The organism is Acinetobacter sp. CAU_H_S170_2 (assembly GCF_058890445.1).
In genome coordinates, this window is the sequence record NZ_JBZYAE010000001.1 from 1324262 (window position 1) to 1381932 (window position 57671).

Genomic DNA, 57671 nt, shown 5'->3' on the forward strand with positions numbered 1-57671 from the left:
AGCGCTATGTAGACTATGTGGGCTCATGGGGACCAATGATTTTAGGTCATGCTCATCCTGAAATTATTAAAGCAGTTCAAAATGCTGCTGTGGATGGTTTAAGCTTCGGTGCGCCTACCGTACATGAAACAACTTTAGCCGACATTATTTGCGAAATTATGCCGTCAATTGAGCTGGTTCGTATGACCAACTCAGGTACTGAAGCAACCATGACAGCCATTCGTCTTGCACGTGGTTATACAGGTCGTGACAAGATTGTAAAATTTGAAGGCTGTTACCACGGTCACTCAGATTCACTGTTGGTCAAAGCAGGTTCAGGTTTGTTAACCAGCGGTGAAGGCGAAGCGACTTCAGCCGGTGTTCCTGCCGATTTTGCCAAACACACACTGACTCTTCCATATAACGATATAGCCACTTTAAAAGAGTGCTTTGCAAAGTTTGGTTCGGAGATTGCAGGGGTGATTGTGGAGCCTGTGGCAGGGAACATGAACCTAGTCAAACCAATCGAAGGCTTCTTACAAGCGATTCGTAATGTATGTGATGAACATGGTTCTGTTTTTATCATTGATGAAGTGATGACTGGTTTCCGTGTTGGATTGGGTGGTGCGCAAGCTCACTATGGCGTGACTCCTGATTTAACCACCTTGGGTAAAATTATTGGTGCAGGCTTACCCGTGGGTGCTTTTGGTGGGAAACGAGAAGTGATGGAGTGTATTGCGCCACTGGGCAAAGTTTACCAAGCTGGAACACTGTCGGGGAATCCACTTGCAATGCGCGCAGGGATTGAGATGTTTAAACACCTGCGCCAAGATGGTTTTTATGAAAAATTGACAGCGCAGCTAGAAAAACTGCTTGTGGGTTTACAAGCCGCAGCTGATGAAGCGGGAATTGCTTTTAAAACGCAACAAGTCGGCGGTATGTTTGGTTTGTACTTTACCGATCAAGAAGACATTACCAGCTTCGACTCAATGCTGAAGTGTGATATCGATGCATTCCGTAAGTTCTTCCACGGTATGTTAGACCGTGGTGTGAACCTTGCGCCATCTGCGTTTGAAGCTGGCTTTATTTCAGCTGCCCATTCTGATGAAGATATAGAATTTACGCTGCAAGCAGCGAAAGAAGTTTTTGCAAGCATGAAGTAAGTATTTGTCCTTGCTAAAAAGCCCATCTCATTTGATGGGCTTTTTTTATGATGGGTATTTTGAATAAAAAATACTATATCTCAAATACTTTGTGTTAATTTTAGGAGTACATGAAAAAAATGAATAATTAAATAAGATGACTTATGATTTTAGATTTTCTTAGAAAGCCTATTCAGCTAAAACATTTTTTGATTTTTATACTATTGTCACCAATCATTATCGTCATTTTGAGCGTTATTGTTAGTGTATTGGAACCAAGTGATATACCGAGCTTAAAAGAACAACCATATGAGTGCGGAAGTTTTGGCGATCAGAAAATGCGTATAGATCGACGATATTTATTTTTTACGAGAGTTGAATATCAAGATGTTAGTTATTGGGAGAAAGGTGCTAGTCAACTACATTATACCAAAGATTGTAATGATCAAATCGGTAACGCCACATTTCTTGTGAAATGGCCAGAAATGCATCCTTCAGAAGGTTTTCGGCTTTCCTCAAATCAACTTAGTGACATTGCTTTCACTGTATCACAACGTGGTGATTGGAAGGATGAGTGGGGAGACGACAAAACGTTTTTTGATTATACGCCTTCATTGAAATTTTATTTAAGTGAACGGATGGGTGCTCGAAAAGATATGAGCATAAGTGAGATTAATTCGGAGAAGAAATTTAATTCACGTTTATCACTTTATGAAATAGATTTGGGAGAGCAAGATAATATTTCTAAAAGAATTTACTGGAAAGAAGAAAACGGGAAAGGCATTAGTGTAGTCATTGCGTGTGATTCATATCCAGATGGCGCTACGGCATGTGAATTAAATAGTCATGTACCAAATTATGGCTTTAACACGAGTAGTTTAGATATAGATTTCCATGCGGAGCTTCTGCCACATTGGGAAAAAATTCAGCGTGATTCTTTAAAATTATTTAATTCTTTTCAGATGGAAGAAAATAAAGTAAATGCTTGCAAGTAAGAATATTGAAATAGCATAAGAACTATTATGTAGTAAGAAAACGCGATATAACGCGATCAAGCCTAAAATTTAAAGACTTCGAATAATGGTAAAAGGAGGAAGAATGGATAAATACTTACTGGTGGCCTTGGTAGTTGGTGCATGCATATTGCTGGTGATTTACACTCAACTTGCACCAGCAGGTGGACAGAAAAATTTTAAACAAATCGTACAGCAGGCATTTGGTCGTTATAAAGTGATCGAAAAAAACTACACCATTATGATTTGTGAGATCAATCACCGCAATGAGCCAGAAGAGTTGGTCTTTATTCGTATCGATCCTGCTCAAAAGAAAAATTTACGCATTTCGGGAAGAATGCTGATAGCAACTTATCCAAAAGCACCGTCGGTACGTGAAATGCGTAAAGACTTTAAAGACTATGTCACTTAACGTTTAGCGTCGACGAGAGCTACTACGGCTGCGTCCGCGCGCCATACCGCCAAGAGCATTGAGTACAGCAAGCTTGGTCATACTGCCTGAAGCATGTGCATGACAAATAGCAGCAGCGAGAGCATCGGCTGCATCTTGCTGTGGTTTGATGCTCAGGTTTAGGAGTCTCATCACCATTATTTGTACTTGTTCTTTGTCCGCAGCGCCATAACCGACCACCGACTGTTTAATCTGACGTGCGGTGTATTCAGCAACTTGTAGGTCAAGGTTGACCAGTGCAGCAATAGCAGCACCACGTGCTTGCCCCAGTTTCAGTGCGGAGTCAGGGTTTTGTGCCATAAATACTTGCTCAACTGCGGCTTCAGTTGGGCCATGAAATTTTACAATACGATCAATCCCTGCAAAAATACGTTTTAGCCGTTCAGGCATATCAGCAGCTTCGGTACGAATGGTGCCAGCATCGACAAAAATTAGTTTTTGACCTTCTTTTTGAATAATACCGTAGCCTGTGAGGCGAGAACCGGGGTCAATACCAATAATTAATGACATGCTTGCCCTTTAAAAAAAAAAATATGCCCATATTGTTACATAAGCGTATCAAAAAAGCTTGATGTAGATTGAGCACTTGATTCTTGCACCTTATTCATTTTGTTGAGATTAGATTAATTTTCATGAAATTATTTCTTTTTATATTAGCTGGTGTCATTCTCGAAGTCTTCGTATGGATTGGCGTGGGCGACCTCGTTGGTAGCATGTGGTACGTGTTCTTCTGGTTTATTGCCGCTTTCTTTATTGGTACGAGCCTGATTCGTAAGTATTCAGCAGGTTTAATGCCACAAATGCAGCAAATGCAAGCGGGCCAGATGGGTGCAGATCCTGCATTAACAAACAATCTGCCAAAAATCATTGCGGGTTTTCTTTTGTTGATTCCTGGCTTGGTGACAGATGTGGTTGCCGTGTTATTGCTTATTCCAGCAGTACAAAAAGCTATGACGGGCGCGCTGATGAACGTGATGATGAAACGTCAGCAAGCGATGATGGAAAAAATGATGGGTGGCATGATGGGGGATATGAATGGCATGGGTGGTGGAGCTCAAGGTCAAAACCCATTTGCAGATATCATGCGCCAGATGCAAGAAATGCAGCAACAGCAGGGCGGTTCAGCTTATCGTGACTCGAGTATTATTGATGGTGAAGCACGAGAAGTCACGCCAGAGGCGAAAAAAATTGAAATGAAAGATGTGAATAAATAATTTCATACCTAATTTTAAAGCCGAGTTCTAACTCGGCTTTTTTTATCTTTATGAAAATGTTTTAAGTGCTTATGATTTAAAATAAATATAACAAACGATATAATTATTTTTTAAAAATTATGCCGCTTTTTTATGTCATTGCTTTTCACGATTTGCGCATTGCATTTTGTTGCGCAGCTAAGTCCCGGTCCTGATGTTTTGCTGATTGCCAAAAGTTCAGCTTCGACTACACAAAAAAACACTTTAAAAACTATTTTAGGTATTTCCGTTGGCATCGTCGTTTGGGTGGTTTTAACCTTGTTAGGTTTTACCGTACTCATCGAAAAAATGCCATGGATTCAACAGGTATTGATGGTGATTGGTGGGGTGTTCCTTGCACGTATGGGGTAGCTGATGTTGAAAGCTGGCCTCAATACAATGCAGCAAGAAGCCTTGCTAGATGATGGTCAAAAACTAACTACACCCAAGGCCAACCATTATTTCATGTCAGGTTTACTGACGAACTTGTCTAACCCGAAAACGCTGATTTATTTCAGTAGTGTGTTTTCATTGGCACTGAGTTCTAGCGCAAGTCCCTATTTAAAAATGCAACTTGCGGTGATTATTCCCATTCAAACTTTTATGACTTTTGCATTGCTAATGCTGCTTTTGTCATTACCTAAAATTAAGGCGGCATACCAACGTTCAGGGAGTTATATCGACATTTTTTCTGGCGGGTTGTTCCTGATTTTTGCTTTATGGCTTTGGTACGATGCTCTTGCAATCTACATCTAAGTCATTTTTAAGCTCTTGAGATGATGGGGCCTGTTCCAAGCTAGACACTTCGTCTTTTTTACTTTGCGCATAGCAGTTGGGCTGCAATGTCGCTTCGGTATTTTCTGAGCCCTTATAGCTACGACTGCGGTTGGCACGTTCGCGTAAACCGCCTTTTTTAATCAACTGAACCATTCTTTCTTCCTCATCGTTGCATGTTATTTTAATAAACAATCGCGAGAAAACTAAAGGGTTTCGAGCAAATACTTTGGAATACGTCAAAAACTATTATGTTACAAAATGAAATTGTCATGATTCGGTGTTATAAAGAGGAATATGCGTTAAATCAATTGATTAATCTTTCAGTGTAAGCCGTTGCTGACATCACTTCAGGTGAATGGCGCTTGAGTCTCAACAAATACTCACATAAGATAAATGAATCTAACATTCTGTGAGGCAGGGTGATGGACAATAAAAACAAGAAAGGACAAAAACAAGGGGGTAAAGCCATGCTCTATCAATACCACTGCGCATGTTGTGAAACAGTTGTCGCATCAACAGATAAAGACTGTCCAAACTGTGGATCACATAATATTCGAAGTCCTTTTGGATTTTGGATTTTCTGTATTGTTGCATGTCTCGCAGCAGCGATTATCGTTAAATCTGTACAAGTCTATTTGGCCGACCGAAACAGTGAACCCGCTGCCGTGACTTCGCTCTTTGATGTGCTCAATCATGACAACAAACCCAAGTAGTGGATTTCAATGACTTCACGACTGAACTGATGCAATATTTTTCCATCAGTGAAAATAAAAAAAACCCGCATTAAGCGGGTTTCTTTTAGGATCAAACTTATAGGCCAGCTGAAGCTTTAAGCGCTTCCACTTTGTCTGTTTTTTCCCAAGTAAATGCAGTATCTGAACCTTCACGACCGAAGTGACCATAAGCAGCAGTTTGCTTATACATCGGTTGAATGAGGTCAAGCATACGAGTGATACCGTATGGACGTAAGTCGAAGTGTTCACGGACTAACGCAATGATCAGCTCTTCAGATACTTTTGCTGTATTGAAGGTATTGATCGAAATAGATGTTGGCTCAGCCACACCAATGGCATAAGACACTTGAATTTCACATTTGTCTGCAAGACCCGCTGCTACGATATTTTTCGCAACATAACGACCTGCATATGCAGCAGAACGGTCAACCTTAGATGGATCTTTACCAGAGAAAGCACCACCACCGTGACGTGCCATGCCACCGTAAGTGTCTACAATGATTTTACGACCTGTTAAACCACAGTCACCTACTGGACCACCAATCACAAACATTCCTGTTGGGTTGATGTGGAATTTGGTGTCTGCATGGAACATTTCAGCAGGGATCACTTTTTTCACGATTTCTTCAATCACAGCTTCTTTTAAGTTGCTTTGAGAAATTTCAGGATCGTGCTGAGTAGATAATACGACTGCATCTAAACGAACAGGCATGCCATTTTCATAAGCAAAAGTCACTTGGCTTTTTGCATCTGGGCGTAACCATGGTAAAGCGCCACTACGACGTAGTTCAGCTTGCTTTTCCATTAAACGGTGTGCATATGAGATTGGAGCAGGCATAAGCACGTCAGTTTCACGGCTTGCATAACCAAACATTAAACCTTGGTCACCTGCACCTTGATCTTCAGGCTTTTGACGGTCTACACCTTGAGCAATCTCTGGTGACTGTTTACCAATCATGTTGATCACAGCACATGTTGAACCATCAAAACCAAGGTCAGAATGGTGGTAACCAATGCCATTTACGGTTTGACGAACAATCGCTTCAAAGTCCACATTTGCAGTTGTTGTGATTTCACCTGCAAGTACTACCGCACCCGTTTTTACAAGCGTTTCACAAGCAACCCGCGCATATGGGTCTTCTTTTAAGATCGCATCCAAGATAGCATCACTGATTTGGTCAGCCATTTTATCTGGATGGCCTTCGCTTACAGATTCCGAGGTAAATACAGCGTACTCGCGCATAAGTCCTATCACAGTTAATTTAAAAGACGCAATATGGTACATCGACTTAGACATTTGAGCCAGTTCTACACGACCAAAATGACTGAATTTATTTCAATTCAACGACTTTTTATCTGATATAAGCATCTAAAAAATTGATATAGCGTTTATTTTTAGTTCGAAATGACAAAGTAAAGGCTTTTGGTTCAAAGTCTATAGGTCCGTATCATGAGATTTTGTACTTTGATTATATCTAATTTTAAAACAATAGCTTGTTTGAATTTTTGTTGGTTTGGGTGTTAAGTTGGTAAAGAAAAAATGCTCAAAATATGCATCAGAAAATAATCGATAATCTGTAGTAATTCATGAATAATTTAAAAAAGTGAATAAAATTCACCATGAATGTTTAATTGTATGTAAAAAATACAAATGTATCTTGTGATGTGTTTGATCCTCAAGGATAACGGTTTGTTCTGATGAGTGAATAGGGTGGCCGAGCTTTGTTTTTAAAAATTGATGATTCTATCGTGTAGAATTTGACTCAGAGAAAAGCGATAGAGACATTTCTGAGTGAAATTGTTGTGATTTTAGGCAATGCCCGCATTTATTAGACATTGATGATGAATAAATAGCGAAATATTGTCCATTAGGCTTTACCCATTCCTCTTTTTTTAAGACAATACACCTATCTTTGAATTCTATTCATCTTACTCTTTAAATCATTTGTTTGGACTCTGACCTATGACAACCCCGCTTAACGAACGTCGTATTGCAAACGCAATTCGTGTATTGGCAATGGATGCTGTGCAAAAAGCAAACTCTGGACATCCAGGTGCGCCAATGGGGATGGCTGATATCGCTGATGTGGTATGGCGTGAGTTTTTCAACCATAACCCGACTAACCCTCAATGGGCGAACCGTGACCGTTTTGTACTATCAAATGGTCATGGCTCTATGCTGCAATATGCGTTATTGCACCTTACGGGCTATGATTTATCAATTGAAGATTTAAAAGCATTCCGTCAACTGCACTCTAAAACGCCGGGTCACCCAGAATTAGGTTATGCACCAGGTATTGAGACTACAACTGGCCCGCTTGGCCAGGGTATTGCCAATGCCGTAGGTTTTGCACTGGCTGAAAAAACGCTTGCTGCGCAATTCAACAAAGACGATATTCAAGTTGTTGATCACTTTACTTACTGCTTCTTGGGCGATGGCTGCTTGATGGAAGGTGTTTCTCACGAAGCATGTTCATTAGCGGGTACTTTGGGTCTAGGCAAGCTGATCGCTTACTATGACGACAATGGCATCTCGATCGATGGCGAAGTTGAAGGCTGGTTCTCTGACGATACAGAGCAACGTTTCAAATCTTATGGCTGGCAGGTCATCAAAGTTGATGGTCATGATGCGGATGCAATCCGTCAAGCGACTGTAGAAGCGAAAGCTGAAGCGAACAAACCAACCATCATCATGTGTAAAACAGTGATTGGTTTAGGTTCACCAAACAAACAGGGTAAAGAAGACTGTCATGGTGCGCCTTTAGGTAATGATGAAATCGTATTGACTCGTGAAGCGCTTGGCTGGTCAGACGAAGCATTTGTTATTCCTGCTGAAGTTTATGCAGCATGGGATGCCAAAGAAAAAGGTTCACAAGCTGAAGCAGCCTGGAATGAAACTTTTGCCGCTTATGAAGCAAAATACCCAACTGAAGCAGCTGAATTGAAACGTCGCCTTTCAGGTGAATTGCCAGCTGAATTCCTTGCTCAAGCAGATGCATTTATCGCAGAAACTAATGCAAAAGCTGAAACCATTGCTACACGTAAGGCAAGCCAAAACACATTGCAAGCTTTCGGTCCATTATTGCCTGAACTATTAGGCGGTTCTGCGGACTTGGCTGGTTCTAACTTAACACTTTGGAAAGGTTGCCAAGGCGTTCAGGACAATCCTGCAGGTAACTACGTACACTATGGCGTACGTGAGTTTGGTATGACTGCCATTGCAAACGGTGTTGCGCTTCACGGTGGTTTCATTCCTTACGTTGCAACATTCCTTATGTTTATGGAATATGCGCGTAATGCAGTACGTATGTCTGCGTTGATGAAACAACGTGTAATCCATGTATATACACATGACTCAATTGGTTTGGGTGAAGATGGTCCAACGCACCAACCTGTAGAGCAAATTGCGTCTTTACGTGGTACACCAAACTTAAATACTTGGCGTCCATGTGACACGGTTGAAGCAGCTGTGTCTTGGAAGTCTGCACTTGTACGCTCAGAAGGCCCAACTGCGTTGATCTTCTCTCGTCAAAACCTACCATTCCAAACACGTACAGATGCACAAATCGCAAATGTAGCGAAAGGTGGTTATGTATTGGCTGAAGAAAAAGGCGAATTAAAAGCGATTATTATTGCGACGGGTTCTGAAGTTTCTTTAGCAATGGAAGCGCATGCACAACTTGACGGTGTGCGTGTCGTGTCTATGCCATGTGCTGAAGAATTTGTGAAGCAAGATACAGCGTACCGTGAAGCGGTTCTTCCATCAAACATTCGTGCGCGTGTTGCTGTTGAAGCAGCACATGTAGACTACTGGTGGAAGTTTGTAGGTTTAGATGGTCGTGTAATTGGTATGACGACTTATGGTGAATCTGCACCTGCGAAAGACTTATACCAATACTTCGGTATTACCACTGAAGCAGTTGTTGCTGCGGTAAAAGAATTGACAGCTTAATTTTTAAAAATTGACTGTTTGAAGGACGCTCCAGTTTAGGGGCGTCTTTTATTTTGAATGGTGTATATAATATGCAAGCTGCTGCTGAAGTAGCTGCATAAATTTTAGGTGATGATATGAGCTTGTACGATCAAATTCATGATGAAGTTGTATTGATGGATGCGGGCGAACAGAAGTGGATTGGACCAGATCTACCTTTGGAGGCGATGGTTGCTGTTGAACTGTTATTGCAAGATTTAGCAGAAGATAAGCAAATTAAGATCCGTCGTAAAAACCATGAAAAGCAGACAGGTATGAAGTTGATTGATCGGATTCTGATTGAAAAACTATGATGGTTGTCACGTCTAAAAGAAGCCTTATTGAAGCGATTCAATAAGGCTTTTTCTTTGTGGTGATTTCAGTTTAAATATAAGCCTTACAAAAATAAACATCACTTTGAGAGCAAAATGGAAGTAGCAAATATTCATATTGTGTCACTGACAGAAATCGATCAGTCGATCTGGGCTACATTATGGCAAGCTTATCAGGCATTTTATCAGGTTGATTTATTGGAGCAGATATCTAAAAACACGTGGCATAAATTGACTGATTCTAAGCGTGAGCATATGTATGGTTTTGCTGCGCTTATAGCAGGTCGGGTTGTAGGCATTGTGCATGTGATAGAGCATGATAGCTGTTGGACGTTAAAGCCTTATGCCTACTTGCAAGATCTATTTACGCATGAGGACTATCGTGGGCTAGGGGTTGCAAGAGCTTTAATCGAACACGTCAAAATGCATACCGAAAAGCGAGCATGTGATCGGGTTTATTGGCTGACCCATCAGGACAATTTGGTCGCACAACAACTTTATAATAAAGTCGCGAAGAAGACTGGTTTCATTCAATATCGGGCATAGCTAAGTTGCTACATTTAAAAACAATTATATCGTTCTAAAGTTGCAACATATCGTTTTATCTTTATAGATGTATTCGTTGTAGAACTCTATAGACTAAGCAGTATTCCAATGTGAGATAAAAACATGAACTTTAAAGCTTTAACAATCGGTTTGGCTGTTGCAACTGCGACTACATTTGCTATGGCAAAACCTGTGGCATATCAAATTGACCCTACACATACAGCAACAGTTTTCACATGGAGCCACTTTGGTTTTTCAACTCCATCTGCAAATTTCAGCGACATTCAGGGTGTGATTAATGTTGATAATGCAAAACCTGCAAATTCGTCGGTGAATGTAACGATTCCTTTATCTAGCTTAAACACTAACGTAAAAGCTTTAGATGAACACTTACAAGCGGCTGATTTCTTTGATGCAGCAAAATACCCAAAGATCACCTTTAAAAGTACAAAAGTACAAGCTGTTGGCGCGAATAAGTACAAAATCACAGGTGATTTAACCATTAAAAATGTGACGAAGCCTGTCGTTTTAGATGCGGTGTTGAATAAACAAGGTGAGCACCCAATGACCAAAGCGCAGTCAATTGGTTTCAACGCAACCACTTCATTTGACCGTTCTGCTTTTGGTGTAGGTGCATACGTGCCAAATGTGGGTGATAAAATTACTGTAAATATCACCACTGAAGCATCAGTTCCACAGCCTAAAGCTGCTGCAAAATAAGCGACATCTACCAAAAAGCACCTTATCAGAGGTGCTTTTTTATGTCCGCTGTAAACTTAAAAGTTAGAGCAATAGGCGCATTGAGCGGATTATGGCTGAATTATTAAGCCAGTGCTTTTAAATACGCTGCTAAAACTTGTCCAGAGGCATGTTCTAGTTGAGCTGCAAAGCGTTGGTTGTCTGCACGCAATGCGGGAATATTGATGCTCGCTTGACGCAGTTCAGCAGTATGCCCGATTAGCCATTTTTCTAAACCGTCCGCTGCGACCTCAGGATGGAACTGTAAGCCAAGAATATTTTTGCCTACACGAAAGGCTTGGTTGGGATAAACTTCTGAGCTGGCCAACAGTTCAGCTTGAGCAGGGAGTTCAAAGGTGTCGCCATGCCAATGTAGCACTTCAGTTTCTACCAGTGCTTGCAGTGGGTTCTGTTCAACGGCATTGAGCTGTAACTGACTCCAGCCAATTTCTTTGCTATGACCTGCATATACTTTTGCACCGAGTGCATGTGCAATCAACTGTGCACCTAAGCAAATGCCTAAAGTCGGTAAATTCTTTTCTAAGCGAACTTTTAGTAAGTCTATTTCTTGTTGTAAGAAAGGGTAGTCTTTAGTTTCATATACCCCAATTGGTCCACCTAAGATCACAGTTAGACCTGTGTAATCCAACGCTTTAGCTAAGTCATCTTTGCCGGCTTCAAAATATCGTACCCGATAACCCAATTGATATAACACATCTTCCCATGCACCCAAATCTTCAAAAGCAAGATGCTGAATCGCGTAAATGGTATCGGGTAGTGTCGTCATAGTTGGCTCGTTCACAGGGGTTAAAGGAGTGTAAAAATGTACAGGGAAATGCGTAGAAGTTGAAGGCAATAAATCAGAAAATATGTAGAAAAAAACTATAAATTCAATCCAAGGTTTTACTTGAGCTGAAGCATGTTTTTAATCATCCATTTGCTTGAGCTTAAAATTTCTCTTTGTAGATGTTCATCCGCCATGCTGCGCGCCATGACGATTGCACCGACCAGTTGACACAGTACCGCCCAAGCTTGTGTTTCACTGCCTAGATGTTGTGTAAAGAGTGCGTGACCACGAAGCATTTCCTGTTGAAAACACAGTTTTGTTGTTTCACTACTACGTGCTACTTCGGCTGCAAGAGAGGGAATAACACAGCCTTGATCTGGACGTTGCACATGAGACAGCGCTAAATAACGTTCAAGTTCGAAGTCAATCCACTCTTCGAGGTTGTCATGCGGATTGGCTTGCCATGCTTGAAAGCTGTGTTGTAACTCGGACTGGATCAGTGCTTCAAATAATTCATGTTTTGATGAAAAATGCGAATAAAAAGCACCGCTGGTCATTTGAGCCGCTTTCATAAAACCATCGACGCCAGTATTGGCAAAGCCTTGCTTCTTGGCCAGTTGAGCACTAATTTTAAGCAGCTCTTGACGTTTTTCTTCTTTATAGCCTGTTTTATAGCGCATAGGAGTTTCATCAAAATAAAATTGACTGATGCTGAAAACTATAACATAGTGATCGTTATGATAACGATCGTTATTTTATAAAGGGAGTATATTTATGGATGGATTACAGCCAGAACAGCAGTTGCAAAAGACTGATGCTAAAAAGAAAGTCGCGTTAGTGATTGGCGCAGGAGATGCTACAGGGGGCGAAATCGCAAAACGGTTTGCACGTGGTGGATACATCGCCTGCATGACGCGAAGAAATGCCGAAAAACTCCAGCCCTTAATTGCAGAAATAGAAGCCGAAGGTGGCCTTGCATATGGTTTTGCGTCTGATGCACGTAAAGAAGAGCAAGTCATCGCTTTGGTAGAGGAAATTGAAGCCAATATTGGTGAAATCGATGTTTTAGTGTTTAACATTGGGGCGAATGTGCCATGTAGTATTTTAGAAGAAACTGCACGTAAGTATTTTAAAATTTGGGAAATGGCTTGCTTCGGTGCGTTTTTGACTGGACGTGAAGTGGCGAAGCGTATGGTCGTGCGTGAACACGGCAGCATTATTTTCACGGGTGCAACTGCAGGAATAAGAGGTGCAGCAAACTTTGCCGCTTTTGCTGGGGCGAAACATGCACTGCGTGCCTTAGCCCAAAGTATGGCACGTGAGCTTGGCCCGAAAAATATTCATGTGGCACACGTGGTGGTGGATGGGGCAATTGATACCGATTTTATTAAAGACACTTTTCCTGACATGTACGCGCGCAAAGAACAGGATGGCATATTAAATCCCGTGCATATTGCAGAAAATTATTGGCATTTGTCGCAGCAACCGCGCGATGCATGGACGCATGAGTTAGATTTAAGACCTTGGATGGAAACGTGGTAAAAGGACAAAGCATGAAAAGCGTAGAATTTTATTTTGATTTAGGCAGCCCATATAGCTATTTGGCCTACTATCGTTTACTGCAAATAGCAGAGCAGCAAGAGATTCAGATTGTATATAAGCCTATTTTATTGGGCGGGGTGTTTAAAGCAACAGGCAATCGTAGTCCGATAGAGATTCCCGTCAAAGGGGTTTATTCAATCTTAGATATGCAGCGCTGGGCGGAGTATTACCAGATCCCAATGCAAATGAATCCGCATTTCCCGATGAACACTTTAACCCTAATGCGGATTTTGACAGGCGTTCAATTGTTGCATCTAGAAAAGTTTGAGCAAGTTTTGAAACTGTTATTCGATGCGATGTTTGGTACACCACAAAATCTGAATGAACCTACTGTCTTGGCAGAAGTGCTAAAACCAAGTGGCTTTTCTGTAGAAGATATTATGAGTATGGTTCAGTCGGATGTTGTGAAACAAAAACTGATCACTGAAACAGAACAGGCCATTCAACGTGGCATTTTTGGCGCACCGACATTCTTTGTGGGTGATGAAATGTATTGGGGCCAAGATCGCCTACATTTTGTAGAACAAGCGCTAAACAAAGCTAGCTAAAAACCTAAGTTAATAGAACGCATTATTTAGGATCAGCCGTAAAATAACGGCTGATTTGCTTCAAATTAAAATAAACGCTTAGGCGTATGTTCCGTGTCTAGACTGACCATTTCATGTTCATCTTTTAAGTCTACACCTGAGTAGCCGAGTTTCTTGGAGCCACGCATCAGAGACATTAGTCGTTGTACTGCAACAAGAATGCTTAAGCCCGCAGGTCGAACATTTGAAATACAGTTCCGTTTAGCATCCAAAGTGCCCGAGGCAGCTTTCCAAGTATAGTAAATGCCCATACTATCAGGTGAGCTTAGGCCAGGCCTTTCTCCAATTAGCATCACGAGCATAGTCGCGTGTAGGCACTCTGCAACTGGATCACCCAAAGCGACTCGGCTTCCAGTAGCAATAACCATCGGTGCAATGCTCCAGTGTTCTGCTTGCAGCTGCGGGATAAGGTGCTGAATAAAAGGAACTGCATTTTCTTCAATCGCCCGTGCAGATAGTCCATCACCAATCACAATACAGACATCATAGTTTTGCGGGTTACTGGCTTTAAAAACCTCTAAGCCATGTTGTGAAGCTGCACTTAACAGGCGACCTAAGTCAGGACGTTTTAAGTATTCTTGCTTATTTTCAGCTTGACTGTGTACCGTTAGACTATCCAAACCTAGTGTATTAAGACTCGCAACTAAGTGTTCGACATCTAAAGGTTGATGTACGGCATCTTGCGCTTCCGCATGCGCCAGTTGAAATTTCAGCAGTTCATGGGTCGGGATACTACAACCAGCACGACCAATGGCGATACGAGCATCGGTAAATTTCTTTAAGTTTTCCCAAGCATCCTGATGCTGTTCAGTTTGATAATTTTCTAGAGGAACAAGTGACATAAGCTGCTCCTTATATATGCAAAAGTTTTTCAAATTGTGGCGGGATATGCTCAGGCCAAAGAATGTGCTGCTGCTGTTGTTTAAAGATGCCTTGTTCAGCCAACCACAGATCAAATTCAGGTGCTGCTTTTAAGCCCAAAAGTTGCCTTAGATACAACGCATCATGAAACGACGTGGTTTGATAATTCAGCATGACGTCATCCGAACCCGGAATGCCCATAATAAAGTTCAGACCTGCTGTACCGAATAGGGTGAGTAGTACATCCATGTCGTTTTGGTCGGCATCGGCATGGTTGGTATAGCAAATGTCGCAGCCCATAGGTAAGCCTAGGAGCTTGCCACAAAAATGGTCTTCCAAGCCTGCACGGATAATTTGTTTGCCATTGTATAAATACTCTGGGCCAATAAACCCAACTACAGTGTTCACTAGCAGCGGCTTGAATTTACGAGCCACAGCATAGGCACGGACTTCCAAGGTTTGCTGATCTACGCCGTGATGCGCATTACTAGATAAAGCACTGCCTTGACCTGTTTCAAAATACATCACATTTTGTCCCACAGTCCCACGCTTGAGAGCCAGTGTTGCTTCATAGCCTTCACGTAATAATTCAAGGTTAATGCCGAAACCTTCATTGGCGCGCTGTGTGCCTGCAATCGATTGAAACATTAAATCAATCGGCACATTTTTCTCAGCCAGTTGAATCCCCGAACTGATATGCGTCAGTACACAAGACTGGGTTGGAATGTGATGCTCTTGGATCACATGATCGAGTAGTTTGAGCAGCTCCGATAAATTTTGTAGGTTATCGGTTGCAGGATTAATCCCAATGACGGCATCACCATTGCCATACATCAAGCCATCCAAAATACTGGCCGATATTCCCAAGAGATCATCGGTCGGATGATTCGGTTGTAAACGGGTCGAGAGATGACCTTTCAATCCGATGGTGTTGCGAAATTGGGTGATGACTTCACATTTACTTGCAACCAAGATGAGGTCTTGGTTGCGCATAATCTTACTCACCGCAGCCACCATTTCAGGGGTTAAACCGAGCGCAAGTTGTTGTAATTTCTGCGTAGTCGCATCTTCACTGAGTAGCCAGTTACGAAAGTCTCCTACGGTAAAATGTGAAATTGGTGCAAATAAATCACTACGGTGCTCATCGATAATCAGGCGGGTTATTTCATCCTGTTCATAGCTGATCAGCGCTTCAGTTAAAAACTGCTTCAATGGAACATCGGCCAATGCCATTTGTGCGGCAACACGTTCAGTGGCATTTTCCGCCGCAACACCTGCAAGTTGATCACCTGAGCGCAGCGGGGTTGCTTTTGCCATTAAAGTTTTTAAATCATTAAACACATAGTGCTGATGTCCAATCAATGTTTTATAAGCCATGTTATAGGTCCTTCTATAAGTCTTGTTCGGCCTTACGAATACTTTCAAATTCTTCTTCAGGTGTACCTTGAACGAGTCGATGGCGACTATGGAAAATAAAGTAGGCAATAAATAGCGCATAGATGCCTGCGGCCATAAACCAAACTTTAGGATCCACCACAAAACCAGCTATCACCGCAATACTGGCTAATACCAAAGCAATCGATGAGGTGACAATTCCACCTGGGGTTTTATAGGGACGATGTAATTCTGGACGGCTGATGCGCAGTTTAATGTGAGAAAGCATCATCAAGACATAAGAAATGGTCGCACCAAATACCGCCATCAGGATGAGCAGATCACCTTCACCTGTTAGAGACAATAAAAAACCAATGATGCCGGGAATAATAATCGCTAAATAAGGCGCTTTGTTTTTATTGGTCAGTGATAACGAGGTTGGTAAATACCCCGCACGAGATAAGGCGAAAATTTGACGTGAATAGGCATAAATGATGGAGAAGAAACTTGCAATTAAACCTGCCAGACCTACAAAATTGACAAAACTGCCTAACCAACTGTTTTGACCATAGACGGCTACCAGTGCATCAACTAAGGGTGCGCCTGATTCTTTAAGTTGTTCTGCGCCAGCAGCACCAGCACCTAAGAACAGAATAAGTAGGGCAAAAGCGGCCAAAATTAGCATCGAACCGATCAAACCACGTGGTAAGGATTTGGATGGATCTTTGGCTTCTTCTGCTGCTAGTGGTACACCTTCTACCGCTAAAAAGAACCAAATGGCATAGGGTACGGCCGCCCAAATGCCGATATAACCCATCGGTAGGAAGCTACTTGCACCGATATTTTCAGTTGGTGCAATGTTAAATAAGTTGGCGCTGTTAAAATGTGGCGCCATTGCGATGATAAAGACAAAAAGAGCGACGGCTGCAATGGCGGTAATGACAAACATAATCTTGAGGGCTTCACCTGCACCTTTAAGATGAATACCCATAAAAACCAGATAGCAGATGAGATAAATGATCCATCCACCGACACCAAATAAGGCCTCGCAGTAGGCACCAATAAAGCATGCGATAGCCGCAGGGGCGATGGCATATTCAATTAAAATCGCCGTGCCAGTGAGATAGCCACCAAATGGGCCAAATGCGGTACGCGCAAAGCTATAGCCACCTCCCGCAGTGGGCAGCATGGTGGCCATTTCAGACATAGACAGGCACATGCATAAGTACATGATGGCTACGACAACCGTTGCGATAAACATACCGCCCCAGCCACCTTGAGCAAGACCGAAGTTCCAGCCAGCAAAGTCGCCAGAAATGACATAAGCCACGCCTAAACCGACTAATAATAGCCAGCCTACAGCACCTTGTTTCAGTTGCCTTTTTTCAAAATAGTCGTCAGATGTGCTTACAGTTGAAGTAGAGAGTGGAGTCGTTGAGCTGTTAATGGGAGAATCGGTCATATGAAGCTCCATATCTTAAGTTTTTATAGATGGCTTGATGGATGCAATATTTATGCAATTTCAGTACCAAGCGACTAGACGTCCTGTCTAATGTTTATATGACACAGTTTTGAATTATTGTTTTGATGGTTGATGGTTGATGGTTGATAGAGAAAATGTTTAGGGTAACGAATCACCCTAAACACATAGAGAACTATATATGAATAGACTAAGTGCTTAGAAGAAGCCCATAGGCTTAGTTGCATAGCTCACAAGTAAGTTTTTAGTTTGTTGGTAATGATCGAGCATCATTTTGTGGTTTTCACGACCAATCCCTGACTTTTTATAACCACCGAAAGCGGCATGTGCAGGGTAGATGTGGTAACAGTTGGTCCAAACTCGACCCGCTTGAATTGCACGACCTGCACGGTAAGAGGTATGTGCTGAACGTGACCATACACCAGCGCCTAAACCATAAATAGTGTCGTTGGCAATTTTAATCGCATCGTCAAAATCTTTGAATGTTGCCACAGAAAGTACAGGTCCAAAAATTTCTTCTTGGAAAATTTTCATGTCATTGGTGCCTTTGAAAATGGTTGGTTCAATATAGAAACCAGAACCCACTTCATTACGCTCACTACCACCTGTCAGTACTTGTGCACCTTCACCGCGACCTGTTGCGATACAACCCAAAATTTTCTCTTGTTGTTCAAGTGAAGCTTGCGCACCAATCATCGTTTCTGTATCGAGCGGGTGACCCGTTTTAATGCGTTTCACACGTTCAACTGCCATTTCAAGGAATTTATCTGCAATACTTTCTTGAACTAAAGCGCGTGATGGACATGTACAAATTTCACCTTGGTTAAGTGCAAACATGGCAAAACCTTCAAGGGCTTTGTCTAAGAACTCATCGTCTTGATCCATAATGTCTTCAAAGAAGATGTTTGGAGACTTACCACCTAATTCCAACGTTACAGGAATTACGTTTTCAGTGGCATATTGCATGATCATTTGACCCACAGCAGTAGAGCCAGTGAATGCAATTTTAGCAATACGTGGATTGGTTGCGAGTGGACGACCCACTTCAACACCATAACCGTTGACGATGTTTAAAATACCGGGTGGTAGTAAGTCTTGAATGAGTTCAATTAAAACCAAAATGCTCGCAGGGGTCTGTTCAGCAGGTTTTAAAACAATACAGTTACCCGCAGCAAGTGCAGGAGCAATTTTCCATGTCGCCATCAAAATTGGGAAGTTCCATGGAATGATTTGTCCTACCACGCCTAATGGTTCGTGGAAGTGATAGGCAATAGTATCTTCATCAATTTCAGAAATGCCGCCTTCTTGCGCACGGATACAGCCTGCGAAATAGCGGAAATGGTCAATGGCTAAAGGAATGTCCGCTGCGAGCGTTTCACGAATCGGTTTACCATTGTCCCATGTTTCAGCCACAGCCAATTTTTCTAGATTTTGTTCTAGACGATCTGCAATTTTAAGGAGTAAATTTGAACGTGTAGTAGGAGAAGATTTGTTCCATTGTTCTTTGGCTTTATGCGCAGCATCCAGTGCAAGCTCGATGTCTTCTACAGATGAGCGAGGGACTTTTGTAAAAACTTTACCGTCGACAGGAGAGATATTTTCAAAGTATTCACCTTTTACTGGAGCAACCCACTCGCCACCAATAAAGTTGTCATACTGTGCTTTAAATTCTACTTTAGAACCAGATTGGTTAGGGTCTACATAGCGCATATTGAAGTTCCTTTGCTTATTGATTTTTTAAAAGCATCTACAGCTTTGGTATAAGGTACATCTGTACAATATTTAAGTAGCATAACTAATATAAGGTTGGAAAAAGGTTGGAAGGAAGGAGGTTTACAAGCCTTTGACAAATGTTTACAACCAAGTAATACAGTGGACGTATATCAGGAATTGTTTTGAGAATAAGGAATGATGGCAATGCAACATTTAATACAGAAAAGACAAGAAATAGAAAAGCTTAGAACCAGTAGCAGTATTTCGACGGTACAAGCTGAACAACTGGGAAAAAGTATTGCAAGTTCATGGCAGCGCTCTAACTCCGCAGAAATTCCAAAAGATCGCTTTGCTGCGCCCATTTCTGAAGGTTCTATGTCACAAGGTTCAGCGCTACAACATGCTTTGAGTTACTGCGCAGATGAACTAAGACATATTGCACAACAGTCTTCGATGGTGGTCGCTGTAGGCGATATTGGGAGTACGATTATTTGGAGTGCGTCCAGCAGACAAATGCGTAATGCGGCAGAAAGTGTACATTTTGTTGAAGGCGGGCAGTGGCGAGAGGAATTGGTGGGGACCAATGCATTGGCCTTGTCCTTAAAAACGCAACAGTCCAGTTGTGTCTTTTCAAATGAACACTACATGAGCTCCATCCATGATTGGGTCTGTTATGCGGCGCCGATCATCGACCCTTACTCAAAACACGTCCTTGGGGTGATTGATTTATCCACCACATGGAAAAATCATAATAGCCTTGGTCTACTCGCAGCAGAGCGCTGTGCATCTATCATCCAAACGGCACTGTTAGAATATCAGCGTCAACAGTTATATATCCGTGCTTTTGGTGTGCCGCAAGTACATTTCAATGGCAAAGTGATGGTGCTCACACCGCGACAAATTGAAATTCTGACCATCTTAGCGCTGTGCCCACAGGGCATGACTTTAGACACTTTGCATCAGGCCTTATATGGTGAGCGCAAGGTAAGTGTGGGAACACTTAAGGCCGAAATGTCACAACTGCGTGACTTGCTCGGTGGTATGTTGGGATCTCGTCCCTATCGAATTTTGGCGCATATCGAGGCCGATTTTTTACAAGCCGAGCAAGCCTTAGATGCTGCATATATCGAAACCGCGTTAAAACTTTGTTCAGGTGTTTTACTGCCTAAAACGGAAAGTCCATTTCTATGTGCATGGCGCGACTGTTTGGAGTCACGTTTAAGCAGTGCGATTTTTAAAGCCAATGAAACCGATATGTTGTTTAAACATGTCGCACGTTACCCAGAGGCGATTGATGCTGTTGAGCGACTCATTGAGCTGACACCGAATGGACATCCTGCGCATCAGCTACTTGAGAAATATAAAATTTAAGAATTCTTAATTGTGTTGGAAAGGTATATTTACACTATTTTTTGCTCGAGCCATTGGAACAGCTTAGTATAAACTTCGGTACGAACTTCAGGTGCGGAGAGTACTAAGTCGTGTAAACCGTTTTGAATGGTCACGACACTGACGTCACCTTGTAAATTTTTAGCCTGCTTTTCAATGTCTTTAACATCTAAAATCACATCACTGGTTTGCGCGGCTAGGCCCCATTTCTTCGGGTTAAGCGTTTGATGTGAATGCATAATGAGTGCAGGAACAGAGAGCTTTAAACCACCGCGATGAATTTCTTTCTGTGCTTCATGAATTGCACGTACAAAGCTGATGCGAACCATAGAGTAGCTTGGTTGTTTCCACTCCAAATCAAAGTTCCATTCACCATGCTCGTTTTGATGCAGGCTCGGTACATACCATTTATTCAGTTCACTTGGAAACTTGATGTCAGGAAAATGCTTTGCGAGTCGGCTGAGCTGCGGCACGCCAAGTTTGCGCTTAATGGGATGCATATTAAAATCATAAAAAGGGCTATTGGCCCAAAGTGCTTTGATCAGCGGATGCTTAGGATTGTGTGCAGCGTATAAAGTCGTGATTAAGCCACCCGTAGAGTGTCCTGCAAGCAGCACCGTAGTATGGCCTTCATTGCCAATGATCTCTAAGGCTTGGGTAATTTCAGCATCGTATTCGCTGAGATCACGGACATTGTAGTATTTTTGATGACTTAAATAAGAGCGCCCGTATTTACGTAAATCCAGCGCATAAAAATCATAACCATGTTGGTTAAATTGTTCAGCCATTTCGGTTTGAAAAAAGTAGTCAATAAAGCCGTGGATATACAGCACAGCTTTTTGAGTATTTTTCGGGGCTTTTTTGCGCACGAGGGTTGCGCAGACTGCACCTTCATAATCGTCTGGGAAACTGAGTTTTAATTGTTCATAGCCTTCGCCGAGGACATCAGGTGTATACGCAGGATGAGTTTGATTTTCTGACATAATTTGCTCTGGTTGTTATTGTCATGAGTTTTCTTATCCTTGATGAAGTGCAAAACTTTGTCAACCACAAATAAAAAAAGACAATTTAAGTGCACGGGTAAGCAAGGATTAGGCTTACCTGAATGAAACAGTATGGACGTCTGTTTCATTCCACTTAAATTGTCAAAGCAAACTAAAAGTTAAGGAGAGAACTTATACCGCTGCTTTAAAATCGACCACTGAAGCACCAGATTTGAGTGCAGCTTTGAAGATGTCGACCACTTGAGCATGGTTTGCTTTACGTGGGTTCGTCAGCATGCAGGCATCTTTTTGCGCATTTTCAGACATAACACCCAAATCTTGCTCTTTCACACCCAGTTCAGATAAGCTCGATGGAATACCAATCGATGCAGATAGTTCACGAATCGCGTCAATGGCAGCATATCCAGCTTCTGTCACAGTTAAACCTGTGATGTTAACTCCCATCAGTTCAGCAATACGTGCATAACGGTCAGGGCAGGCAATTAAGTTGAACTCACAGACGTGTGGGAGTAGGACTGCATTACATACGCCGTGAGGTAGGTTATAGAAGCCACCGAGTTGGTGAGCCATAGCATGGACATAACCTAGTGATGCATTATTAAATGCCATACCTGCTAAATATTGTGCATAACTCATGGCATCACGTGCTTCTAAGTTTTCGCCGTTCGCAACTGCTGGACTTAACCATTCGCTAATCATCGAAATGGCTTTTTCAGCACAGGCATCGGTGATTGGATTTGCCGCTGTTGAAACATAAGCTTCTACCGCATGGGTTAAGGCATCCATACCTGTTGCTGCTGTTAAGCTTGCAGGTTTTGCAATCATCAGTTTAGGGTCATCAATTGCAATCAGTGGAGTGCAGCGCCAGTCTACAATTGCCATTTTTACGTGCGTATCTGTATTGGTAATAATACAGAAGCGCGTCATTTCTGATGCTGTACCTGCCGTGGTGTTGATGGCAATAAGAGGAGTCATTGGAACCGTACTTTTATCAATTCCTTCGTAGTCACGAATATGACCGCCACCCGCAGTCACGAGTCCAATACCTTTAGCGCAGTCATGGGAAGAACCACCACCTAAGGACACAATAAAGTCACAACCTTGTTCGTTATACGCAGTCACGCCGTTGTGGACATTGATGTCAGTTGGGTTCGGTTCTGCACCTGGGAAGATGTGGCTATCAACACCTGCATCTTTGAGATATCCTGCAATGGTGTCGGCTACGCCAAATTTAAATAAACCTGCGTCGGTCACAATCAGCGCTTTCTTTGCACCGAGGTTTTGTGCTTTGCCACCAATTTCTTTGGCACAGCCTGGGCCAAAAAGTGAAACACAAGGGATATAAAAACCGTTCGTTTGATCTGCAATATTTTTAAAAGCCATGGTGCGATTCCTTCTACCATTATTTATGTTGTTATCGGTGCTCATTACCGTTTTTAGAGTATTGAATGATTCCAAAAACTTGTGTACCTACCAAATACCTACCATGAGTAAGGGAATGAGGAAAAATGGCTTCACCGAACAAAATGGCTATCGATAAAAGGCATAGCCTGTGGTTCAGGATTTGTTTATATTGGTTTTGAAGTTGTGGTGAAAATAGCCAAATTCAAAGAGGGCCAGCCGTGGAGAAAAACGATAAGCTTAAGCAATATCAAAGTCTTGCTATACAGTTAAGACAAGTTGTTCCGAGTATTCAGCAGCTTTATCACGAGCAGGCCGCTTTTCTTTCCACACTCAATGTGCAAAACGTTTTAAGTGTCGACGTAAAAAAACAACGGATTCAAATTTTAAATCATTGTTTTCATATTCAGTTTTATATACCGACGGAACAGGCGGAGCTGTGTGTTCCACAGTTTATCTATCAAGGGCACTATGCGGAAGCACTCGAAGAGTTTTGTTTACACGACATTGTGTTTTTAGTGGGTGATCAGTCCCCACAACATTCTTTGTATTTGCGTAATAAAGTTAAACAGTTGCGTCAGCTGATTCTTCAGCAGGTGTTTGTTTTGTTCGATGGGCCGAGTCGCGTGCAAACGATTTTGACTGAAATACGGCAAACGCAATCAGAACTCTTTCAACAGCTGTGCCAGCAAGTTGAATTCAATACAGATGATCCAACCTCTGAGCGAAGTTTGCTGGCCGAGTTGCAGCGCTTATGCAACTTAGATGTAGATCAGGCGGAAGATATTTTACCCTTACAGTCGTTGATGAATAGTTATGATGAGCTGTGTTGCAGTGCCAATCAATTCTTAGAACCACATGTTTATCGCATTATACAAACGGCATTTCCTGAACGGTTTTCTTTACAAGAGTTGATGGATCATACGCACGACATTCATTTGTTGTATCCGCATGCTAAAGAGCAGCCCCATATGCTTGGCTTTGTGCGGCTTATGCATCGGGATTTTTGGACATCGCGTGATTTGTTGTCTAAGCGGCATTTTTTAAAAACTGAGACCAAGACATGGCAAAAGAAGGTCGCTAAACTCCCGATTTTTGATGAAAGCCGTACCGTAAATTGGTTATTCAAACAAAAAGCGGTGGTGACAGACTGGGTTAGTCAAAATATTCAGCACAGTAGTATACGCGTTGCCGTAACGGCTTTAAGTTATCTCGATACTCAGTCTTATCATCCTGAGATTATTGTCACGACTTTAAAGTACTTCCAACATGTTGCGGCTCGCTTATTTATACAAAGTTGCTATGAGTATGCCTTACAACAGCACTGGTTTGAGCTGGAGGCCAACCAGCATGTGGTCTTAAAAAATAGACGCCAAGATATGGATGATCAGCGGATAGCGATCAGCCCATCTATTTTGTATTTAGATGAATGGCTCGAACTGCTGCGCCGTGTGGTCGAACAACAGCCCGAACGGGGGAAACGGGTCTACACAAAATTGAGTCGTGTAATGCAGGCCTATATTCAGCATCTAGATAAAATTGCGCAGAAACTCCCAGAAGACTTAGTGACTTATTTTAGCGAAGATAAGCAACAACACCGTGATTTTTATCTTCAGTTAAAGCAACATAAACTGTATATTGAAAGCTTTAGACAGTTGTTTTATTTAAATCATCCCCCTTTACGAGTTTCGGTGTTTGATGCATATGTGCGCGATTATTTGCCTGAACATTTCGAGACGCAAAAGGAGATTTTAAAAAATGTCACGTGGAAGAGCCTATTTCATCAGGCTGTGCAGTGGCATGATCAATTGCATAGCCAAGAGCTGCTTGCGGAACTGAAACGAAAGCTTGGTTATGTCTCATGGCAACCGATCAGTCATGAAGCTTATTATTTTATTGAGAGTTGGGTGCTTGAGGAGCTCAAAGATATGGATCGTATCATTGCAGAGTCACGTCGCTTTCAACATTGTTTAGCAGCCAGTTTTGCCGAGCGAATTATTGTGCGCGAATATGCTGCATTTCATATGAGTCATACCGACGCACAGCGGCATTTGACGCTCGGTTGTCACTATATTGCAGGGCAACTGTTATTTGATCAGCTTGAATATCCAAACAACCAAAAAGCGCTACCGGATGATGTTGTCGTCGCTGAACAATTCATTGCCATGCTGAACCAAAACTAATAACCCAGCTCTTAAAAATTAAACAACAATGGACTTAATTTGTCGCACATCATTTACTGTGTGACGAGATCTGCTTAACTTTTTTGCAAAAACTCGGTAGGCTATAGCCGTTCATCAATGGTATAGGTCTTATGAAGCAAGAAACTGCACTCAAACTCTTAAAAGCGGGCGAAAATGTCTTTTTAACCGGTTCCGCTGGTGCAGGAAAAACCTATACGCTGAACCAATATATTAACTATTTAAAAGCCCGCAAAGTGCCTGTGGCGATTACTGCTTCTACAGGTATTGCCGCAACGCATATGAATGGCATGACTATTCATACTTGGGCTGGTATTGGAATTAAAGATGCGTTGGGGGAAGATGAACTCAAACGCATGAAAGAACGTAAATATTTAAAAGAGCATTTAGAGAATGCCCAAGTCTTAATCATCGATGAAATTTCGATGTTACATGCCAAGCAACTCAATTTGGTCAATAAAGTCCTTAAGTTCTTTAAAGAAAGTCAAGAGCCATTTGGCGGGATTCAAGTGATTGTTGCTGGTGATTTCTTTCAGTTACCGCCAGTTGGTAAAAATGAAGAACGCAACCGCGATAAATTCTGTTTTATGTCTGATGCTTGGGTCGAAGCCAAGTTTCGTGTGTGTTATTTGACTGAGCAGCACCGTCAGGGCAATGATTATCTCAATGATATTTTAAATGCCATCCGCAGTCAGAGTATTAACTCTCAGCACTTGCAGGCTTTACAAGCTACACGTCAGCAAGATATTGGAGAAATCTTTACACGTTTATATACGCATAATATGGACGTGGACACCATCAACTTCAAACATTTGAATGAAATTGAAAATGAAGGTCGACAGTTTGAGGCGGTGTGTGATGGCAATGACAAGCTTATTGAAACTTTAAAGTCTTCTGTGCGAGCACCTGAAAACCTAACCCTCAAGAAAAATGCCAAAGTGATGTTTGTAAAGAACAACTTTGATGTGGGATATATCAACGGTAGCTTAGGCGAAGTGGTGGGCTTTGAAGAAGATGATGACTTTGGGATCTTGCCTAAAGTCAAACTGACTGATGGCACGGTACTTGTAGTTGAGCCTGAAACATGGTCAGTGGACAATGATGCGGGAAAAACGATTGCCAGTTTTCAGCAAATTCCATTGCGCTTGGCATGGGCCATTACCATCCATAAGTCACAAGGGATGACTTTGGCGGCAGCGGAAATTAATCTTAGTCATACTTTTGAAAAAGGACAGGGCTATGTGGCTTTGTCGCGCTTAAAGACTTTGGATGGTTTAAGGTTACTAGGATTTAATGAACAAGCTTTGGAGTTAGATAGTCTTGCCATTAAGGCAGACCGTCGCTTCCAAGAACTGTCCGATGAAGCCGAGACACATTTCGAGGCCGTTGATCTTGACCCGCAGCACAAGGCATTTATCCGTCACTGTGGCGGAACGCTCAATGAAATTGAGATTGAGCGGAATGAAAAGAAAATTGCCCGTAATGCAGGTAAAGCCAACTATGCTTCTGCAACACTTGATGAAACACGTGAATTGTTTGAAGGTGGTTATGAAATTGCAGATATCGCACAAGAGCGCGGTTTGACGGCTGCAACTATTATCAACCATTTGGCAAAGTTGCATAAAGAGCAAGGCTTGGATATTTCCGTGGCACATCCTGGAGAAGAAGTAGTTGAGCAAGTGCGGAAAATTTATAAACGCTTAATGAAGCGTCAGCAAACAGAACACTTTAGCGAAGATGGTGCGATTAAGCTTCGTCCTATTGTGGAACTGACAAATCCACGTATGGGCTATGACCAAGTTCGTTTAGCGCTGTTATATATTGAATAACATCTTAAAACTAGGACATTTCGTGCAGAAATTTCTTACTTACTTTGCCCAGAACTTCAGTTAAACTGAATTTTAAGGGATAAGAATAACTTAGAATCGTAATGAAATTGACAGCTTGGTACACGCTTCGCAAATTTGTTTATAACAATTTGCATAATGAGGATTATGAGACGCCCTTAAGTCGAGGGTTAAACTATTTTCTCATTGCACTGATTATGAGTAATGCTGCTGCGGTCTTGCTGGAGTCGGTGCAAAAGTACTATGTGTTGTATCAAGACTTTTTCTATTATTTTGAAATCTTTTCTATTATCGTTTTTAGCGTCGAATATCTTTTACGTTTTTGGTCAATTGCTGAATCTAATAGTTTTGAGTCGGATTGGAAAAACCGTCTAAATTGGGTCAAAAGTGGTGGGGCGATTATCGACCTTTTGGCTATTCTACCTGCCTATTTAAACTTCTTTGTTCAGTTCGACTTACGATTCTTAAGAATTGTTCGTTTGCTCCGACTTCTCAAGCTCACCCGCTACTTTGTCTCTCTACAAATTTTATTACGTGTCATTGAGCGTGAAAAAGGCTCATTTCAAGCGGTTATTTTCATCTTAATGATTATGATCATTATGGCGGCTGCAGGGGTGTATTTGATTGAAAGTCAGGCACAACCTGAAGTTTTCAGTTCCATTCCTGCTTCAATGTGGTGGGCCGTGGTTACATTGACCACCGTCGGTTATGGCGATGTGACACCTATTACGCCGTTAGGACGCTTTCTTGGTGCGATTATTACTATCTTAGGTGTAGGTTTAGCGGCATTACCTGCGGGTATTTTGGCGAATGGTTTGGCCAATGAACTTGAGCAGCGTAAAGAAAAACTTGAACTCAGATTTCGAGAACTAATCCAAAATAGCGATATTGATTTTGTCTTGGAGACAGAAAAAATTGAAGAAGTTCGTAAAGAAGTTGGGCTGACCAAAGAGCAAACACACGATATTATTTTACAGCTCATTCGTGAACAAAAAGAAGAATCTTTAAGGCAAGAGCGTGAGCAATATGCCTATTGTCCACACTGCGGGAAAAAGCTACCTGAATGATTATGCCAGTCAGTTAAGGTGTTTCGTATTGAACTTCTTAACTGCGGAGTCTCACCGTTTTTAAGTTCAATTTTGGAGTTCTTTTTTTCGCCAAAAGAAACACATTGGTCATTTGAACAAACAGTCCATATTAAAGGCGATTACATCGCCTTGGGCTGCAAATAAAAGCTTTGCTTTTATTCTTACCGCAGCTTGCGGATGACGTTATCGCGTATCGAATAAAATTTAGAGTTTAAAAAAAATGCCATTAAGATTTTTAATGATCTGACATTAATCTGAATGATGGATTGTAAAAGCGTGCATAACAATACGATTGAGTTCTTACGCACGCTTATTGTTTTAGATAAAGTCATTTATTGGGGGTTAACAAGTCTGATTTGAATCGCTTTTACATGCGGATATCAACTTTTTCTCATGCTGAAAAGCCAACAATAAAATAATCAGCCCACCTAAACTTAGTAAAACTCCGACCCAGATTGGAGCTAGCCAACCTAAACCTTGGCTAATTAACCAGCCGCCCAGAAAAGCACCAAAAGCATTGGCAATATTAAATGCAGAATGATTCAGCGAAGCTGCTAAGCCTTGTGCATTACCAGCGACATCCATTAAGCGGGTTTGTAGTAAAGGCCCCAAGCCTGCAATACTGAAGCTAACCAAGAAGAGTGCAATAAAAGCAGTGGCAAGGTGATCCATAGACAGGGCACAAAGTACATAAGAGCAGGCATTGGAAACTAAGACCCAAATAATCGCCTTGTTTAAGTTTTTATCGGCAAAGTGTCCTGCGACAACACCGCCGACGACCAACCCGAGCCCAATACATGCCAGTGCAAACGGAATGACTTGAATGCTAGCATGGGTATATTCAGTCAAAATAGGTGATACATAACTATAGACAGAAAACAGCCCACCAAATCCAATTGCACCGACAGCAAGCGTGAGCCACATTTGTGTATTTTTAAGTCCACGCAGCTCATTTTGAATGCTGGCTGTGTGATCCAGTTGCATTTTGGGTAGGCCAAAACAAATTGCGACCACAGTCAAAAATGCGATAGATGCAGAAAACTCAAAACCTGCCCGCCAACCATACAGCTGACCCAGCCATGTCGCAAAAGGCACACCAATCACGGTCGCGACATTCAGCCCCATCATGAGCATGGCGACTGCCGAAGCACGCTTTTGTTTTCCAGCAAACTCTGCAACCACCAAAGCGGCAATACCAAAGTAAGCGCCGTGAGGGAAACCTGCAATAAAACGTGAGACCAACATAGACTCATAGCTGTTTGCGAGTGCTGTACTGGCATTGGCGATACCATAAAACAGCATGAGGCCAATTAAGAGCGTTTTACGCGGAACCTTTGCGGCCAAAATGGCAATCACAGGTGCGCCAATAGTCACACCTAAAGCATAGGCACTAATAAAATGCCCTGTGACAGGAATGCTGAGATTGAAACTTTGTGAGATCTCTTGGATGAGTCCCATCGCAACGAATTCAGTCGTACCAATACAAAAACCACCGAGTGCTAATGCCAAAATAATGACAGATAAGTGACTCGTTGGTGGGATGCTATTTTCTTGAGAGGACATAAATAGACGAGAAAATGAAAAGTATTATACGTTCTTTATCACATTAAAATTTGGTTGTTCAAAAAAGTTATAAGTGAACTAAGCAAGCGTATATTCATATGAACTCTGAAGGTTCTACACGATGAATATTTATTCATAGCGCTATATTGAGTGGACTTTCTATAAAAAGAAGTCAAATTTAAAGGCAGCAAATACAGATCAATCCAGCCTAGCTTGAGAATTTGGATTTTTTTGTATTCGCTAGGCTAGGGCTGTCCTGTACCAATGATTAGGGTAAGTAACCCAGCCGCAATGAGTGGGCCGACTGGAACGCCACGTAGTAAAGCCACTCCTGCAACGGTTCCGACTAGTAAGCCTGCAACAACATCGGGTTGGTTTGACATCAGTTTTACGCCGCGCCCGCCTAGCCATGCAACCAAAACACCAATGGCGATGGCAAGTAATGATTTGACACTTAAAAAAGATTTAAAAATACTTTCACCACTAATTCTACCACTTGCAATCGGCACTAAAACTGCAATGGTTAAAATGATGATCCCGATATTTAATCCATGTTGTTGGATGAGTGGGAAGTATTCACTCAGTGGTGTCATCCGCAAAATAATGAGTACTGCAGCAGCAATGGTTACCGCAGAGTTGTGACTGAAAATACCACAAGCCAGCAGGATCAAGAGGACGATCAGATTCAAATCTAAGTTCGGCATAGGGGAGAGACTGGTCAAAAAAACATGTGCATTGTAACGTTTTTTTAGCCACTTTGCCGAATGATCCAAGTACTTTGATTGATGTTCCTGTATTTCAGTATAAAATGAGCCTTTATTTAAAAATGTGGTGTGCTGATGCTGTTGGAAAAAATGTTGCAGTCGCAAGGATTTGGTTCGCGAAAGCATTGCCAACAGTTGATTAAAAATGCAGCCATTGAAATTGATGGGCAGATCATTACTGACCCTAAATATAAACTCAAATTGGATGCTTTGAACTACAAGGTACATGGCAAGAGCTTTGAATACCGCGAAAAAGTCTATATCGCCTTAAATAAACCTCAAGGCTATGAATGCTCACATCAGGCGACACATCATTTTAGTGTTTTTGATTTGTTTGACGATGTGCTCTTGAATCGTGGCATTCAGTGTGTAGGTCGTCTAGATCAAGACACCACAGGTTTATTGTTACTCACCGACGATGGTCAGTTTTTACAAGCATTGACACATCCTAAAAAGCATGTGGCAAAAGTGTATCGGATGAAAACTGCCGACCCTGTTACAGATGAACAGGTCCAACAGTTGGAGCAAGGGGTGGAGCTGCGAAATGAAAAAGGGAGCTTTGCTGCAACGGATGTAAAACGCTTAGCTGAATGCGAACTGCAAATGACCGTGCATCAAGGGGTATATCATCAAGTGAAACGTATGCTTGCGGCAGTGGGAAATAAAGTTGAGAGCTTGCATCGTCAGCAAATTGGAGCGCTCGACTTAACGGGGATACCAGATTTAGTCGAAGGGCATTGGATCTATTTAAATGCAGAACAAGTGGCTTTAGCCAAGACACGCAATGATCTTGAGAGTGAAGGTCTTTAGACGCTGAATGCTATAGAAAGCAATGATAGGTCTTAAATTCATTATCCGCTACAAAGCCCATTGCTTCATATAAGCTGTGGGATTGATAATTATTTTTTTGCGTTTCAAGCGTAATACGAATGGCTTTTTCGTGTCGCGCAAACAAAATCGCGGTATCAATCAATTGTTTTGCTGAGCCATGGCGACGATGCGGTGGAGAAACATAAACATCATCTAAAATATAATAAGTTGCACAGGCCACAGAAGAAAAGCCTAAATACAGCAGCACAAAACCTGTAATCACATCGTCTTTGACATGAATGAAGATGACGCTTTGTTCGTTTTCAAGGCGAAGTTTAAGGAACTTTTGGGAAAGCGCTAAGTTGGAAGATGCACCATAAAATTGGCGATATTCATCAAATAATACAGCAAGTTTTTCTAAGTCTTCTAAAGTGGCACGTCTAACGATCATGTATTACTCCATGCTGTATTTATAATATTTACATGAAGCATACCTAAGTTTTGAAAGGGATATTTCTAAAATTTGTTTAGAAATGCAACACTGTTAAGTTTTGTCACTTTCTCCCAAGATTGCCGCTAATTCTTCAAAAAGATCACTATGTTCATCGTCTGCAAATAAATCATTGGTTGCAGTTGAGTCTGCGCTGGTGATGTGATCAACCGCTTTTTGTTCTTGCTTGAGCTTACGTAGCTTAATCAGCTGTTCAAGATTGATGTTCTGGTTTTCAATTGAGAATGGGATGGATTTGGTTAAAACCACTTGTCTGAAGAACAAACGAACGGCTTGCGCAGGCGTAATTCCCAGTTGTTTAAACACTGCAAAAGCTTGTTTCTTTTCTTGGGAATCGAGTCGAATTTGATAGACTTCTGTTTTTCTCATGATTTTTTAAATAATTTGAACGACTTAAGGGTAGAAGTTATTTTAATCAATTCCATTGTAATTTCAATATTCATACAATGGAATTTTAAATTATTTTGTAATGACAAGCAGATTACAATGTCAATTCAGAATTGGAGCTAAACTGCATAAGCTGTTGAGTTACTGGATCTTTAAATGAAAGATGCTTAGCTAATAGCTGTAAAGGCTGACTAAAATCATAGTCGGCTTTATGTACAACTTTAGGATAGAACGGATCATTTTTAATCGGAAGACCTAAGAAGTTGAGGTGTACACGGAGTTGATGTTGCTTCCCTGTCTCGGGTTTAAGCTCATATTTTGCCCATGTTTCATCATGTTCTAAAAGCAAGATCTCAGTTTCACTGTTCGGTGCTTCGTCTAGGACTTGCATGGTGTAGAACGGTTCACCTTTTTGCATATGTAGTTTTACTATGCGTGGAAATTTGAGTTCGCGGTTAAAAGGTGCAATCGCATGATAGGTTTTTTGAACCTGTCGCTCTGCAAACATTTGCTGATACATCCCTCGACTGTGAATGCATTTGGAAAACATCACTAAGCCAGCGGTTTCACGGTCAAGGCGGTGGATGGGCGTTAAATGCTCAATGCCTGTTTGTTTTTTCAGGCGCACCAATAGGGTTTGTTGAACATATTGCCCCGTTGGACTGATGGTCAAAAAGTGCGGCTTATCCACCACTAAGAAATGATCATTTTCAAATAAAATCTCATGCTGAGATGGCACTTCAATTTCGTGCGCTAAAAAGCGGTAATAAAACACATGCTGATTTTCAAGATATGCCGAATCTGTATGGAGTACATTACCTACAGCGTCATAGACCAAACCATCATGAAAACGTTGCTGCCACTCAGTTGCTTCAATATGCGGAAATTGGTCAGATAAATAAGCCAATACGGTGTGTGGTGCTGGCTTTAATTTAGGCAGAAACACTTTACTTGCGCTCACGCCATTGAGCATGGGAGGGCAAAATTCAGCAGGTTTTATGGTGAACATGATGTGCAGGCAATATCTAATCGGTTGGTGCAGTTAAATACGAGATTTCAAGCTTGTGGCTTGGGCATTTTGTGAGTCCAGTGCTATCATAATTGTTCTTTTGTCACTTGTCGTGAGTATTATGCAGTATTCATTTAATTTAACGCTCAATAATGAACAAGATACCCAAAATTTAGCACAAATTTTGGCACAGCATTTTACGACGGGTGTGGTGTATTTAATTGGGGATTTGGGTGCGGGCAAAACTACGCTAACACGCCATTATTTACAGTATTTAGGTCATCAAGGTTCCGTGAAAAGCCCAACCTATACCTTGGTTGAACCGTACCAAGTTCAAGAGCGTGATATTTTTCATTTTGACTTGTATCGTTTAAACGATCCGTATGAACTGGAGCTAATGGGCATTCGTGACTATTTGGAAACGCCCAATGCATTGTTTTTGTTTGAATGGCCGTCTAAAGGGGGCAATGAAATCCCTCAGGCAGACATAATTATTGATATTCAAAAATCTGAAGATGAACTGACACGGTCTGCTACCTTAAGTTTCCATTCAGTAGCATTATTACAAGCTTTAGAGAGCCAATTAAACAATGCATGATGATTTAAAGATACGCCGTATTCATACTTTGAATCCTGCTTTAGCCAACCAAATTGCAGCAGGTGAAGTCATTGAGCGTCCAGCGTCTGTGGTCAAAGAGTTACTTGAAAACTCGATTGATGCAGGTGCGACAGAGCTGATTATTCGGGTAGAGCAAGGCGGCAGTACTTTAATTGAAATCATGGACAATGGTCGAGGGATTCACGCTGAAGATCTCCCTTTGGCGGTGATGCGACATGCGACCAGTAAAATCCAAACCGCTGAAGATTTACATGCAATTGTCAGTTTAGGCTTTCGTGGAGAGGCTTTGGCTTCTATTGCAGCGGTTTCGCGTTTAACCTTGACCAGTAGTCAGGTGGATGATGGAATTGGCTATCAAGTTGAAGTCAATGGAACTGCATTTGATCGTCAAGAGATTCAGGCTGTAGCTGCGCCTAAAGGTACGCATATTCGGGTACAAGATTTATTTTTTAATGTGCCTGCACGTCGAAAATTCCTCAAAAAACCTGGCACAGAGTTTGGTCATATTGAGGAAATCGTCCGACGTTTAGCGCTGACGCATTTCGATATTCGTTTTGTGCTTGAACATAATCAAAGCATCAAATTGAATTTGCCGATTGCAGATAGTGGTGAGCTACGTTTTCAGCGCGTACAGCAGTTGCTAGGGCGTGCATTTACTGAAAATGCTTATTGGATGGATGCAGATAGCATCAACATGCGTTTAACAGGTTGGTTGGGACATCCCTCGGATGCGCGGGCTCAGGCTGACTTACAGTATGTTTATGTGAATGGTCGAATTGTTAAAGATAAAACCATCTCTCATGCGCTGCGTATGGCTTATGATGGTATTTTGCATGGACATCAGCATGCGGGTTATTTGCTTTTTCTGGAAGTAGACCCTGAAAATATTGATGTCAATGTACATCCGACCAAACATGAAATTCGCTTTTTGAATCAACGTGAAGTACATGAATTTGTACGTCACTATGCCAAAGAGACTTTATCGCAGTTTCAAACGGCAACCGCAGATTTATCTGATGCAATGAAGATTGCAGAGAATCAAGCTTCGATGTCTGTGCAGCCTCGTTATCAAGAGCCTTTGCAGTTGCATCGTCGTGTTGAGTCTGCACAAACTGGTGAGCAAGCCCCATCGGATGTGCTCACTGACTTTAGTTCAAATCAACCACAAGGTGTCCATTATTCGGCGCAACCTTCACGCTATCAGGGCTCACAACAGCTCAATAATGCCTTGCAAAGCTATTTAGCACCTCTGCGTGATGCTTCATCTGCTGTTGATCAAGCTCAGTCTTTGGCTGATTTTACAGTGCAAAGCACTAAAGTCGATGAGCATCCGTTGGGAATTGCCATTGCACAATTGCATGGTATTTATGTGCTGGCTCAAAATACAGAAGGGCTGATTATTGTTGATATGCATGCAGCGCATGAGCGTATTTTGCTACAGCAAATGAAGTCAGCGTGGGATAAACCAGAGTTTTGGACTTCTCAGCAGTTACTTATTCCCAAAGTGATTAATATCACGCGAATGCAAGCGATACGAGTGGAAGAGCTCAAAGATCAATTGGCGCGTTTAGGTCTTGAAATTGATCAATATGGCGATGAGCAGGTCATTGTTCGTGGTGTGCCTGCGATTTTACATAAAGCCAATTTTGAGGCGCTGGTACCTGAATTACTGAACGATTTAGATCCAAATGATGAAGCGCAGGGCTTACTGCAAAAGCGTGATCAAATTCTAGCGGGTATGGCCTGTCATGGTGCTGTTCGCGCCCATCGCATTTTGGGTCTTTCTGAAATGAATGCTTTGCTTCGTCAAATGGAACAAACTGAATTTGCCAGCCAATGTAACCATGGTCGCCCAACTTGGCGTGCGTTTCCATTGGCTCAACTAGATAAGCTTTTTGCTCGAGGAGAGTAGTTTTACATGTCAACTCAATTGCCGGTCATCAATTTAATGGGGCCAACTGCAAGTGGTAAAACTGCTTTGGCATGTCAGCTCTATGAGCAAGGAAATTTTGAACTGATATCTGTAGATTCAGCATTGGTTTTTAAGGATATGGATATTGGTACAGCAAAGCCGACTAAAGAAGAGTTGCTGCAATATCCACATCACCTTATCGATATTATTAGCCCATTAGAAGTCTATTCGGCTGCAAACTTTGTTGAAGATGCATGTGGTTTAATTGATGACATGCATGCGCGAGGTAAAACTCCGATTTTGGTGGGTGGGACTATGCTCTATTTCAAGGCACTTTTAGAAGGTCTTTCAAGCAATTTACCGAGCGCAGACTATGCTGTTCGTGCTGAAATAGAAGCAAAAGGTGAGAGTGAGGGTTGGTCTGCGGTCTATGCTGAATTATGCAGTGTGGATCCACTGGCGGGCGAAAAATTTAAAGTGAGTGATAAACAACGGATTATTCGCGCTTTAGAAGTTTACAAATTGACAGGGCAGCCTATTACTAAACTTCAAGCTGAACAACCTAAAAACGTGCCTTATCGCTATAATTTTCATAATTATGCTTTGATGCCAGACCGTGCCGAATTGCACCAAAGAATTGCACAACGATTGAAAATTATGTGGGACATCGGATTTTTAAATGAAGTGGAAGCACTTATGAAAAAATACGATTTAGATGAAAATTTACCCTCTATGCGCTCAGTTGGGTATCGACAAGCACTCGAATTTTTACAGAAAGGAGATAAAACTGTCGAAAAACAACGTAAAATGGAGGATAAAGCACTTTTTGCGACACGACAACTTGCCAAACGTCAATACACTTGGTTAAGATCTTTGCAAGAGGCACATAAATTTACAACGTATTGTACTATCACGCAGGCACAAGAAGACTTGCGAAACTGCTACGGATAAAGCAAAATTTAGCTACTATCTTTTTTATAATTTTTAATTGAAAAATAAAGATAGTTTTTTGCGCTGATTTTTAAATTTTTTTGGAGTTATAACATGTCTAAAGGTCAAACTTTGCAAGATCCGTTCTTAAATTCTCTCCGTAAAGAACGTATTCCTGTCTCTATCTTCCTTGTAAACGGTATTAAGTTACAAGGTCATATTGAATCTTTCGACCAATATGTTGTTTTATTAAAAAATACAGTAAGCCAAATGGTTTACAAGCATGCAATTTCTACAGTTGTTCCTGCACGTAACCCGCGTCCTGCTGGTGCACCTGCTGGCGCTGGTCAACAAGGCGGCTTTGGCGGTCAACAAGGTGGCTTCGGCGGTCAACAAGGCGGCTTCGGCGGTCAACAAGGCGGCTTTGGCGGTCAACAAGGCGGCTTTGGCGGTCAACAAGGTGGCTTCGGTGGTCAAGGTGGCTTTGGTGGTCAAGGTGGTGGCTTTGGTAGTCAAGGTGGCTTCGGTGGTCAAGGTGGCTTCGGTGGTCAAGGTGGCTTCGGTGGTCAATCGACTGGTTTTGATGGCGAATCAAAATTTGAAGACACTCAAGATGACGAAAATAATCGTTAATTGATTGTTTAAAAAAGCCTCTCACATGAGAGGCTTTTTTTATACCTAATTTTTAGTTTTCATCCAAGTGGAAAATAAAAAACCAGCATAAATGCTGGTCTTTCTATGTATCCAAACTTATGACTTGTTGTTCTTACGGTCTAAGTTCGGATCTTTAATTTCAACATAAGCTCTGTTACGGGTTTCACGTAACCAGCTATCAAGCTCTGCATCAAATTGACGCTCACCTAAAATTTGACGTGCCATACGCTCTTGGTATTCAGCAGTCATGTCTTGTTGACGTGTTTCAGTCACTTGAAGAATATGCCAGCCAAATTGGGTTTGGAAAGGTTTACTAGTTTGACCTACCGGTGTATTTTTCATGGTTTCTTCAAACTGAGGAACCATCACACCTGGGCTGACCCAACCCAAACTCCCGCCATCACGTGCTGAACCTGTGTCATTAGAGTAGGTTGAAGCTAAGACTGCAAAGTCTTCACCTTTTTGAACGCGGTTATACAGGCTTTCGATCATTTGTTTAGCATTTTCAGGGCTAACCACTTCAGAGGGTTGGATCAAAATATGGCGTGCTTTGTATTGAGGCACAATCGCTTTTTGCTCAGCACCTTTACGTTCAACTAGTTTTAAAAGATGTACACCATCTCGTACTGTAATTAAATCTGTGGTTTGTCCCACTTGGAGTGGACTCACACGTGCTGCAAGCTCGCTAGGGATGTCAGAAAGTGCTCTAAAGCCCATATCTGCACCTTCAACTTTGGTGCCAGCAGTACTGAGCTTTTTAGCAATTGCAGCGACGTCATTGTTGTTTGCTAGAACAGTTTTGACTTGCTTCGCCACAGCGTCAGCATTGTCACCTGAAACACGCACATGTAGCACATGTACTTGATTGCCAAGTGCTGCTTGACCTTGTGGGGTATTTAAGAAGTTTTTAACATCTTGGTCTGAAATTTGGATACGGGAGGTAACGATTTGTTGGCGCAAACGATTGATTGCTAAATCTTCAGCAACGCGACTACGCAAAGAAGCATAGGTTCCCGGTGCCATTTTATCGAGCTTTTGTTGGAATGCTTCTAGGCTTGTGCTACCAGATTGTTTTGCAACATTTAAAACCGCTTCATTCAAGCTTTTTTCATCAGGTTGAATGTTGTAACGCTTCACTTGTTCAAGCTGAGTCTGACGAATAATCAGTTGCTCTAATGCTTGTTGTGCCAAATATTGCTCTGGTGGGACTTGTTTCTTTTGGCTCTCAAGTTGATGTTTGAGCTCAGCCATGCTTGCTTCTAAGTCACTCTTCAAAATGACACTGTTATCGACAACAGCAACAACTTCATCCGACGCATGTACAAAAGTTGGAATAGCGGTTGCGAGAGCTAAAGCCAAAGCACTCGCTTTAAAAAATTGTTTGAACTGTTTTGTCTTCATTAACGGTCTGTCCAAGTCTGATTAATATTGTTAAAGCCTAGAATACGATTTTCTAGTAATGATGAAAGTTTACTGTTGAGTCCGCCTAAGCCTTTAAGCGTAATTTCGGCCATAATTGCACGTTTAGGTTCTACACCTGCAGCATTGACGTCATCCAAGTCGTTATAGTACTCACGACCATAAACGGAGATCCCCCAACAGCAAGACTCGTAATTGACACCAAGGAGGTATTCACGAGCGACATTGTTGTCTAAGTCATATTGAGCGTGGCCCATAATACGCCAGTTGTTATGGATAGGTTGTACAAAAGATGCAACCACTTGGTCGTAATGTTCTTGACGATCTGCAATTTCTTTACGATAGAAATAGCCAACGTTATAGAGGTTGCCTTTATCACCCGTAAAGTAAAGTTGTAAGTCGCGTTGCGCATTATCGCCATTCGCCATCCATGCTGAGTTTGCACCGAGGGTAAAGTTTTGCGAGAGCTGGCTAGATACGCTGACAATCGGCCCAGAGTGATTTTCTCTGTCAAAGACATCTGCTGTTTGGTCAAGCGTTACGCGGCGGTCTTCGAAATAATAGCTTTGGCCCACACTGGCTTTTAAGCGTTCTAAACCCACAGTATCAAATAAGCTATAACTTAAGCCCAGTGACAAGAAGTTATTGTCTTCTAGACGGTCATGGCCATAGAAGCGATTTGCACTAAACAACTGATCATAGTTGATCGATGCTGTTGCAGAGTCAAAGTTTGGTGCGTCATCTTGATTTTTATAGGGTGCATAGGCATAGAACATACGTGGACTTAACGTCTGTAAGAAAGTGCCTTCTTTTTCAAAGGTTAAACCTGCATCAAAAGTCACCTGTGGCACGACATAAGATTTGTCGTTCGATGAGCGGTTGGTGTTGTCAAACTCATTGATGGTGTCTTGATCGTAGAATGTGTTCACATTACGAATAGATACTTCAGGAATGGCGAAAGCCCACGGTGTACGGTAGTTGTAGCGTACAGAAAAGTCATTATAGACACGGGTGCCGCTTGGTTCAAAGCTATCGTTGGTATCACCGTCGATAGCCCCAAAGTCCTTTTTAAAGTAAGCCGTATCGTTGTTGAACTCGTACTCTAAACCGAGAGCGTTGCCTGCTTTATAGTTGAGTAAGAACTGTGGTAAACGTGCATACGGACGGTCAACGTAGGGTGTAGTTTCGTCTAGTGTTTGGAAGTCTTCAACTTTCAGTTGGGCTTTTAGACCAGGAATTCCATTTTTATAGTTTAACTCCCAAGCACGACGCAGGTTTAAGTCTGTCTTGGTGTTTGGGTTATTGCTTAAGTCAGTAAAGTAGTCTTTGTCTGAAGCATAGTTATATTCAAGGTTGGTTGAGAACTGTTCATTGATTTGCCAGTTATGTAAAAAGTGCAAATCTTTACGGTCTTCATCGTCATATTTTCGGTCAGAAGCTAAGTAACCCCCCCAAATTTGACCTGAACCAAAGTTTTCGGTTAGATAGCGGAACTCACCCTCAAACATTGGGCCGCGGTCGCTGATATAGCGTGGCGTAGCAGTCGCGTCGTAGTTAGGTGCTAAGTTGAGATAAACAGGTACTGCAAGCTCGACACCACCATCATTGGTGAAGCCAAAACTTGGTGTCAAAATACCGGTAGTACGACGGTCATCAATCGGGAAGTTGAAATAAGGAACTGCGAGAACGGGTACATCTTTAACATAAAGTTTTGTGCCGCGTGTTTCACCACGGCCAGTTTCTTGATTTAACTTAATTTCGTCTGCTTGGATTTTCCATGTTGGCGATTGCTCTGGTGGGCAGGTGCTATAAGTTGCATTTTTTAGCGTGGTGGTCGTTTGTGACTCACGTAGGATTTGTTCAGCCCGCCCATGCGCATGTTGTTCTTCTGAAATATAGAAACTGTTTTTCAGATCGCCTTGTTGAGTTTTTAGGTTGTAATTGATTTGGTCGCTTTGCGCTAATAAACCACTTTGCGCCATTTGCACGCGTCCTTCAGCATTGGCAAAAGTCTGAGTCTGGTCAATGGTGATTTTATCGGCACGAATTTGACGACCTTCTTGATCAATCAGAACATTACCTTCAAGAACAGAGTCACCTTGTGGGTTGTAGTGACCATAGTCCGCTGTAATGGTGGATGTCGCATTGGCTGCGTCAGCAGCTTTGGTTTCAGGGCTTACAGGGGTTAACCATGTGCCTTGGCAATACGCGGAGCTTAAGTAACGACCTTGGCGCTGTTGAGCTTCAGGAGATGACTTATCGACATAGTATTGTTCAAAAAACTTTTGCCCAGGATAGCTTTCTTGTAGTGCTTGTTTTAGCGATTGTTGTTCGTCTGAAATAGACGTGGTTGGTGTTGCAGCATAGCTTGTGATTGAGCTACCACAAAGAAGGGTAAATATCGCAGTCGCTAAAGGATTAAATTTAAACTGATGCTTCATGTGTCTCATTTACCAAGTATGCTTAAAACGCAATTAATTATTGTCGCATCATAGAGAAAAAGTTGATAAGTGGCTACACTTAGCACTTTAAAAACTCAGCCTGTATTAGAATTTATCGCAAATGAATACACAACGTGAACAATTGATACAAACATGGATTTCATCTGTACTTGGTTCAGATCAATTTGAAATTAACTTTTTAGCAGGCGATGCAAGTTTCCGTCGTTATGCACGAATCAAGTTGAATAATAAAACATTTATGCTGATGGATGCACCACCAGAAAAAGAAGATTGTGTGCCTTTTGTGACGATTGATGAATTTTTTGATACGAACGGTGTTCGTGTACCACATATTGTGGCGAAAGATTTGGAGCAAGGCTTCTTATTGCTTGAAGATTTTGGTGATGTGCTACTGTCTACACAGCTCGATGACAAGACTGTCGATGCACATTATGAGCAAAGTTTTAAACAGTTGATTCAATTGCAATCTATTGATGGTGAAGGTCATTTCCCAGCTTATTCTTATGAGAAGTTAATGACCGAAATGTCGTTGTTGACAGATTGGTTATTGCCAAGTTTACAGATTCAACCTTCTGATGATGAGTCTGCGCTGATTAAACGTACATTTGCAATTTTAGCCAATGCTGCTTTGGCTCAGCCTCAAGTGATTGTACATCGTGATTTCCATAGTCGTAATCTCATGCTTTTGGTAGATGAGCAAGAGCAAGGCGTAATTGACTTTCAGGATGCTGTGATTGGTGCCGATACTTATGATCTGATCTCAATTACACGTGATGCGTATGTGCAATGGAATCCTGAGCGCGTTTATCATTGGTTTAAAGTGTTTTATGACCTATTGCCAGCTTCTGCCAAAGAAGGGCGTGATTTTGAACAGTTTAAGCAAGATGCTGACATGATGGCCATACAACGGCATATTAAGATTTTAGGTATTTTTGTGCGTTTATTTGAACGTGATGGAAAATCAGGTTATCTGAAAGATTTACCACGTGTGATGTGGTATTTACTCGAAGAAAGCAAACCTTATGCAGAATTACAACCTTTCATGCAATTTATTTGCGATAAAGTGATGCCGAAATTTGAAGCAAAATATGGCAAATATGAGGTTGTTGCAGCATGAAAGCAATGATTTTGGCCGCGGGGCTTGGAAACCGTATGCGTCCTTTAACATTATATAAACCGAAACCTCTGCTTGAAGTTGGTGGCAAACCACTGATCGTTTGGCATATTGAAAAACTCAAGCAAATTGGGGTCACAGAAATTGTGATCAATTCTGCATGGTTGGCCGATGTCTTGATTGGTGCACTTGGCGATGGTTCGCAGTTTGGAGTGACTATTCGTTGGACGCGTGAAGAAGAGGGGCTTGAAACAGCGGGTGGTATTATCAATGCTCTACCACTGTTGGGGACAGAACCGTTTATTTTAGTGAATGGCGATGTTTGGACCACTTTTGATTTTGCATCTTTACTTGATGTGCAATTGGACGCCGATTTTGCGCATCTCGTATTTGTACCCAACCCGACACAACATCCCAAAGGCGACTTTATCTTAAATCAAGGGCGTGCTTATACCTTTGAACAAGAGCAGTCAGGCGAAGCACTGACTTATAGTGGTGTTGCAGTTATACATCCACAGATGTTTAAGGGATTGGAAGCAGGTAAGCGTCCGTTGGCTCCATTGCTAAAAGAAGCGATGTCTGCTGGAAAAATTTCTGCCGAGAAAATGCAAGCCGCATGGGTGGATGTTGGCACACCTGAGCGATTAAGTGATCTAGATCTACAGATTCGTCAAGGTATGTACGTTTAAGTGCATAATCACTAAGCGTTAGCTACTGTTCCACGGCTGAGAAATCGGTATACTTCAGTTTAATTTTATTGAGATGTCTTCTTTATGCATCCATTTTTTCAAGACTTAAAGCAAGGTAGTCAAAAGCTTGGCTTAGATTTGAGTGAAGAAGCATTAAATTTATTGCTGAAGTATCAAGACGCACTTGTGCTGTGGAACAAAGCTTACAATTTAACAGCGATTCGCGATCCTAAAGAAATGCTGGTGAAGCATTTATTAGATAGTTTAAGTATTTTAAAAGATTTGCCGAAAGGTCGTTTGCTGGATATTGGTACAGGCGGTGGTATGCCGGGCATGATTATTGCTCTATGCCAACCTGAGCGCCAATGTGTTTTGCTTGATTCCAATGGCAAAAAAATTCGTTTTTTAAAGCAGTTTATTGCAGACTTAAAATTAACCAATGTAATTGCAGTTCAAACGCGTGTTGAAAATGAAGATAGCATCCATGATTTGGGTCAGTTTGATGTGATTACCAGTCGTGCATTTGCCTCTTTAACCGATTTTATCAATGCATCGAAGCCTTATATGCACCCAGACAGCATCATTGCGTCTATGAAAGGTTTGGTTCCGCATGACGAAGTTGAAGCGTTCAAAAACGAATTTAGTTGTGACATTATTGCGTTAAAAGTTCCACGTTTGGACGAACAACGACACTTACTTTTATTAAAACGTATCTAAAAAAATTCAAAGGATTGGGCGGGTCATGGCACAAATTATTGCGATTGCTAACCAAAAAGGTGGTGTAGGTAAAACCACAACCGCAGTAAATTTGGCTGCATCTTTAGCAGTACTTAAAAAGCGGGTTTTATTGGTTGATATGGACTCGCAAGGCAATGCGACCATGGGTTCAGGCATTCAAAAAAATGACCTACTGTATTCAGTGACCGATGTTTTACTGGGTGAAGTGCCTATAGAGACTGCGATTACCAAGGCGGAAGTGGGTTATAAGGTCTTGGGTGCAAACCGTGATTTGGCAGGCGTTGAACTTGCGATTGCTGAGCAAGAAGGGCGTGAGTTTATTCTGCGTGATGCGTTGCAAGAAATTGAACAAACATATGACTACATCATTGTGGACTGTGCGCCCAGCTTAAGCTTGATCACAGTTAATGCACTGGCAGCGGTGGATGGCGTGATGATTCCAATGCAGTGTGAATACTATGCTTTGGAAGGCTTGGCAGATTTAACACAGACCATTGATCGCATTCAACAAGCATTGAATCCTGAGTTAAAAATTATTGGTGTTCTGCGCACCATGTATGATGCACGTAATGCACTGACACGTGACGTGTCTGAAGAATTAGAACAATACTTTGGCAAAAAACTCTATGACACGGTCATTCCACGTAATGTGCGTCTAGCTGAAGCACCTGCGCATGGTTTGCCTGTGATTTATTTTGAAAAAAGCTCGAAGGGCGCAGTTGCTTATTTACATTTAGCAGCTGAAATGATTAAGAAAAGCAAAGTGAAAAAAGGAAGTAACGCATGACCGTTAAGAAACGTGGACTAGCAAAAGGTCGTGGTTTAGATGCCTTACTCGGTTCCATTCAAAAAGAGAAATTACAACTTGAAGCACAAGCTCTTGATCACGGTCAGCTAAAACAAATTGATGTGCATTTATTGCAGCGTGGTGAATATCAGCCACGTCGTTTTATTAATGAGCAAGACTTACAAGAGTTAGCAGCATCGATTGAAAAACATGGTGTGATGCAGCCGATTGTGATTCGTCCAATTGATAATGAAAAGCATCCCTATGAAATTATTGCGGGTGAGCGTCGCTGGCGTGCGGCTCAACTTGCTGGCTTAACGCAAGTCCCAGCCATTGTTCGTGATTTAACAGACCAAGTTGCAATTGCACTGGCGTTGATTGAGAACATCCAACGTCAAGACCTTAATCCGATTGATCAAGCGATGGCATTACAACGTTTTCATGAAGAGTTTGGTTTAAGTCATCAAGAAATTGCGGATACGGTAGGTAAAGCGCGTACCACAGTCAGTAATTTGCTGCGTTTATTAAGTCTAGCTGAGCAAGTTAAAGACTTTATGCAGCAGGGGTTATTGGATATGGGACATGCTCGTGCCATTTTGACTTTGAAAGGGAAAGATCAACTGAAAGTCGCAGAATTGGTGATAGAGAAAAGTTTATCCGTTCGCCAAACTGAACAATATGTTCGTGATCTCAATGCGCCGAAACAAGAAAAATCGAAAACGGAAATTGCACCAGATCTTCAACAATTGACACAGCGCTTAACAGATCGTTTTAGTGCAAATGTCAAAATTGATCATAATAAACAAGGGAAAGGCAAGCTCACGATTCATTATCATTCACTAGATGAGTTGGATGGTATTTTGAATATTTGCTTAGCTGAATAATTTTATTTTCTATTTTAAATACTTGGGGAAGTGTTATGTGGGAATTGGTAAAAGCAGGTGGGTGGCTTATGCTGCCCCTTGTACTCTGTTCGATCTTTACTGTTGCGATTAGCTTAGAGCGTTTTATTCGCTTAAAGAAATCCGCTATTTTACCGAAAGATTTGCTATTAAACCCAGCGCAAAGCGTACAAATGGTTTTGCCTAAACTTAAACAAAATCAGGATTTACAGGCAACGACATTGGGTCGTATTTTGGAAGCTGGTTACCAAAGTAAGGCACAAGGTGAACAGTTTGCACGTGCGCAGATGGAAGCAACAGCTTCTCAAGAAATTGGTTATCTTGAAAAAAATATCAATTTTTTAGGAACATTGAGCGCTGTCGCGCCTCTTTTAGGATTGTTGGGGACTGTATTAGGTATTATCGAGTCATTTTTAATGATTGATATTGGGAATAGTAGTAATCCAACACTGATGATTCCAGGGATTTCTAAAGCACTGATTACAACTGCAGCAGGAATGTTCATTGCGATTCCTGCATTATTTGCTTATCGTTATTTTCAGCGTTTGGTTCAAGAGTACGTTGCTGAATTAGAGCAGCAATCGACTTTGTTTCATGCGGCTTTATTTTATAAGAAAACAGAAACTGTGCTTGAAAACCACGATGATGTTGTTGTGAAACAAGCGAGCTAAGGTGAAGTATGAAATTCAAACGCTCGCAAGTTGAAGATGTTCATATTAACCTTACACCAATGATTGATTGCTTATTATTTATTTTGGTGTTTTTATTGCTGACCACTACATTCAATCAATTTAGTCGTATGAATTTAACCTTGCCTGATGCGCAAGGGGTTCCGCCGAAAACATTTGATCATAAAATCGAAGTGGTGGTAGATTCCACAGGGCATTATTCAATTAATGGTCAGTCTATCGCATCGAAAGATGTTTCAGAATTAAATACCGCAATTAAACAGATTTCCAATGACCGTCGTGATCTAATGTTTGTGATTGCTGCGGATGCAAAAGCAACCCATCAGGATGTGATCCGTGTGATGGATGTGGCCGGTCAGTTGGGATTTGTAAATATCAATATTAGTACCAAAGTGCCTTCTCGAGGTTATTAGTGAAACACGATTTTAAAGTTTATCTACGTCTACTGAGCTATTTAAAACCTTATTGGGGCGTAGCAATTCTTGTGGTGGTCGGTTTTGCTATAAATGCCGCGACAGAGGTTTCTGTTGCTAAATTACTTGAAAAAATTATTGAAGCTATTCAACACCGTGATCAAGGTTTTACAACCTTGTTCCCAATTTTGGTTGTTGTGGTAATGTTTTTCCGTGGGCTGGGTTTGTTCATGGGGGGGTATTTTACGGCTGTCATTTCTAGAAACCTGGTCTTTAATATTCGCCAAGAAGTTTTTGCAAAATTATTGCGTCTTCCTGCACAGTATTATCTGGATAATAACAGTGGTCATATCACTGCGAAGATCATGTTTAATGTGGAGCAGCTTACCGCTGCATCTTCAGAATCATTAAAAACTATTGTTCAACAAGGTCTAATCACCATTGCACTGTTGGGGTACCTGATTTATAGCAATTGGCGTCTGACCTTGTGTATTTTGATTTTTGCACCGTTGATTGGTTTACTTATCCGTAAAGCGGCAAAGCGCATGCGTAAGCTTTCTATTCAAGTCCAAGATACCATGGGTGATGTCAATCACGTGGTACAAGAGACGGTCAATGGTCACTTGGTGGTAAAAGGTTTTGGTGGACAGGCTTATGAACAACAACGCTTTAGAGATACATCTTTAGAGAATTTACGTCGTGGCCTGAAAATGGTGGTTGTGCAGCAGCTGAACAGTCCTGTTGTCCAATTAATCATGTCCATTGCTTTGAGCATCGTCATGTGGATCGCACTACGCCCAGAGATTTTACAGGATACGAGTGCAGGTCAATTTGTGGCTTACATTACTGCAGCGGGTATGTTGAGTAAGCCAATTAAAGCGTTGACTGACGTGAATGAAAAGATTCAACGGGGTATGGCTGCAGCACATTCAGTTTTTGAAATTTTAGATTTACCAGAAGAAAAAAATACTGGGGCTTTAACTCCTGTACTGAAAGGTAATATTGACTTTAAACATGTGAATCTGGTTTATACCGATGGCCATCACGCATTGCATGATTTTAATCTGAGTGTAAAAGAAGGTGAAACAGTCGCTTTAGTAGGGCGTTCTGGTGCTGGTAAAACATCTTTAGTGAATTTACTGGTGCGTTTTCAAGATACGACCTCTGGCCAAATTCTCTTTGATGGTGTTGATATTCATAATATTGAAATCAATAGCTTGCGTACTCAAGTGGCAATGGTTAATCAGCAAGTGGTTTTATTTAATCGCACTGTACGTGACAATATTGCGTATGGTCAGCTTGAAAATGCCTCGGATGAAGAGGTGATTGCAGCGGCAAAAGCAGCTTATGCACATGACTTCATTATGGCTTTACCACAAGGCTACAATACCAAGTTGGGTGCACAAGGTCTCAATTTATCGGGCGGTCAACGCCAACGTATAGCCATTGCTCGTGCGATTTTGAAAAATGCGCCTGTACTGATATTAGATGAAGCCACCAGCGCGCTTGATAATGAATCAGAGTACTTTATTCAGCGTGCCTTCGACGCTGCAATGCGAGATCGGACCACAATTGTAATTGCGCATCGTTTATCCACTATTGAGAATGCGGACCGTATTGTGGTGATGGATAAAGGGCGTATAGTAGAGCAAGGTACACACGCTGAACTTATTGCAAAGCAGGGTGCTTACTATCAGCTACATCAGCGTAATTTTGAGGAAAACTAAGTCATGTCAGGTGCGCAGTTTATTCAGAATGCTTGGAACTCACAGGCAAAGTGGTTAATTGTGCTTCGTCCGCTGTCTTGGTTATATCGAGGTGGTTTTCTTCTAAATTGTAAGTTGTATCGGTGCAATATTAAAAAAGCCTATACGGCTCCTGTACCTGTCATGGTGATTGGTAATATTACTGTGGGTGGGAGTGGTAAAACCCCTCTGCTCATTCACTTGGTGAGTTATCTGCAAAGTAAGAATATTCGAGTGGGTGTGATCAGTCGTGGTTATGGTGCCAAAGGCCCATTTCCGACTATGGTGGATCTCAACTCATTGCCTGAAAATGTAGGTGATGAGCCAACTCTCATCGTGCAATCCACTGATGTACCGATGGCAGTGGGTCCAAATCGCCAAGAAAGTATTGAACTGCTTTTATCTCACTATCCCATTGATTTGATCATTAGCGATGATGGGCTTCAGCATTGGGCATTGAATCGCCAAATTGAATGGATTGTCCTAGATAATAATCGTGGACTAGGCAATGAAAAGTTATTGCCCGAAGGTTATTTACGAGAGCCAAAGTCTAGACTGGATCAAGGCATAGTGATTGAACATGCAGATCATCCTACACGTAGTATGCACATGCACTTAGAAGTTGCAGAGCCTTACTTGTTGAATAGTACTGAGGCAAAAGCTTTCAATCCGCAAGATGATTTTTATGCGGTCGTGGGGATAGGTTTTCCGCAACGCTTTTATCGTACTTTAGAGCGTATGGGAGTGCAGCAGTTCCAGTGTCATGAGTTTGCTGATCATTATGAATATGAGTTAGAGGATTTGGTCTTTGATGATGCCAATCCCATTATTACCACTGAAAAAGATGCAGTGAAAATTTTAGCGCTGCTAAAACAAAACCCTAGTTTTGCCCGTGATATTTGGGTTGTTCCTGTCGATGCAGTGTTATCGACGGCGTGTTATGACACCTTACATCAACAGCTCGCCGCTGTAGGTATTGAAATTTCTTAAGGTCTTTTATGAAGCATATTGTTATTCCTGCGCGTTTCGCAAGCACACGTTTATCTGGAAAACCACTCCTTAAAATTCATGGCCGTGAAATGATTTTACGGGTCGTTGATCAGGCGAAGAAAGTGGAAGGTTTTGATGATCTCTGCGTCGCAACGGATGATCAGCGAATTTATGATCTTTGCATGGCTGAAGGCGTGGATGTAGTGTTGACCTCAGCGGACCATCCTTCGGGAACAGACCGCCTAAGTGAGGTGGCGAAAATTAAGGGTTGGGCCAGTGAAGATATCATTGTCAATGTTCAAGGTGATGAGCCTTTATTGCCGGCGGCTTTGGTCAAGCAAGTCGCGCAACTTTTAGAGTCACAAGTCGATTGTTCAATGTCGACCTTGTGCGAACCAATTCAGCAGTTAGATGAATTTAAACGCGACAGTATTGTTAAAGTGGTGATGTCGAATTACAAACAAGCACTTTACTTTAGTCGCGCCACTATTCCATATGACCGTGATGCTGCAAAGCAAGTGCAACAAACGTTGCATAACCAAGCCTTCCGTCATTTGGGCTTGTATGCTTACCGCGTGAAATTGCTCCAAGAGTATGTGACATGGGATATGGGTACACTTGAAAAGCTCGAAAGCTTAGAGCAACTGCGTGTTTTGGAAAATGGACATCGTATTGCCATTGATATCGCAGAAGCGAACTTACCACCAGGTGTGGATACACAAGAAGATTTAGATCGTTTAAATGCCATGGATGTGGCTCATTTTGCATAATAGAACTTAGGTCATCTACATGAAACAAACGCTGCCTGAGCAGATTTATCCGTGGCATCAAAATATTTGGGAAACTTTAACTACGCGCTTTCCTAATATTGGTCATGGCTTATTGTTTTATGGCAAAAAAGGTTGTGGTAAAGAGATTTTTGCTGAGCAGTTTCTTGCTTGGGTCTTATGTGCGAAGCGGCAGCCAAATCATTTGGCCTGTGGGGAGTGTGGAAGTTGTCAGTGGTTAAAGGCGGATACACACCCCAATTATGTGCACATCACTACCGATGAAGACAATAAGAAACAAAATGTCAAGATCAAAATTGAGAAAATTCGTGATCTGCTGCCTTTTGTACAGCAAACGGTAGATGGTTGGCGCGTCATCATTATTGAACCAGCCGAAGCTTTAAATACAGCTTCAGCCAATGCTTTATTGAAAACGCTTGAAGAACCAGGTGATCGTGTTGTTATCATTTTATTGGCAGATCATTATTTAAAACTGCCTGCAACCATTCGCAGTCGTTTGCAACATTTTGCTTTGGATCGCATAAATGAACAGCAAGCAGAGCAATTTTTAAATCAGCATTTGTCCCATAGCGATTTGGCACAGCAACATTTGTTGATGAATTTGTCTAATCATATGCCGTTACAGGCAATTACATTGTCCGAGAGTGAATGGATTCCTCAACGTGCTGAATTTTTAAAAGATTGGCAAAAGTTGGTGATGGATAAAAATATGCCGATGGCAATTGCAACCAAGTGGAATAAAGTGCTGGCATTTAGTGATTTTAGTCAAATGTTTGAGTACTTGTTGTCAGATTTGATTTGTGTCAAGCTAAATCAGCAATTAAAAAACACTGATTTGGATTTTAGTGTGCTGGCAGAGCGGTATTCACTTGAAACTTTGTTTTCAATTTATGCTGAGTTGCAACAGTCAAAACAATATATTGAACAAAACGTACAAACTAATTTAGTGCTCGACCAATTGTGTATTCGGTTGATGGATGTTTAAAACAGGGGAATTTTATGCAACCACGTATGGGCGGAATCATTCAAGCCAATATTCCAGATAAAGCAACGTTATATGCAAGCTACATGCCTTTTGTAGTTGGTGGTGGTTTATTTATTCCATCCAAACAACCTGTAAAGATGGGAGAGGAGGTCTTTGTTTTGGCAACATTGCCAGAACAAGCACAGAAAATTCCTCTCACAGGTAAAGTGATTTGGATTTCGCAAAAGCAAAATGGAATCAAACTCCAAGGATTTGGTATTCAACTTTCTGGGGAGAAAGGGGTTTATTACAAATCAGAAGCGGAAAAGTTGCTTGCAGGTATTAAGTCTGAAGGGCGAACTAGTTACACTATGTAATTAAGTATATGAAGTAGGAAACGCCTGTGTTTGTAGATACACACTGCCATTTAACCATGCTAGATTTAACCCCTTATGATGGGGATTTAGATTTGGCATTAGCGCAGGCACGTGAAGCGGGCGTTCATCGCTTTATGAGTATTTCAGTCGACATTGATGATCATATAGAACTGGCAAAAATAGCTGCGCGTCATAATGATGTCGGTTATAGCGTCGGGGTACATCCTTGTGAAGATCCTGAAACCATGGCTCGTGCAACCACAGACTATTTAATTGAGTTGGCACAGCCTGAAAAAGTTTGGGCAATTGGTGAGACTGGGCTCGATTATTTTCATAGTACAGATTTCATCGCTGAGCAAAAAGACTGTTTTGCACGACATATTCATGCTTCACAAGCTGTAAAAAAACCAGTTGTTGTGCATACCCGTTCTGCCAAGCACGATACTGTCGATATTATTCGCGCCGAAAAATCGACCCATGGTATTTTGCATTGCTTTACAGAAGACTGGGAAACGGCCAAAGCTGTCTTAGACTGCGGTTACTATGTGTCATTTTCAGGGATTGTATCTTTTAAAAATGCGCAAGACCTGCGTGATGTGGCGAAGCAAGTTCCTTTAGATCGCCTATTAATTGAGACGGATAGTCCTTATTTGGCACCGATGCCATATAGAGGAAAGTCTAATGAGCCAAAGTACGTTCCTTATGTAGCCAAAGCCTTGGCAGATGTATATGATAAGTCCTTGGAAGAGATGGCTTTCATCACAACACAGAACTTTGAAAACCTTCTCAACATGAAGTAAATAAATTGAAACGATAAAAGCGTATAAGAGAGTACTAGGGTGAAAATGGATCGTCAGGCTCAGTTTCGAGCAAGAGAAGCGTTAATTTTCCAAGTGGCTGAACAGTTGCTTTTAGAGAATGGCGAAGCAGGGATGACCCTTGATGCATTGGCTGCGGAATTAGATCTAGCAAAAGGTACGCTCTATAAACATTTTCAAAGTAAAGATGAACTCTATATGTTGCTCATTATTCGTAATGAGCAAATGTTGCTTGAAATGATTAAAGATACAGACAAGCAGTTCCCTGAACATCTTGCTTTTTTTATGTTACATCATTTGCATCATCCTGAACGCACGGTGCTGTTTCATCAAATAGAAGAGCGATTATCGACAACGGGTGTTGGGATCTATCATTTATTTACTGAGCTTTATCAAATTCGAAAGCAACGTCTACGTTTAATTATCCGTATGACCGAGCGGTATTTGGAGTCGATAGAAAGTCAAATGACAGTTCGTGATTATTTGGCATCGATTTGGTCTTTAACGCATGGTGCAGCTGCGATTTTGAACTCTAGTTTTTATCAACGGTATTTGGGTTCGCGTGATACTTTGCGCGTGGCCTACATTGACCAAGCTCTGGCGATGCCTAAACAAACGGGCGCAGCAGGATATCTTGCTTAGCGGATAGGATGTATGAAACAGAAACCACCTTCAAGGATTCAAGGATTTACACTGGTTGAATTGATGGTGGTTATTGTTATTATGGCCATTATGGCGTCATTGGTGATGTTGAATATCAATGGGGTCGATCAACGTAAAGCAGCGCAAGCCCGTGATTTTTTTATCATGGATGTACAGAAAATTGCACGTGAGGCAAATGATCAAGCACGTGTTTTGGCACTAGAGGTTCATCCTGCGACCGATGTGGCTGATTTTTCTTATGCTGTTGTTGAATATAAAAATCCTCAATTTACCATACCCACAGAACAACAAAATAATGCAATGCTGAATCATCAAAAATGGCAAAAATATAATGAGTTCCCGCAGCAAGTGTTAGCCAAAAATGTTTCTTTTGCTGTGCAATCCTTAGACTATGATGTTTCCCCAGCCCGAAACGATGATTTAACCCAAGAGAGTGCACCTAAACTGATTTGGTTGGGGAATGGCGAAGCAAAACCTGTTCGTATTCAATTTTATTATGCCAATGAGCCCGTGGGTGCAGAAATTGAAATTGATCATTTGGGTAAAATAAATGCGAGCTAAAGATTTAAAGAATAGTCTGCCAGCTTGCGCTCGGATGAAACATTATTTCATTAATCCTCACTCAGGATTTACATTGCTGGAAGTGATGGTGGCACTGGCTATTTTTGCTACAACAGCGGTCGCTTTAACCAAAGTGGGTATGCAATATACTCAGTCTACTGGACATGCGATTTTACGTACTAAGTCACAATTTGTTGCCTTGAATGAAATTTCGATGATGGAAATCAATCGTGATTGGCTACAAGGCACGGCCTCTAAACAAATCACCCAACAAGGTGAAACTTGGCAAATTGATAAATCAGCGCAAGCAACGATCAGTACTAATGTGCAACGCGTCAATGTACAAGTGAGCTTGGTGAATACTGAAACTGGAAAAGTAGATTCGGGTGTTACGAGTTTAGTTTTTTTCAACCATCGTGATGGAAGCCAACCATGAAAAAACGCTCAGGCTTTACTTTGGTTGAGTTATTGGTGGCAATCGCGATTTTTGCTGTGCTTTCAGCTTTGGGTTGGAAGGTTTTTGATTATCTGATCAAGATTAAAGAGCGTAATACCCAACATGAACAGCGCTTAGGTCAGCTACAAGAAGCATATCAACAAGTGTTACGTGACACTGTGCAAATTGTACCAGTTACTGCCAATGTTGCGGGGCAGGTTCAACCCGCAGTCATGTTGCAAAATGGTCAGTTGACCTTTAGTAAAACTGGCGTGACTGATCCTTTAATGCAAGGCATACCGCCTGAAGAGCGAGTTGAATATATTTACAAAGCAGATGAAAAAAAACTGTACCGTTATAAATATAAAAATTTAAATCAAACCGGTAATGATCAACCAGAAACCAGTGTTTTACTTGATTCAGTTGATCAATTTCAAATTATGTTACTCAATCCCAATGAAATGGCACAATGGCCTGAGGTGGCATTGAGTGAAAATGATGTAACTCAGGCAAAAATACTACCGCGCGGTTTAAAAATAAACCTCACTGTCAATGAAGTGAGTTATGAATGGGTGTTTAGTTTATTAAATACAGACTTTTTAAAACAAAAAAATTAAGTTGCAGGATATGAAACTCACGGACTCTATGCAAAACCATTTTTCCTTAAATGTCTTCGTTGTAAATAGGTGGATGTTTTGAAGCGCTCTCAGCATGGCATTGCATTGATCACCATTTTGGTGATGGTGGCTTTAGCAACCATCCTTGCGGCTACGATTGCGCAACATCAGCGCAATACCGCAGAGAGTACGGGTTATTTAATGCGACAAAACCAAGCTCTGTTATACGCAAAAAGTGCTGAAGCTTTTTTTTCTGAGCTGTTGGTGGATGATGCTCAAAATGCAGCAGAGGTCGATCATCTACAAGAAACGTGGGCGAAGCCCATGCCTGCTTTTCCAGTGGAAGATGGTTTTGTTTCTGGGCGTTTAGAAGATGAGTCAGGAAAATTTAATTTAAATGCTTTAGTTAAGTCGGATAAAAAGCCGAATGAGGCTGCAAAACTTTGGTTTGAAAAACTGTTGGTACGTGTGGGGTTGCCTGCGCAACTTTCAGAAGCAGTGATTGATTGGCAAGATGAAGATGATGAAGTCAGTGGGCCGATGGGTGCTGAATCTGCTTATTATCAAAGTTTAGCTCAGGGTTACTTGGCGCCAAATCGTGCTTTTTATAATGTTGAACAGTTGAAGTTGGTGCGTGGGTTTGAGGGGCGTAACTATCAACTGATTGCACCTTATGTGAGTGCTTTGCCGAATAATGAATTAAAGGTGAATGTAAATACTGCACCTGCACTGGTGTTGGCTAGCATTGATCCTAAGTTGGATGTATCTGCTATTCAAAATTTACAAAAGCAAAGACAGGCCAATCTGGAGCATTTTTCCAATGTTAATGAACTATGGGAGGTTGATCCATTTAAACAAGTGGACGAGGCTCAGCGGGCTGCTGTTAATGATTTTCTCGGGGTTCAATCGAACTATTTTAAAGCTAGAATTGAAGTATTGCTGAGTGAGCGTAAGCGTCAGTTTAGTGCTGATTTGGTGCGAAAAGATCAGGCGGTATATGTGGCCTATCGGAGCATGTCAGCGTTTTAAAGGATAGATATAAGACTGATATGATTTACCAATTGGATTGAACAATAAAATAAATGAGCATAGGTTTACTTTTGCTTTATAATTAAAGTCAATTCTCAGAAAGTTTGATTGCATTACGGCATATGTTAATTCGTAAGTTATTTAAGTTTGAAAATGCCCATATTGTACGTAACTGTACATCGGATCGTTGTAAACGCTCCATTCATGGTCACAGTTATAAAGTTGAATTACTCCTCAAAGCATCAAAATTAGATCATGGTCAAATGGTTTATGATTTTGGCTTGCTGAAAGGGGTGATTAAAGACCTTTATGACTCTTTTGATCATGCGATTTGTTTTTGGCAAAACGACGATCCAGAATATATCCAAGCATGTAAAACATTTAGTGCACGTTGGGTGTCGCTGCCTGTTTCGCCATCGGCTGAACAATTTTCACGTATTTTCTTTTATCTTGCACAGCAAGTACTCGCGTCGACCGTGACTCAAAACGGTGAAGGCGATGTGGAAGTGTACTCGGTGATTGTGCATGAGACTGATACGGGCTATGCGCAGAGTTTTATTGAAGATATTGAAAATACACAGATGGGGCTTTTAGATTTAAGCCAGATCGAGTTTTCAGAACAAATCCAAGCGGAATGGGCGGATACTGAAATGTATACCAAATTAAAAGAAGGTATCCAATTTCACAATCCGAATGTAGAATTGCAAGTCAAACTGTGAAATTTGTCACGGAATATACAGTAAGGGAATAAGGCGCAAGTATGTCTTTAACAGAACAACAGCAAACCAAGCTTGATAAAATTCAGCTGGATGCCAGTTGGAAACATGGATTAAGTGACTTTTTGCTTAGTACTAAGATGGATGCGTTAAAGCAGTTTCTTGTTACAGAAATAAAAGCGAATAAAGTGATTTATCCGCCAAATGCGCTGATTTTTAATGCATTTAATACGACGCCTTTGGCGAATGTAAAAGTGGTAATACTCGGACAAGACCCATATCATGGGCCGAATCAGGCACATGGGCTCAGTTTCTCTGTGCAAAAGGGGCTTGCTTTACCACCATCTTTACGTAATATTTTCCATGAGTTAAATAAAGATTTAGGAATTGATATTCCTAAACATGGGGATTTAACTCGTTGGGCGCAGCAAGGCGTTTTGCTGTTGAACAGTGTATTAACCGTTGAAGCTGGTCAACCCACATCACATCAAAAACAAGGTTGGGAAGATTTTACCGATCATGTGATTGATGTTTTGAATGAACAGCGCGAACATATTGTTTTTATTCTTTGGGGAGCATATGCGCAGCGGAAAGGACAACGGATTGATCAAGAAAAGCATTTGGTGTTAAAGGCGGCACATCCGTCACCTTTGGCAGCAAATCGTGGTGGATTCTTCGGTTGTAAAGTTTTTTCAAAATCCAATAATTATCTTAAACAACATGGCATTGAGCCTATAGATTGGCAGCTGGACGCATGACATATTCTCCCGTTTCTAAAAACTACCATCCAGATTTGATTGTAGAAGAAGCAAAAAATGGTTGGCGCATTGTTCGTCTGAATAGACCAAAATCACTTCACGCTTTAGATGAAACGATTGTTTCAGTTTTATTTGAAGTGTTTCAAGATTTTCATAGCGATGACGCAGTAAAAGCCATTTGGTTGGATTCAACCACACCAAAAGCATTCTGTGCGGGTGGTGATGTACGTAAACTTCGTCAACTGGTGATTAACGATGAAGTTGAAACAGCCAATCAGTTCTTCGAGCAAGAATATGCTTTAGATTTATTACTACACAACTATGCTAAGCCTGTCTTGGTCTGGGGTGAAGGTTATGTCATGGGCGGTGGTTTAGGTCTGTTTATGGCCGCGCCATTTCGTTTGGTGACACCGCATTCACGTTTAGCGATGCCTGAAATTAATATTGGTTTGTACCCAGATGTGGGTGCAACGCGTTTCTTGGCGGATCGTGGAGCAATTGGTTTGTTCACGGGCTTAACGGGTTCAATCATGACGGCTGCGGGCGCATATGGTATTGGTTGGGCAACACACATCTGTGATGCGCAGCG

The 57671-nt window shown here is 41.6% G+C and carries 59 protein-coding genes and 1 pseudogene (2 of these 60 running past the window's edge); 42 read left to right on the plus strand and 18 right to left on the minus strand.

Features of this window, described 5'->3' with window-relative positions:
- The 3 genes from hemL to AC5EUN_RS06470 all read left to right on the plus strand — a co-directional run.
- A protein-coding gene (gene hemL, locus AC5EUN_RS06460; RefSeq protein WP_005401113.1) for a glutamate-1-semialdehyde 2,1-aminomutase crosses the window boundary here: on the plus strand, positions 1–1142 show its 3' portion. Its footprint begins 157 nt before the window's first position; 1142 of the gene's 1299 nt are visible here — the last part of the coding sequence; its start codon lies off the left edge, out of view; the stop codon is at positions 1140–1142.
- Between the two features lie 143 nt (positions 1143–1285).
- Complete coding sequence (locus AC5EUN_RS06465) at positions 1286–2116, plus strand: hypothetical protein (RefSeq protein WP_005401114.1); 831 nt, start codon at positions 1286–1288, stop codon at positions 2114–2116.
- A 103-nt stretch (positions 2117–2219) separates the two neighbouring features.
- Positions 2220–2546, plus strand: a complete 327-nt coding sequence (locus AC5EUN_RS06470) for a hypothetical protein (protein ID WP_010326887.1) — start codon at positions 2220–2222, stop codon at positions 2544–2546.
- A 3-nt stretch (positions 2547–2549) separates the two neighbouring features.
- On the opposite strand, the gene ruvC is transcribed toward AC5EUN_RS06470, so the two are convergent.
- Positions 2550–3095: a crossover junction endodeoxyribonuclease RuvC gene (gene ruvC / locus AC5EUN_RS06475; protein ID WP_005401116.1), complete on the minus strand. Its 546-nt coding sequence runs from the start codon at positions 3093–3095 to the stop codon at positions 2550–2552.
- A gap of 122 nt (positions 3096–3217) precedes the next feature.
- On the opposite strand from ruvC, the gene AC5EUN_RS06480 reads away from it, so the two are divergent.
- Both AC5EUN_RS06480 and AC5EUN_RS06485 read left to right on the plus strand, forming a co-directional pair.
- Positions 3218–3799, plus strand: a complete 582-nt coding sequence (locus AC5EUN_RS06480) for an FxsA family protein (protein WP_005401117.1) — start codon at positions 3218–3220, stop codon at positions 3797–3799.
- 132 nt (positions 3800–3931) lie between these two features.
- Positions 3932–4573, plus strand: a pseudogene (locus tag AC5EUN_RS06485) (LysE family transporter).
- On the opposite strand, the gene AC5EUN_RS06490 reads toward AC5EUN_RS06485, so the two are convergent.
- A complete protein-coding gene (locus AC5EUN_RS06490) occupies positions 4535–4747 on the minus strand; it encodes a hypothetical protein (RefSeq protein ID WP_010326884.1) in 213 nt (70 codons plus the stop codon). The pseudogene AC5EUN_RS06485 and the gene AC5EUN_RS06490 sit on opposite strands and share 39 nt — an antisense overlap.
- Positions 4748–5061: 314 nt before the next feature.
- On the opposite strand from AC5EUN_RS06490, the gene AC5EUN_RS06495 reads away from it, so the two are divergent.
- The gene (locus AC5EUN_RS06495; RefSeq protein WP_005401120.1) at positions 5062–5307 is read left to right on the plus strand and encodes a hypothetical protein; all 246 of its coding nucleotides are present in this window, start codon (positions 5062–5064) and stop codon (positions 5305–5307) included.
- Between the two features lie 97 nt (positions 5308–5404).
- Here the strand turns inward: AC5EUN_RS06495 and metK are convergent, their stop codons facing one another.
- Positions 5405–6571, minus strand: a complete 1167-nt coding sequence (gene metK, locus AC5EUN_RS06500) for a methionine adenosyltransferase (protein ID WP_004984924.1) — start codon at positions 6569–6571, stop codon at positions 5405–5407.
- 720 nt (positions 6572–7291) lie between these two features.
- Between metK and tkt the strand changes: the two genes are divergently transcribed.
- From tkt to AC5EUN_RS06520, 4 genes are all read left to right on the plus strand, one after another.
- Positions 7292–9280, plus strand: a complete 1989-nt coding sequence (tkt, locus tag AC5EUN_RS06505; RefSeq protein WP_010326883.1) for a transketolase — start codon at positions 7292–7294, stop codon at positions 9278–9280.
- A 116-nt stretch (positions 9281–9396) separates the two neighbouring features.
- Entirely contained in the window at positions 9397–9612 is a 216-nt protein-coding gene (locus tag AC5EUN_RS06510; protein ID WP_004696769.1) for a hypothetical protein, read from the plus strand.
- 114 nt (positions 9613–9726) lie between these two features.
- Entirely contained in the window at positions 9727–10176 is a 450-nt protein-coding gene (locus tag AC5EUN_RS06515) for a GNAT family N-acetyltransferase (RefSeq protein ID WP_010326882.1), read from the plus strand.
- A gap of 123 nt (positions 10177–10299) precedes the next feature.
- A complete protein-coding gene (locus tag AC5EUN_RS06520; RefSeq protein ID WP_004984916.1) occupies positions 10300–10896 on the plus strand; it encodes a YceI family protein in 597 nt (198 codons plus the stop codon).
- A 103-nt stretch (positions 10897–10999) separates the two neighbouring features.
- Here the strand turns inward: AC5EUN_RS06520 and AC5EUN_RS06525 are convergent, their stop codons facing one another.
- Positions 11000–11701 carry a glutamine amidotransferase gene (locus AC5EUN_RS06525; RefSeq protein WP_010326881.1) on the minus strand — a complete coding sequence of 234 codons (702 nt, stop codon included), beginning with the start codon at positions 11699–11701 and terminating at the stop codon, positions 11000–11002.
- A gap of 116 nt (positions 11702–11817) precedes the next feature.
- Complete coding sequence (locus AC5EUN_RS06530) at positions 11818–12381, minus strand: TetR/AcrR family transcriptional regulator (protein WP_010326880.1); 564 nt, start codon at positions 12379–12381, stop codon at positions 11818–11820.
- A 94-nt stretch (positions 12382–12475) separates the two neighbouring features.
- Between AC5EUN_RS06530 and AC5EUN_RS06535 the strand changes: the two genes are divergently transcribed.
- Both AC5EUN_RS06535 and AC5EUN_RS06540 read left to right on the plus strand, forming a co-directional pair.
- Positions 12476–13243: an SDR family oxidoreductase gene (locus AC5EUN_RS06535; RefSeq protein WP_010326879.1), complete on the plus strand. Its 768-nt coding sequence runs from the start codon at positions 12476–12478 to the stop codon at positions 13241–13243.
- 11 nt (positions 13244–13254) lie between these two features.
- Positions 13255–13851, plus strand: coding sequence for a 2-hydroxychromene-2-carboxylate isomerase (locus AC5EUN_RS06540; RefSeq protein ID WP_010326878.1), 597 nt, complete (start codon positions 13255–13257; stop codon positions 13849–13851).
- Positions 13852–13916: 65 nt separating this feature from the next.
- On the opposite strand, the gene eutC is transcribed toward AC5EUN_RS06540, so the two are convergent.
- The 4 genes from eutC to exaC form a co-directional block, all read right to left on the minus strand.
- Positions 13917–14732: an ethanolamine ammonia-lyase subunit EutC gene (eutC, locus tag AC5EUN_RS06545; protein ID WP_005401128.1), complete on the minus strand. Its 816-nt coding sequence runs from the start codon at positions 14730–14732 to the stop codon at positions 13917–13919.
- A 10-nt stretch (positions 14733–14742) separates the two neighbouring features.
- Positions 14743–16128 carry an ethanolamine ammonia-lyase subunit EutB gene (locus AC5EUN_RS06550; protein ID WP_005401129.1) on the minus strand — a complete coding sequence of 462 codons (1386 nt, stop codon included), beginning with the start codon at positions 16126–16128 and terminating at the stop codon, positions 14743–14745.
- A gap of 13 nt (positions 16129–16141) precedes the next feature.
- Positions 16142–17587 (minus strand): ethanolamine permease, encoded by a 1446-nt coding sequence (eat, locus tag AC5EUN_RS06555; protein WP_005401130.1) that lies wholly within the window; start codon positions 17585–17587, stop codon positions 16142–16144.
- Positions 17588–17803: 216 nt separating this feature from the next.
- A complete protein-coding gene (exaC, locus tag AC5EUN_RS06560; RefSeq protein WP_005401131.1) occupies positions 17804–19315 on the minus strand; it encodes an acetaldehyde dehydrogenase ExaC in 1512 nt (503 codons plus the stop codon).
- Positions 19316–19513: 198 nt separating this feature from the next.
- Here exaC and AC5EUN_RS06565 point away from each other — a divergent pair, with 198 nt between their 5' ends.
- Complete coding sequence (locus AC5EUN_RS06565) at positions 19514–20689, plus strand: helix-turn-helix domain-containing protein (RefSeq protein WP_005401132.1); 1176 nt, start codon at positions 19514–19516, stop codon at positions 20687–20689.
- A gap of 29 nt (positions 20690–20718) precedes the next feature.
- On the opposite strand, the gene AC5EUN_RS06570 is transcribed toward AC5EUN_RS06565, so the two are convergent.
- Entirely contained in the window at positions 20719–21690 is a 972-nt protein-coding gene (locus AC5EUN_RS06570; protein ID WP_005401133.1) for an alpha/beta hydrolase, read from the minus strand.
- 192 nt (positions 21691–21882) lie between these two features.
- Positions 21883–23094, minus strand: a complete 1212-nt coding sequence (gene mdh / locus AC5EUN_RS06575) for an iron-dependent methanol dehydrogenase (RefSeq protein ID WP_004984892.1) — start codon at positions 23092–23094, stop codon at positions 21883–21885.
- 239 nt (positions 23095–23333) lie between these two features.
- Between mdh and AC5EUN_RS06580 the strand changes: the two genes are divergently transcribed.
- From AC5EUN_RS06580 to AC5EUN_RS06590, 3 genes are all read left to right on the plus strand, one after another.
- Entirely contained in the window at positions 23334–25295 is a 1962-nt protein-coding gene (locus AC5EUN_RS06580; protein WP_058869753.1) for a hypothetical protein, read from the plus strand.
- Between the two features lie 131 nt (positions 25296–25426).
- On the plus strand, positions 25427–27142 hold the full coding sequence (locus AC5EUN_RS06585) for an AAA family ATPase (RefSeq protein WP_058869752.1): 1716 nt from the start codon (positions 25427–25429) through the stop codon (positions 27140–27142).
- 101 nt (positions 27143–27243) lie between these two features.
- Entirely contained in the window at positions 27244–28227 is a 984-nt protein-coding gene (locus AC5EUN_RS06590) for an ion transporter (RefSeq protein WP_004984887.1), read from the plus strand.
- A 363-nt stretch (positions 28228–28590) separates the two neighbouring features.
- Here the strand turns inward: AC5EUN_RS06590 and AC5EUN_RS06595 are convergent, their stop codons facing one another.
- Together AC5EUN_RS06595 and AC5EUN_RS06600 are read right to left on the minus strand one after the other, a co-directional pair.
- Entirely contained in the window at positions 28591–29811 is a 1221-nt protein-coding gene (locus tag AC5EUN_RS06595) for an MFS transporter (RefSeq protein WP_005401136.1), read from the minus strand.
- Between the two features lie 245 nt (positions 29812–30056).
- The gene (locus AC5EUN_RS06600) at positions 30057–30515 is read right to left on the minus strand and encodes a DUF441 domain-containing protein (RefSeq protein ID WP_004696797.1); all 459 of its coding nucleotides are present in this window, start codon (positions 30513–30515) and stop codon (positions 30057–30059) included.
- Between the two features lie 135 nt (positions 30516–30650).
- Between AC5EUN_RS06600 and AC5EUN_RS06605 the strand changes: the two genes are divergently transcribed.
- On the plus strand, positions 30651–31385 hold the full coding sequence (locus AC5EUN_RS06605; protein ID WP_005401137.1) for a pseudouridine synthase: 735 nt from the start codon (positions 30651–30653) through the stop codon (positions 31383–31385).
- Positions 31386–31395: 10 nt separating this feature from the next.
- Here the strand turns inward: AC5EUN_RS06605 and AC5EUN_RS06610 are convergent, their stop codons facing one another.
- The 3 genes from AC5EUN_RS06610 to AC5EUN_RS06620 form a co-directional block, all read right to left on the minus strand.
- Entirely contained in the window at positions 31396–31836 is a 441-nt protein-coding gene (locus tag AC5EUN_RS06610; RefSeq protein WP_004696801.1) for a GNAT family N-acetyltransferase, read from the minus strand.
- Positions 31837–31929: 93 nt separating this feature from the next.
- Entirely contained in the window at positions 31930–32265 is a 336-nt protein-coding gene (locus AC5EUN_RS06615; RefSeq protein WP_005401138.1) for a type II toxin-antitoxin system RelB/DinJ family antitoxin, read from the minus strand.
- A gap of 112 nt (positions 32266–32377) precedes the next feature.
- On the minus strand, positions 32378–33292 hold the full coding sequence (locus AC5EUN_RS06620) for a pseudouridine synthase (protein ID WP_005401139.1): 915 nt from the start codon (positions 33290–33292) through the stop codon (positions 32378–32380).
- Positions 33293–33413: 121 nt separating this feature from the next.
- Here AC5EUN_RS06620 and tsaE point away from each other — a divergent pair, with 121 nt between their 5' ends.
- The 4 genes from tsaE to hfq all read left to right on the plus strand — a co-directional run bounded on the left by tsaE (position 33414) and on the right by hfq (position 37386).
- Positions 33414–33890 carry a tRNA (adenosine(37)-N6)-threonylcarbamoyltransferase complex ATPase subunit type 1 TsaE gene (tsaE, locus tag AC5EUN_RS06625; RefSeq protein WP_010326867.1) on the plus strand — a complete coding sequence of 159 codons (477 nt, stop codon included), beginning with the start codon at positions 33414–33416 and terminating at the stop codon, positions 33888–33890.
- A complete protein-coding gene (gene mutL, locus AC5EUN_RS06630; RefSeq protein ID WP_010326866.1) occupies positions 33883–35823 on the plus strand; it encodes a DNA mismatch repair endonuclease MutL in 1941 nt (646 codons plus the stop codon). The genes tsaE and mutL overlap by 8 nt, the downstream gene beginning before the upstream one ends.
- Positions 35824–35829: 6 nt before the next feature.
- The gene (miaA, locus tag AC5EUN_RS06635) at positions 35830–36774 is read left to right on the plus strand and encodes a tRNA (adenosine(37)-N6)-dimethylallyltransferase MiaA (protein ID WP_010326865.1); all 945 of its coding nucleotides are present in this window, start codon (positions 35830–35832) and stop codon (positions 36772–36774) included.
- 93 nt (positions 36775–36867) lie between these two features.
- Positions 36868–37386, plus strand: coding sequence for an RNA chaperone Hfq (gene hfq / locus AC5EUN_RS06640; RefSeq protein WP_063454285.1), 519 nt, complete (start codon positions 36868–36870; stop codon positions 37384–37386).
- A 117-nt stretch (positions 37387–37503) separates the two neighbouring features.
- Here the strand turns inward: hfq and AC5EUN_RS06645 are convergent, their stop codons facing one another.
- A complete protein-coding gene (locus AC5EUN_RS06645; protein ID WP_010326863.1) occupies positions 37504–38808 on the minus strand; it encodes a peptidylprolyl isomerase in 1305 nt (434 codons plus the stop codon).
- Positions 38808–41267 carry an LPS-assembly protein LptD gene (locus AC5EUN_RS06650; protein ID WP_010326862.1) on the minus strand — a complete coding sequence of 820 codons (2460 nt, stop codon included), beginning with the start codon at positions 41265–41267 and terminating at the stop codon, positions 38808–38810. The genes AC5EUN_RS06645 and AC5EUN_RS06650 overlap by 1 nt, the downstream gene beginning before the upstream one ends.
- Positions 41268–41388: 121 nt before the next feature.
- Here AC5EUN_RS06650 and AC5EUN_RS06655 point away from each other — a divergent pair, with 121 nt between their 5' ends.
- The 21 genes from AC5EUN_RS06655 to AC5EUN_RS06755 all read left to right on the plus strand — a co-directional run.
- Positions 41389–42405 (plus strand): aminoglycoside phosphotransferase family protein, encoded by a 1017-nt coding sequence (locus AC5EUN_RS06655; RefSeq protein ID WP_010326861.1) that lies wholly within the window; start codon positions 41389–41391, stop codon positions 42403–42405.
- Positions 42402–43091, plus strand: a complete 690-nt coding sequence (gene murU, locus AC5EUN_RS06660; protein ID WP_010326860.1) for an N-acetylmuramate alpha-1-phosphate uridylyltransferase MurU — start codon at positions 42402–42404, stop codon at positions 43089–43091. Before AC5EUN_RS06655 ends, murU begins: the two co-directional genes overlap by 4 nt.
- A gap of 84 nt (positions 43092–43175) precedes the next feature.
- Positions 43176–43808, plus strand: coding sequence for a 16S rRNA (guanine(527)-N(7))-methyltransferase RsmG (gene rsmG / locus AC5EUN_RS06665; protein ID WP_004696825.1), 633 nt, complete (start codon positions 43176–43178; stop codon positions 43806–43808).
- A 25-nt stretch (positions 43809–43833) separates the two neighbouring features.
- Positions 43834–44616 (plus strand): ParA family protein, encoded by a 783-nt coding sequence (locus AC5EUN_RS06670; RefSeq protein WP_005401148.1) that lies wholly within the window; start codon positions 43834–43836, stop codon positions 44614–44616.
- Entirely contained in the window at positions 44613–45500 is an 888-nt protein-coding gene (locus AC5EUN_RS06675; protein ID WP_004696828.1) for a ParB/RepB/Spo0J family partition protein, read from the plus strand. Before AC5EUN_RS06670 ends, AC5EUN_RS06675 begins: the two co-directional genes overlap by 4 nt.
- A 35-nt stretch (positions 45501–45535) precedes the next feature.
- Positions 45536–46189, plus strand: a complete 654-nt coding sequence (locus AC5EUN_RS06680; protein WP_005401149.1) for a MotA/TolQ/ExbB proton channel family protein — start codon at positions 45536–45538, stop codon at positions 46187–46189.
- An 8-nt stretch (positions 46190–46197) separates the two neighbouring features.
- Complete coding sequence (locus AC5EUN_RS06685; RefSeq protein ID WP_004696832.1) at positions 46198–46620, plus strand: ExbD/TolR family protein; 423 nt, start codon at positions 46198–46200, stop codon at positions 46618–46620.
- Complete coding sequence (msbA, locus tag AC5EUN_RS06690) at positions 46620–48347, plus strand: lipid A export permease/ATP-binding protein MsbA (protein WP_010326858.1); 1728 nt, start codon at positions 46620–46622, stop codon at positions 48345–48347. Before AC5EUN_RS06685 ends, msbA begins: the two co-directional genes overlap by 1 nt.
- A 3-nt stretch (positions 48348–48350) precedes the next feature.
- Positions 48351–49355 (plus strand): tetraacyldisaccharide 4'-kinase, encoded by a 1005-nt coding sequence (gene lpxK, locus AC5EUN_RS06695; protein ID WP_130235076.1) that lies wholly within the window; start codon positions 48351–48353, stop codon positions 49353–49355.
- An 8-nt stretch (positions 49356–49363) separates the two neighbouring features.
- A complete protein-coding gene (gene kdsB, locus AC5EUN_RS06700) occupies positions 49364–50125 on the plus strand; it encodes a 3-deoxy-manno-octulosonate cytidylyltransferase (protein WP_130235075.1) in 762 nt (253 codons plus the stop codon).
- Between the two features lie 19 nt (positions 50126–50144).
- A complete protein-coding gene (locus AC5EUN_RS06705; protein ID WP_005401153.1) occupies positions 50145–51128 on the plus strand; it encodes a DNA polymerase III delta subunit-related protein in 984 nt (327 codons plus the stop codon).
- A gap of 14 nt (positions 51129–51142) precedes the next feature.
- Positions 51143–51484 carry a PilZ domain-containing protein gene (locus AC5EUN_RS06710; protein ID WP_005401154.1) on the plus strand — a complete coding sequence of 114 codons (342 nt, stop codon included), beginning with the start codon at positions 51143–51145 and terminating at the stop codon, positions 51482–51484.
- A gap of 26 nt (positions 51485–51510) precedes the next feature.
- Entirely contained in the window at positions 51511–52284 is a 774-nt protein-coding gene (locus AC5EUN_RS06715; RefSeq protein ID WP_005401155.1) for a TatD family hydrolase, read from the plus strand.
- Positions 52285–52329: 45 nt separating this feature from the next.
- Positions 52330–52944 carry a TetR/AcrR family transcriptional regulator gene (locus AC5EUN_RS06720; RefSeq protein ID WP_004696845.1) on the plus strand — a complete coding sequence of 205 codons (615 nt, stop codon included), beginning with the start codon at positions 52330–52332 and terminating at the stop codon, positions 52942–52944.
- Between the two features lie 12 nt (positions 52945–52956).
- The gene (locus AC5EUN_RS06725) at positions 52957–53526 is read left to right on the plus strand and encodes a type II secretion system protein (protein WP_010326852.1); all 570 of its coding nucleotides are present in this window, start codon (positions 52957–52959) and stop codon (positions 53524–53526) included.
- 34 nt (positions 53527–53560) lie between these two features.
- Complete coding sequence (locus tag AC5EUN_RS06730) at positions 53561–53962, plus strand: type IV pilus modification PilV family protein (RefSeq protein ID WP_005401157.1); 402 nt, start codon at positions 53561–53563, stop codon at positions 53960–53962.
- Positions 53959–54579, plus strand: a complete 621-nt coding sequence (gene gspJ / locus AC5EUN_RS06735) for a type II secretion system minor pseudopilin GspJ (RefSeq protein ID WP_005401158.1) — start codon at positions 53959–53961, stop codon at positions 54577–54579. Before AC5EUN_RS06730 ends, gspJ begins: the two co-directional genes overlap by 4 nt.
- Positions 54580–54657: 78 nt before the next feature.
- Entirely contained in the window at positions 54658–55608 is a 951-nt protein-coding gene (gene gspK / locus AC5EUN_RS06740; RefSeq protein WP_010326849.1) for a type II secretion system minor pseudopilin GspK, read from the plus strand.
- A 122-nt stretch (positions 55609–55730) separates the two neighbouring features.
- Complete coding sequence (locus AC5EUN_RS06745) at positions 55731–56327, plus strand: 6-pyruvoyl trahydropterin synthase family protein (RefSeq protein WP_004696854.1); 597 nt, start codon at positions 55731–55733, stop codon at positions 56325–56327.
- 41 nt (positions 56328–56368) lie between these two features.
- Positions 56369–57082 carry a uracil-DNA glycosylase gene (ung, locus tag AC5EUN_RS06750; protein WP_004696856.1) on the plus strand — a complete coding sequence of 238 codons (714 nt, stop codon included), beginning with the start codon at positions 56369–56371 and terminating at the stop codon, positions 57080–57082.
- Positions 57079–57671, plus strand: the 5' portion of a protein-coding gene (locus AC5EUN_RS06755) for an enoyl-CoA hydratase/isomerase family protein (protein WP_005401160.1). 529 nt of this gene lie beyond the right edge of the window; the window shows 593 of its 1122 coding nt (coding positions 1–593); it begins with the start codon at positions 57079–57081; the stop codon falls past the right edge of the window. Before ung ends, AC5EUN_RS06755 begins: the two co-directional genes overlap by 4 nt.

Excerpts from the sequence above, each read along its gene's own strand:
- AC5EUN_RS06650 (WP_010326862.1), bottom strand. The coding sequence starts at position 41,267 with ATGAAGCATCAGTTTAAATTTAATCCTTTAGCGACTGCGATATTTACC.
- tsaE (WP_010326867.1), top strand. The coding sequence starts at position 33,414 with ATGCAGTATTCATTTAATTTAACGCTCAATAATGAACAAGATACCCAA.
- AC5EUN_RS06590 (WP_004984887.1), top strand. The coding sequence starts at position 27,244 with ATGAAATTGACAGCTTGGTACACGCTTCGCAAATTTGTTTATAACAAT.
- AC5EUN_RS06565 (WP_005401132.1), top strand. The coding sequence starts at position 19,514 with ATGATGGCAATGCAACATTTAATACAGAAAAGACAAGAAATAGAAAAG.
- AC5EUN_RS06515 (WP_010326882.1), top strand. The coding sequence starts at position 9,727 with ATGGAAGTAGCAAATATTCATATTGTGTCACTGACAGAAATCGATCAG.
- AC5EUN_RS06705 (WP_005401153.1), top strand. The coding sequence starts at position 50,145 with ATGAAACAAACGCTGCCTGAGCAGATTTATCCGTGGCATCAAAATATT.
- AC5EUN_RS06730 (WP_005401157.1), top strand. The coding sequence starts at position 53,561 with ATGAAACATTATTTCATTAATCCTCACTCAGGATTTACATTGCTGGAA.
- AC5EUN_RS06745 (WP_004696854.1), top strand. The coding sequence starts at position 55,731 with ATGTTAATTCGTAAGTTATTTAAGTTTGAAAATGCCCATATTGTACGT.
- tkt (WP_010326883.1), top strand. The coding sequence starts at position 7,292 with ATGACAACCCCGCTTAACGAACGTCGTATTGCAAACGCAATTCGTGTA.
- AC5EUN_RS06465 (WP_005401114.1), top strand. The coding sequence starts at position 1,286 with ATGATTTTAGATTTTCTTAGAAAGCCTATTCAGCTAAAACATTTTTTG.
- AC5EUN_RS06655 (WP_010326861.1), top strand. The coding sequence starts at position 41,389 with ATGAATACACAACGTGAACAATTGATACAAACATGGATTTCATCTGTA.
- AC5EUN_RS06510 (WP_004696769.1), top strand. The coding sequence starts at position 9,397 with ATGAGCTTGTACGATCAAATTCATGATGAAGTTGTATTGATGGATGCG.
- AC5EUN_RS06495 (WP_005401120.1), top strand. The coding sequence starts at position 5,062 with ATGCTCTATCAATACCACTGCGCATGTTGTGAAACAGTTGTCGCATCA.
- AC5EUN_RS06675 (WP_004696828.1), top strand. The coding sequence starts at position 44,613 with ATGACCGTTAAGAAACGTGGACTAGCAAAAGGTCGTGGTTTAGATGCC.
- AC5EUN_RS06725 (WP_010326852.1), top strand. The coding sequence starts at position 52,957 with ATGAAACAGAAACCACCTTCAAGGATTCAAGGATTTACACTGGTTGAA.
- AC5EUN_RS06535 (WP_010326879.1), top strand. The coding sequence starts at position 12,476 with ATGGATGGATTACAGCCAGAACAGCAGTTGCAAAAGACTGATGCTAAA.
- AC5EUN_RS06685 (WP_004696832.1), top strand. The coding sequence starts at position 46,198 with ATGAAATTCAAACGCTCGCAAGTTGAAGATGTTCATATTAACCTTACA.
- AC5EUN_RS06530 (WP_010326880.1), bottom strand. The coding sequence starts at position 12,381 with ATGCGCTATAAAACAGGCTATAAAGAAGAAAAACGTCAAGAGCTGCTT.
- AC5EUN_RS06615 (WP_005401138.1), bottom strand. The coding sequence starts at position 32,265 with ATGAGAAAAACAGAAGTCTATCAAATTCGACTCGATTCCCAAGAAAAG.
- AC5EUN_RS06610 (WP_004696801.1), bottom strand. The coding sequence starts at position 31,836 with ATGATCGTTAGACGTGCCACTTTAGAAGACTTAGAAAAACTTGCTGTA.
- AC5EUN_RS06585 (WP_058869752.1), top strand. The coding sequence starts at position 25,427 with ATGAAGCAAGAAACTGCACTCAAACTCTTAAAAGCGGGCGAAAATGTC.
- AC5EUN_RS06680 (WP_005401149.1), top strand. The coding sequence starts at position 45,536 with ATGTGGGAATTGGTAAAAGCAGGTGGGTGGCTTATGCTGCCCCTTGTA.
- rsmG (WP_004696825.1), top strand. The coding sequence starts at position 43,176 with ATGCATCCATTTTTTCAAGACTTAAAGCAAGGTAGTCAAAAGCTTGGC.
- AC5EUN_RS06570 (WP_005401133.1), bottom strand. The coding sequence starts at position 21,690 with ATGTCAGAAAATCAAACTCATCCTGCGTATACACCTGATGTCCTCGGC.
- AC5EUN_RS06620 (WP_005401139.1), bottom strand. The coding sequence starts at position 33,292 with ATGTTCACCATAAAACCTGCTGAATTTTGCCCTCCCATGCTCAATGGC.
- exaC (WP_005401131.1), bottom strand. The coding sequence starts at position 19,315 with ATGCGCTATGTAGACCCTAACCAATCTGGTTCTAAAGTAGAATTTAAA.
- mdh (WP_004984892.1), bottom strand. The coding sequence starts at position 23,094 with ATGGCTTTTAAAAATATTGCAGATCAAACGAACGGTTTTTATATCCCT.
- AC5EUN_RS06520 (WP_004984916.1), top strand. The coding sequence starts at position 10,300 with ATGAACTTTAAAGCTTTAACAATCGGTTTGGCTGTTGCAACTGCGACT.
- AC5EUN_RS06525 (WP_010326881.1), bottom strand. The coding sequence starts at position 11,701 with ATGACGACACTACCCGATACCATTTACGCGATTCAGCATCTTGCTTTT.
- AC5EUN_RS06670 (WP_005401148.1), top strand. The coding sequence starts at position 43,834 with ATGGCACAAATTATTGCGATTGCTAACCAAAAAGGTGGTGTAGGTAAA.
- AC5EUN_RS06490 (WP_010326884.1), bottom strand. The coding sequence starts at position 4,747 with ATGGTTCAGTTGATTAAAAAAGGCGGTTTACGCGAACGTGCCAACCGC.
- murU (WP_010326860.1), top strand. The coding sequence starts at position 42,402 with ATGAAAGCAATGATTTTGGCCGCGGGGCTTGGAAACCGTATGCGTCCT.
- AC5EUN_RS06550 (WP_005401129.1), bottom strand. The coding sequence starts at position 16,128 with ATGGCTTATAAAACATTGATTGGACATCAGCACTATGTGTTTAATGAT.
- AC5EUN_RS06600 (WP_004696797.1), bottom strand. The coding sequence starts at position 30,515 with ATGCCGAACTTAGATTTGAATCTGATCGTCCTCTTGATCCTGCTGGCT.
- hfq (WP_063454285.1), top strand. The coding sequence starts at position 36,868 with ATGTCTAAAGGTCAAACTTTGCAAGATCCGTTCTTAAATTCTCTCCGT.
- kdsB (WP_130235075.1), top strand. The coding sequence starts at position 49,364 with ATGAAGCATATTGTTATTCCTGCGCGTTTCGCAAGCACACGTTTATCT.
- metK (WP_004984924.1), bottom strand. The coding sequence starts at position 6,571 with ATGCGCGAGTACGCTGTATTTACCTCGGAATCTGTAAGCGAAGGCCAT.
- eat (WP_005401130.1), bottom strand. The coding sequence starts at position 17,587 with ATGACCGATTCTCCCATTAACAGCTCAACGACTCCACTCTCTACTTCA.
- AC5EUN_RS06480 (WP_005401117.1), top strand. The coding sequence starts at position 3,218 with ATGAAATTATTTCTTTTTATATTAGCTGGTGTCATTCTCGAAGTCTTC.
- AC5EUN_RS06645 (WP_010326863.1), bottom strand. The coding sequence starts at position 38,808 with ATGAAGACAAAACAGTTCAAACAATTTTTTAAAGCGAGTGCTTTGGCT.
- ruvC (WP_005401116.1), bottom strand. The coding sequence starts at position 3,095 with ATGTCATTAATTATTGGTATTGACCCCGGTTCTCGCCTCACAGGCTAC.
- AC5EUN_RS06470 (WP_010326887.1), top strand. The coding sequence starts at position 2,220 with ATGGATAAATACTTACTGGTGGCCTTGGTAGTTGGTGCATGCATATTG.
- AC5EUN_RS06710 (WP_005401154.1), top strand. The coding sequence starts at position 51,143 with ATGCAACCACGTATGGGCGGAATCATTCAAGCCAATATTCCAGATAAA.
- eutC (WP_005401128.1), bottom strand. The coding sequence starts at position 14,732 with ATGTCACTTGTTCCTCTAGAAAATTATCAAACTGAACAGCATCAGGAT.
- AC5EUN_RS06595 (WP_005401136.1), bottom strand. The coding sequence starts at position 29,811 with ATGTCCTCTCAAGAAAATAGCATCCCACCAACGAGTCACTTATCTGTC.
- ung (WP_004696856.1), top strand. The coding sequence starts at position 56,369 with ATGTCTTTAACAGAACAACAGCAAACCAAGCTTGATAAAATTCAGCTG.
- lpxK (WP_130235076.1), top strand. The coding sequence starts at position 48,351 with ATGTCAGGTGCGCAGTTTATTCAGAATGCTTGGAACTCACAGGCAAAG.
- AC5EUN_RS06540 (WP_010326878.1), top strand. The coding sequence starts at position 13,255 with ATGAAAAGCGTAGAATTTTATTTTGATTTAGGCAGCCCATATAGCTAT.
- AC5EUN_RS06605 (WP_005401137.1), top strand. The coding sequence starts at position 30,651 with ATGCTGTTGGAAAAAATGTTGCAGTCGCAAGGATTTGGTTCGCGAAAG.
- AC5EUN_RS06720 (WP_004696845.1), top strand. The coding sequence starts at position 52,330 with ATGGATCGTCAGGCTCAGTTTCGAGCAAGAGAAGCGTTAATTTTCCAA.
- gspJ (WP_005401158.1), top strand. The coding sequence starts at position 53,959 with ATGAAAAAACGCTCAGGCTTTACTTTGGTTGAGTTATTGGTGGCAATC.
- miaA (WP_010326865.1), top strand. The coding sequence starts at position 35,830 with ATGTCAACTCAATTGCCGGTCATCAATTTAATGGGGCCAACTGCAAGT.
- mutL (WP_010326866.1), top strand. The coding sequence starts at position 33,883 with ATGCATGATGATTTAAAGATACGCCGTATTCATACTTTGAATCCTGCT.